50 protein-coding genes, 1 pseudogene and 1 riboswitch (2 of these 52 running past the window's edge) are annotated in these 57,671 nt (G+C 43.2%); of the genes and pseudogenes, 20 read left to right on the top strand and 31 right to left on the bottom strand.

The window, feature by feature from the left end:
* A protein-coding gene (locus tag B1A85_RS11655; RefSeq protein WP_104547080.1) for a uracil-xanthine permease family protein crosses the window boundary here: on the top strand, positions 1-912 show its 3' portion. 522 nt of this gene lie to the left of the window's left edge; only the last 912 of its 1,434 coding nucleotides appear in the window; its start codon lies beyond the left edge, outside the window; its stop codon occupies positions 910-912.
* Between the two features lie 70 nt (positions 913-982).
* Complete coding sequence (gene hpxO / locus B1A85_RS11650) at positions 983-2,140, top strand: FAD-dependent urate hydroxylase HpxO (protein WP_104547079.1); 1,158 nt, start codon at positions 983-985, stop codon at positions 2,138-2,140.
* A 119-nt stretch (positions 2,141-2,259) separates the two neighbouring features.
* Here the strand turns inward: hpxO and B1A85_RS11645 are convergent, their stop codons facing one another.
* The 6 genes from B1A85_RS11645 to B1A85_RS11620 all read right to left on the bottom strand — a co-directional run bounded on the left by B1A85_RS11645 (position 2,260) and on the right by B1A85_RS11620 (position 9,943).
* Positions 2,260-2,958 (bottom strand): globin family protein, encoded by a 699-nt coding sequence (locus B1A85_RS11645; protein ID WP_104547078.1) that lies wholly within the window; start codon positions 2,956-2,958, stop codon positions 2,260-2,262.
* Between the two features lie 429 nt (positions 2,959-3,387).
* Positions 3,388-4,164: an ABC transporter ATP-binding protein gene (locus tag B1A85_RS11640; protein WP_104547077.1), complete on the bottom strand. Its 777-nt coding sequence runs from the start codon at positions 4,162-4,164 to the stop codon at positions 3,388-3,390.
* Between the two features lie 35 nt (positions 4,165-4,199).
* Positions 4,200-5,051, bottom strand: a complete 852-nt coding sequence (locus B1A85_RS11635; RefSeq protein ID WP_104547076.1) for an ABC transporter permease — start codon at positions 5,049-5,051, stop codon at positions 4,200-4,202.
* 103 nt (positions 5,052-5,154) lie between these two features.
* A complete protein-coding gene (locus B1A85_RS11630) occupies positions 5,155-6,198 on the bottom strand; it encodes an ABC transporter substrate-binding protein (protein WP_104547075.1) in 1,044 nt (347 codons plus the stop codon).
* A 213-nt stretch (positions 6,199-6,411) separates the two neighbouring features.
* Positions 6,412-6,561: riboswitch (guanidine-I (ykkC/yxkD leader) on the bottom strand.
* A gap of 153 nt (positions 6,562-6,714) precedes the next feature.
* Positions 6,715-8,949 (bottom strand): selenide, water dikinase SelD, encoded by a 2,235-nt coding sequence (gene selD, locus B1A85_RS11625; protein WP_210404394.1) that lies wholly within the window; start codon positions 8,947-8,949, stop codon positions 6,715-6,717.
* Between the two features lie 16 nt (positions 8,950-8,965).
* Positions 8,966-9,943: an NAD(P)-dependent oxidoreductase gene (locus B1A85_RS11620; RefSeq protein WP_104547073.1), complete on the bottom strand. Its 978-nt coding sequence runs from the start codon at positions 9,941-9,943 to the stop codon at positions 8,966-8,968.
* 35 nt (positions 9,944-9,978) lie between these two features.
* Here B1A85_RS11620 and B1A85_RS26120 point away from each other — a divergent pair.
* Positions 9,979-10,527: pseudogene (locus B1A85_RS26120) on the top strand (glutathione S-transferase family protein).
* A 35-nt stretch (positions 10,528-10,562) separates the two neighbouring features.
* Here B1A85_RS26120 and B1A85_RS11610 read toward each other — a convergent pair.
* The 4 genes from B1A85_RS11610 to B1A85_RS11595 form a co-directional block, all read right to left on the bottom strand.
* Positions 10,563-11,792, bottom strand: coding sequence for a M20 family metallopeptidase (locus B1A85_RS11610; protein ID WP_104547072.1), 1,230 nt, complete (start codon positions 11,790-11,792; stop codon positions 10,563-10,565).
* A 46-nt stretch (positions 11,793-11,838) separates the two neighbouring features.
* Entirely contained in the window at positions 11,839-12,510 is a 672-nt protein-coding gene (locus tag B1A85_RS11605; RefSeq protein WP_210404391.1) for a Uma2 family endonuclease, read from the bottom strand.
* A gap of 133 nt (positions 12,511-12,643) precedes the next feature.
* Positions 12,644-13,312 carry a dethiobiotin synthase gene (gene bioD, locus B1A85_RS11600; protein ID WP_104547071.1) on the bottom strand — a complete coding sequence of 223 codons (669 nt, stop codon included), beginning with the start codon at positions 13,310-13,312 and terminating at the stop codon, positions 12,644-12,646.
* A 102-nt stretch (positions 13,313-13,414) separates the two neighbouring features.
* Positions 13,415-15,322, bottom strand: a complete 1,908-nt coding sequence (locus B1A85_RS11595) for a serine/threonine protein kinase (protein ID WP_104547070.1) — start codon at positions 15,320-15,322, stop codon at positions 13,415-13,417.
* Between the two features lie 312 nt (positions 15,323-15,634).
* On the opposite strand from B1A85_RS11595, the gene B1A85_RS11590 reads away from it, so the two are divergent.
* Positions 15,635-16,651 carry a ribose-phosphate pyrophosphokinase gene (locus tag B1A85_RS11590; protein ID WP_104547069.1) on the top strand — a complete coding sequence of 339 codons (1,017 nt, stop codon included), beginning with the start codon at positions 15,635-15,637 and terminating at the stop codon, positions 16,649-16,651.
* A gap of 196 nt (positions 16,652-16,847) precedes the next feature.
* Here the strand turns inward: B1A85_RS11590 and B1A85_RS11585 are convergent, their stop codons facing one another.
* From B1A85_RS11585 to B1A85_RS11575, 3 genes are all read right to left on the bottom strand, one after another.
* Positions 16,848-17,276 carry an NUDIX hydrolase gene (locus tag B1A85_RS11585; RefSeq protein WP_104547068.1) on the bottom strand — a complete coding sequence of 143 codons (429 nt, stop codon included), beginning with the start codon at positions 17,274-17,276 and terminating at the stop codon, positions 16,848-16,850.
* A 4-nt stretch (positions 17,277-17,280) separates the two neighbouring features.
* Positions 17,281-17,742, bottom strand: coding sequence for a DUF3531 family protein (locus B1A85_RS11580; protein WP_104547067.1), 462 nt, complete (start codon positions 17,740-17,742; stop codon positions 17,281-17,283).
* 99 nt (positions 17,743-17,841) lie between these two features.
* Entirely contained in the window at positions 17,842-18,762 is a 921-nt protein-coding gene (locus B1A85_RS11575; RefSeq protein WP_104547066.1) for a Sll0314/Alr1548 family TPR repeat-containing protein, read from the bottom strand.
* Between the two features lie 247 nt (positions 18,763-19,009).
* On the opposite strand from B1A85_RS11575, the gene B1A85_RS11570 reads away from it, so the two are divergent.
* Positions 19,010-19,732: an ABC transporter ATP-binding protein gene (locus B1A85_RS11570; RefSeq protein ID WP_104547065.1), complete on the top strand. Its 723-nt coding sequence runs from the start codon at positions 19,010-19,012 to the stop codon at positions 19,730-19,732.
* A gap of 18 nt (positions 19,733-19,750) precedes the next feature.
* Positions 19,751-20,425, top strand: coding sequence for a 16S rRNA (guanine(527)-N(7))-methyltransferase RsmG (gene rsmG, locus B1A85_RS11565; protein ID WP_104547064.1), 675 nt, complete (start codon positions 19,751-19,753; stop codon positions 20,423-20,425).
* 32 nt (positions 20,426-20,457) lie between these two features.
* Here rsmG and B1A85_RS11560 read toward each other — a convergent pair whose 3' ends face one another.
* From B1A85_RS11560 to B1A85_RS11535, 6 genes are all read right to left on the bottom strand, one after another.
* Positions 20,458-21,204 (bottom strand): superoxide dismutase, encoded by a 747-nt coding sequence (locus tag B1A85_RS11560; RefSeq protein WP_104547063.1) that lies wholly within the window; start codon positions 21,202-21,204, stop codon positions 20,458-20,460.
* A gap of 295 nt (positions 21,205-21,499) precedes the next feature.
* Positions 21,500-22,681, bottom strand: a complete 1,182-nt coding sequence (locus B1A85_RS11555; protein WP_104547062.1) for an aldo/keto reductase — start codon at positions 22,679-22,681, stop codon at positions 21,500-21,502.
* 433 nt (positions 22,682-23,114) lie between these two features.
* On the bottom strand, positions 23,115-23,330 hold the full coding sequence (locus tag B1A85_RS11550; RefSeq protein ID WP_104547061.1) for a type II toxin-antitoxin system HicB family antitoxin: 216 nt from the start codon (positions 23,328-23,330) through the stop codon (positions 23,115-23,117).
* On the bottom strand, positions 23,327-23,521 hold the full coding sequence (locus B1A85_RS11545; protein WP_104547060.1) for a type II toxin-antitoxin system HicA family toxin: 195 nt from the start codon (positions 23,519-23,521) through the stop codon (positions 23,327-23,329). Before B1A85_RS11545 ends, B1A85_RS11550 begins: the two co-directional genes overlap by 4 nt.
* A 105-nt stretch (positions 23,522-23,626) precedes the next feature.
* Positions 23,627-24,337, bottom strand: coding sequence for a ribose-5-phosphate isomerase RpiA (gene rpiA, locus B1A85_RS11540; protein ID WP_104547059.1), 711 nt, complete (start codon positions 24,335-24,337; stop codon positions 23,627-23,629).
* A 150-nt stretch (positions 24,338-24,487) separates the two neighbouring features.
* Complete coding sequence (locus B1A85_RS11535; RefSeq protein WP_104547058.1) at positions 24,488-25,300, bottom strand: hypothetical protein; 813 nt, start codon at positions 25,298-25,300, stop codon at positions 24,488-24,490.
* A gap of 657 nt (positions 25,301-25,957) precedes the next feature.
* Between B1A85_RS11535 and B1A85_RS11530 the strand changes: the two genes are divergently transcribed.
* The 3 genes from B1A85_RS11530 to B1A85_RS11520 all read left to right on the top strand — a co-directional run bounded on the left by B1A85_RS11530 (position 25,958) and on the right by B1A85_RS11520 (position 31,009).
* Complete coding sequence (locus tag B1A85_RS11530; RefSeq protein WP_104547057.1) at positions 25,958-27,553, top strand: heme peroxidase family protein; 1,596 nt, start codon at positions 25,958-25,960, stop codon at positions 27,551-27,553.
* A gap of 197 nt (positions 27,554-27,750) precedes the next feature.
* Positions 27,751-30,009 carry a hypothetical protein gene (locus B1A85_RS11525; protein WP_104547056.1) on the top strand — a complete coding sequence of 753 codons (2,259 nt, stop codon included), beginning with the start codon at positions 27,751-27,753 and terminating at the stop codon, positions 30,007-30,009.
* On the top strand, positions 29,975-31,009 hold the full coding sequence (locus B1A85_RS11520; protein ID WP_104547055.1) for an NAD(P)/FAD-dependent oxidoreductase: 1,035 nt from the start codon (positions 29,975-29,977) through the stop codon (positions 31,007-31,009). The genes B1A85_RS11525 and B1A85_RS11520 overlap by 35 nt, the downstream gene beginning before the upstream one ends.
* Before the next feature lie 4 nt (positions 31,010-31,013).
* Here B1A85_RS11520 and B1A85_RS11515 read toward each other — a convergent pair whose 3' ends face one another.
* A complete protein-coding gene (locus tag B1A85_RS11515; protein ID WP_104547054.1) occupies positions 31,014-32,180 on the bottom strand; it encodes a cysteine desulfurase family protein in 1,167 nt (388 codons plus the stop codon).
* A gap of 5 nt (positions 32,181-32,185) precedes the next feature.
* Positions 32,186-32,815 carry a type I restriction endonuclease gene (locus tag B1A85_RS11510; protein WP_104547053.1) on the bottom strand — a complete coding sequence of 210 codons (630 nt, stop codon included), beginning with the start codon at positions 32,813-32,815 and terminating at the stop codon, positions 32,186-32,188.
* 114 nt (positions 32,816-32,929) lie between these two features.
* Between B1A85_RS11510 and B1A85_RS11505 the strand changes: the two genes are divergently transcribed.
* Positions 32,930-33,805, top strand: coding sequence for an FAD-binding domain-containing protein (locus B1A85_RS11505; protein WP_104547052.1), 876 nt, complete (start codon positions 32,930-32,932; stop codon positions 33,803-33,805).
* A gap of 88 nt (positions 33,806-33,893) precedes the next feature.
* On the opposite strand, the gene B1A85_RS11500 is transcribed toward B1A85_RS11505, so the two are convergent.
* Both B1A85_RS11500 and B1A85_RS11495 read right to left on the bottom strand, forming a co-directional pair.
* Complete coding sequence (locus B1A85_RS11500) at positions 33,894-35,585, bottom strand: DUF262 domain-containing protein (protein WP_104547051.1); 1,692 nt, start codon at positions 35,583-35,585, stop codon at positions 33,894-33,896.
* A 108-nt stretch (positions 35,586-35,693) separates the two neighbouring features.
* A complete protein-coding gene (locus B1A85_RS11495; RefSeq protein ID WP_104547050.1) occupies positions 35,694-36,749 on the bottom strand; it encodes a TrkA family potassium uptake protein in 1,056 nt (351 codons plus the stop codon).
* A gap of 130 nt (positions 36,750-36,879) precedes the next feature.
* Between B1A85_RS11495 and B1A85_RS11490 the strand changes: the two genes are divergently transcribed.
* From B1A85_RS11490 to B1A85_RS11480, 3 genes are all read left to right on the top strand, one after another.
* The gene (locus B1A85_RS11490) at positions 36,880-37,305 is read left to right on the top strand and encodes a hypothetical protein (protein WP_104547049.1); all 426 of its coding nucleotides are present in this window, start codon (positions 36,880-36,882) and stop codon (positions 37,303-37,305) included.
* A gap of 257 nt (positions 37,306-37,562) precedes the next feature.
* A complete protein-coding gene (locus tag B1A85_RS11485; protein ID WP_104547048.1) occupies positions 37,563-39,341 on the top strand; it encodes an ABC transporter ATP-binding protein in 1,779 nt (592 codons plus the stop codon).
* Positions 39,342-39,464: 123 nt separating this feature from the next.
* A complete protein-coding gene (locus B1A85_RS11480; protein ID WP_104547047.1) occupies positions 39,465-41,279 on the top strand; it encodes an ABC transporter ATP-binding protein in 1,815 nt (604 codons plus the stop codon).
* 177 nt (positions 41,280-41,456) lie between these two features.
* Here B1A85_RS11480 and B1A85_RS23910 read toward each other — a convergent pair whose 3' ends face one another.
* Together B1A85_RS23910 and lepA are read right to left on the bottom strand one after the other, a co-directional pair.
* Complete coding sequence (locus tag B1A85_RS23910) at positions 41,457-41,615, bottom strand: hypothetical protein (protein WP_168192389.1); 159 nt, start codon at positions 41,613-41,615, stop codon at positions 41,457-41,459.
* 186 nt (positions 41,616-41,801) lie between these two features.
* Positions 41,802-43,613 carry a translation elongation factor 4 gene (gene lepA, locus B1A85_RS11475; protein ID WP_104547329.1) on the bottom strand — a complete coding sequence of 604 codons (1,812 nt, stop codon included), beginning with the start codon at positions 43,611-43,613 and terminating at the stop codon, positions 41,802-41,804.
* 408 nt (positions 43,614-44,021) lie between these two features.
* On the opposite strand from lepA, the gene B1A85_RS11470 reads away from it, so the two are divergent.
* From B1A85_RS11470 to nblB, 5 genes are all read left to right on the top strand, one after another.
* Positions 44,022-44,249 carry a hypothetical protein gene (locus tag B1A85_RS11470; RefSeq protein ID WP_104547046.1) on the top strand — a complete coding sequence of 76 codons (228 nt, stop codon included), beginning with the start codon at positions 44,022-44,024 and terminating at the stop codon, positions 44,247-44,249.
* A 172-nt stretch (positions 44,250-44,421) separates the two neighbouring features.
* Positions 44,422-46,152 carry an ATP-binding protein gene (locus B1A85_RS11465; protein ID WP_104547045.1) on the top strand — a complete coding sequence of 577 codons (1,731 nt, stop codon included), beginning with the start codon at positions 44,422-44,424 and terminating at the stop codon, positions 46,150-46,152.
* Positions 46,153-46,201: 49 nt separating this feature from the next.
* Complete coding sequence (locus B1A85_RS11460; protein ID WP_104547044.1) at positions 46,202-47,239, top strand: M42 family metallopeptidase; 1,038 nt, start codon at positions 46,202-46,204, stop codon at positions 47,237-47,239.
* A 195-nt stretch (positions 47,240-47,434) separates the two neighbouring features.
* On the top strand, positions 47,435-47,896 hold the full coding sequence (locus B1A85_RS11455; protein WP_104547043.1) for a CBS domain-containing protein: 462 nt from the start codon (positions 47,435-47,437) through the stop codon (positions 47,894-47,896).
* Positions 47,897-48,025: 129 nt separating this feature from the next.
* Positions 48,026-48,697, top strand: a complete 672-nt coding sequence (nblB, locus tag B1A85_RS11450) for a phycobilisome degradation protein NblB (RefSeq protein ID WP_104547042.1) — start codon at positions 48,026-48,028, stop codon at positions 48,695-48,697.
* A gap of 96 nt (positions 48,698-48,793) precedes the next feature.
* Here the strand turns inward: nblB and B1A85_RS11445 are convergent, their stop codons facing one another.
* The 5 genes from B1A85_RS11445 to B1A85_RS11425 all read right to left on the bottom strand — a co-directional run bounded on the left by B1A85_RS11445 (position 48,794) and on the right by B1A85_RS11425 (position 54,717).
* The gene (locus tag B1A85_RS11445; protein WP_104547041.1) at positions 48,794-50,116 is read right to left on the bottom strand and encodes a polymer-forming cytoskeletal protein; all 1,323 of its coding nucleotides are present in this window, start codon (positions 50,114-50,116) and stop codon (positions 48,794-48,796) included.
* Positions 50,117-50,157: 41 nt separating this feature from the next.
* Complete coding sequence (locus B1A85_RS11440; protein WP_104547040.1) at positions 50,158-50,706, bottom strand: DUF3122 domain-containing protein; 549 nt, start codon at positions 50,704-50,706, stop codon at positions 50,158-50,160.
* A 221-nt stretch (positions 50,707-50,927) separates the two neighbouring features.
* Complete coding sequence (locus tag B1A85_RS11435; protein WP_104547039.1) at positions 50,928-51,452, bottom strand: universal stress protein; 525 nt, start codon at positions 51,450-51,452, stop codon at positions 50,928-50,930.
* Positions 51,453-51,498: 46 nt separating this feature from the next.
* Positions 51,499-53,931, bottom strand: a complete 2,433-nt coding sequence (gene ppsA, locus B1A85_RS11430) for a phosphoenolpyruvate synthase (protein ID WP_104547038.1) — start codon at positions 53,929-53,931, stop codon at positions 51,499-51,501.
* Positions 53,932-54,066: 135 nt separating this feature from the next.
* A complete protein-coding gene (locus B1A85_RS11425; protein WP_104547037.1) occupies positions 54,067-54,717 on the bottom strand; it encodes a Uma2 family endonuclease in 651 nt (216 codons plus the stop codon).
* Positions 54,718-54,858: 141 nt separating this feature from the next.
* On the opposite strand from B1A85_RS11425, the gene B1A85_RS11420 reads away from it, so the two are divergent.
* Positions 54,859-55,557 carry an ATP-dependent Zn protease gene (locus B1A85_RS11420; protein WP_104547036.1) on the top strand — a complete coding sequence of 233 codons (699 nt, stop codon included), beginning with the start codon at positions 54,859-54,861 and terminating at the stop codon, positions 55,555-55,557.
* Between the two features lie 190 nt (positions 55,558-55,747).
* Here B1A85_RS11420 and B1A85_RS11415 read toward each other — a convergent pair whose 3' ends face one another.
* A complete protein-coding gene (locus tag B1A85_RS11415) occupies positions 55,748-56,731 on the bottom strand; it encodes a GGDEF domain-containing protein (RefSeq protein WP_104547035.1) in 984 nt (327 codons plus the stop codon).
* Between the two features lie 524 nt (positions 56,732-57,255).
* Here B1A85_RS11415 and leuS point away from each other — a divergent pair.
* Positions 57,256-57,671: the start of a leucine--tRNA ligase gene (gene leuS / locus B1A85_RS11410; RefSeq protein WP_104547034.1), read on the top strand. Its footprint extends 2,173 nt past the window's final position; only the first 416 of its 2,589 coding nucleotides appear in the window; the start codon lies at positions 57,256-57,258; its stop codon lies off the right edge, out of view.

Here is a 57,671-nt window from a genome sequence, read left to right as displayed (position 1 = left end):
GCTATCATTAGTATCGGTGGAGGAGTCGTTGCACAACGGAATAATACTTTCGGTAGCCCTCAAAGTCTAGGAGTCGCAGCGTTAGTACTCGTGACGATCGTCGCGCTCAATATCAGCAAGAATCCAATTTTACGCATGAGTTCCGTTGTTATAGGACTCATTGTCGGTTATGTTGTTGCTAGTTTTTTAGGAATGGTTAACTTTAGTGGTTTGCAAGGATTACCTGCGATCGCAGCTCCTATACCATTTCGATACGGACTTAGTTTCAACTTTGCCGCGTTTATTCCGTTTATTCTGCTTTATCTGATCACAACGATTGAATCGATTGGCGATTTGACAGCCACATCAGCAGTATCCGGCGAACCGATCAAAGGTAGCGTATATATTCGGAGAATCAAAGGGGGCGTGCTAGGAGATGGAGTAAATTCACTCATTGCTGCGGTATTTAATACATTTCCAAATACGACTTTTAGTCAAAATAATGGCGTGATTCAAATTACAGGAGTTGGTAGCCGCTATATCGGTTATTTTATTGCGGTTATTCTTGCCTTACTCGGTTTATTTCCGATTGTTGGCGGTATTTTTCGCAGCTTACCGCAGCCTGTTTTGGGTGGCGCGACGATCATTATGTTTGGCTCCATCGTTGTCGCTGGTATCAATATTCTTTCATCAGTTCAACTCGATCGCCGCGCGCTAATTGTTGTCGGGACATCTCTAGCAATTGGGTTAGGCGTTACTTATGTTCCTGAGATTCTTGATGCGACGCCAACGCTAGTGAGAAGTATCTTTTCTTCAGGAATTTCGGCTGGTGGACTGACAGCAATTGTTTTGAACTGGATACTCCCTCACGAACTTGGCGAAAGTAGCGCAGAAGACGAGATGAGTTCAGAGGACTTAGCTTCTGAAACGTAAAAGCGATCGCGGCGTTCAATAAATTGTACGAGAAACTACGAGAACTTAGTTATCAGCAGAGGCAAACACGATGTATAACCTCAAAGTTGTGGTCATTGGTGCAGGAATCGGTGGTTTAACTGCAGGAATCGCGCTACGTCAAGCAGGATTTGAGGTAGAAATTTACGATCGCGTCAAAGAATTACGTCCTGCAGGCGCAGGAATTTCGCTATGGTCTAACGGGGTAAAGGTTCTCAATCGCCTCGGTTTGGGTGAAAGAATGGCACAAATCGGCGGACAGATGGATCGAATGCAGTATCTGACTAAAACCGGCGAATTACTCAATGATATCGATTTACAACCCTTAGTTGAAGAAGTTGGACAGCGTCCCTATCCTGTAGCGCGGACAGATTTGCAACAAATGCTACTGGAAGCCTATCCAGGTGAGGTGAACCTCAATCATAAATGTATCGGGGTAGAAGAGGATGCGCAAAAAGTCACCGCCATTTTTGAGAACGGACATCGCGCGACAGGCGATCTACTCGTTGCTGCTGATGGAATTCATTCAATTTTGCGGCGCTATGTGTTAAATGAAGAATTGCAGCCTAAATACGGCACTTATGTTAACTGGAACGGCTTAGTGCCTGCAAGTGAAGATTTAGCACCAAAGAACAGTTGGGCAATTTATGTCGGAGATCACAAGCGCGTATCGATGATGCCAGTAGCACGCGATCGCTTTTATTTCTTCTTTGACGTACCCCTACCTAAAGGAACGCCTGTGAACCCTGATTATCGTGCAGATCTCGCAAAACACTTTCAAGGATGGGCACAACCAGTTCAATTACTGATTGAGCGTTTCGATCCCTCTCAAACCAACCGCGTTGAAATTCACGATGTTGGACCTATAAATAAAATGGTACGCGGTAGAGTAGCCTTATTAGGAGATTCTGCCCACGCCACATGTCCCGATTTAGGACAAGGTGGTTGTCAAGCGATGGAAGACGCACTTGTCTTAACGCAATATCTATTGACAACTAACTTAGGTGTAGAATACGCCTTGCGGCGTTATGAAACCGAACGCAAAGAGCGAACGAGTGCTGTTGTCCAAAAGGCACGCAGACGAGCAGAAATGATTCACGGTGTCGATCCAGACATCACCCAGAAGTGGTATCAGCAACTCGCACAAGAAGATCCCATCGATGTTACAAGTGCAATTTCTAAAGTGATTTTGGCAGGACCATTACATTGATACTGAAATACCAATCGCAGCGCGATCGCAACTAAATTTACTCCTATTTTATAGAGTGTGCGCAGGCATACTTTGTCTGTATAACCGTGACTTCAGTGACAAAGTATCTGCAAGTCATTCTATGTAAGTTTTGCAGATTCGGTAACAGATCTTATATTACTACTGTTTTGTTGCGAACGAGAGTAGTAGAAAATTCCTAAACCTAGTAAACCAGCTACGATAGCAACCAACAGTATTAATTTCAGATTTAGAGTAGACGCACTAGCGGAAGTTGACACAACAGCTTCGCTGCTTTTAACGTTTTGAACGTACTGTGGCAATTCCTGCTGTGGCTGTAAATTGGCAGATGCAAAAGCCGGGCTTGCCATTGGAGTATTCAACTGAGGTGGTTGTAAATTTAACGATTTCTCCGCCAACTGGGCTCCCTCGAGCATCATATTCGCCAGGACTTCATACGCATCTGTCCATGCTTGCTTAACTTCTGGTGTCCAATCTGTACCCAAGTACGATTCAAAGGTTTTTAACAACGCTGCACCCACCATCGGATAGTGTTGCTGTAGCGTGCCATAGCTGACGTGCCTTGCACCAAGATTTTGCAGCGTTACTTTCAAAATTTCAGGATTGCGTAGATTACCAATTACCAATATCAAGGACATAATCAGCTTTTGATGCTGTTGCTGCATATCAGTTTTGGCAAATAAAGGTTGAAGTTGAGGGTAATCGGTAAGTAGATTGTTGTAAAAGCTAGCAGCAAACTCATTAGCATAAGGTTTGACACGCTCAAAACTTTGTTCTAAAACTTCAACCTGAAGAGCCATATTTGTTTACCAGAGTTGTTTGCTGTTGAAAAGTGGTTTAAAAAAATGAGTTGTTAGTTGTGCAATGCTCTATTTTTAGGTACTAGAGTATTTTATTAATACCCTGATAGCTAGCTTGATAGCATCCTCAATTTCACGGATCGAGGGCTATGAAAACAATTAAATTAGCTAAATGCCCGTAAAACCCTAGCATTAGCCATTGACAATTAATTCGGCAACTTATGGTGGTGTACGTCAAGTAAACAACAAAACAATGCCCCATGCGTTCTATTGTGGCGACGGAGCAAGGTAGTGCTAGACACAAACAACAAAGGATATTATTGACTTCCCAAATTTGAATAACTATGTCAAAGCTTGTATATTCCTTGGTGTAATGTGTACGAAAACTAGTTTTGGCTTCAAAATGCTGTCAAATTGCATGATTTTTAGTTAAGCTATTGCCGCAACCGCTTCTTGTCCGTGTCTGCGGAGTAACTCCATTAATTCGTCTCGGTAATCGTGGAAACTTGAGTGGCGCTTTACTGTGTGGCTGCGATGCGGTAAGTTGATAACAAGCTCTTTGCGGACAGTACCAGGACGCGCACCTAGTGCATAGATGCGATTTGAGAGAAAGACCGCTTCTTCAACATCGTGCGTGATCATAAAAATTGTAATGTTAGTACGCTGCCAAAGATCGAGCATGAATTCGTGCATCGACTCTTTTGTGTGAACATCCAATGCGCCGAAAGGTTCGTCCATTAACAAAATATCAGGTTCTGAGGCTAGCGCCCGCGCGATCGCAACTCGCTGCTTCATCCCACCTGAGAGTTCTTTCGGTAAAGCTCTTGCAAATCGTGTCAGCCCAACTACGTTAAGATAGTAACTCGCTTGTTCGCGTCGTGCCTTTTTAGGTACGCCTTGCAGCTTCAAACCAAACTCTGTATTTTCCTGCACGTTCATCCACGGGTAAAGCGTATAATGCTGAAACACCATGCCGCGATCGGGTCCTGGGGATGTAATCTGCTTGCCATCAATTCTGACCTCTCCTTTCGTCGGCATATCAAGTCCTGCAATCTGACGCAACAGTGTAGACTTACCAGAACCTGAGGCGCCCACCGCGCAGATAAACTCGCCGCGCTCAATCGACATATTAATATCTTTGAGAACAACGAGCGTTCCTTCTTTTGTCGCGAAGTGCTTGCTGAGATTATTAATTTCCAAAAACATATACTAAGTCTCCATGTTGTATTTAGACACTACGACTATCGTTTCTGACTTGCCCATTTACACGAAATGCGCAGTAAATACTGAAACAGTAAGTCAAATGCCAAGCCAATCACGCCAATAACAATTAACCCGACAAAAATTTCATCGGTGCGCAAAAATCGACCAGCAACACTAATTCTTCTGCCTAAACCTTCGTTTGCGGCAATAAGTTCTGAGACAATTACGAGTTGCCAGGCGGCGGCTAAGTTGATTCGGCACGCGTCAATAATTCCTGGAAGAACATGGGGGACAATTACTTGCGTGAGAGTTTCCCAGCGAGTTCCTCCTAACATATAAGTCGCTTCAATTAAGTCTTTAGGGACGAACTTTACTGTATCCATCACCATTAAAGAGTTAAAGAAAAAGACACCGATAAAGATCAGCGTAATTTTTGGCTCCTCGCCAATGCCTAAATAAAGAATAAGTAAGGGAATAAATGCAGGTGCAGGCATATAGCGCATCAAGCCAAAGAGCGGTTCGAGCAAAGCACGAATGCTCGGAAAACTACCCATGAGCACCCCGATTGGAATTGAGACAAGAGCAGCAAAGAGAAATCCAACTCCAACTCGCCATAAACTTGCAACAGTATCTTTCAAAAGTTCGCGAGTACTCCACAACCGCCCAAAAGCCGCTATAACATCCGCAGGTGAAGGTAAAAATGTTGGATCGATATTACCGAACGTCGTTACTAACCACCATAATATTAATGGCAATGCGATTGATGTAACGATTAATACACTGCTCAGCGATTTGGGAATGTCTTCATTCAACCGCCAGAAAACAGTATGGCGCATTGTCTTGGGCTTGATTAGCGCCCGAATTGAGCGATGATTGACGCTGTGACTCATGATTTTCCTGTAGTAAAGAAGCGAAGATGAGAATTTATGAAATAAATGAGGATGATTAATGGTTAATAGAGCATAAAACACGCGAGCAATCAATTACGCCTACCTACCTCATTTGTGCAGCGTGGGCTTTGACAAAGCGATCGTCGAATAACCTGCGCGTATCAGGTGTTGATGCGGCTAAACCAGTTGCGGTGAGAAACTGACTGATTTGTTCGGCTGCAAAGTACAAAGAGGTCATGTCGTTTCCTGGTTGAAAGGCTTGCAAGTTTTCTTCTATTGTGAAAAGCTTTGTTCCTTCTGCATATTCTCTGTATTCGTCAATGCTGACTCCTGCGCGTTTTGCCATAATCGCGTAAGCTTCCTCTCGATTATTTTGAATGTAGTCCAGCGTGCTAAACCAAGCATCCACAACTGCTTGTACGCGATCGGGGTGTTGCTCAATATATTGACGTGTAAATACTAAGTGATCGGAAATAGCTCCAGGAAAATCTGCGGAACTAAAAAGTTCTCTACTCCCAGGACGCTTTAGGGCTTGAGTTGTAAAAGGAGCAAACACTGCTACCGCATCAACTTGCCCTGCCACAAATGCCGCTGCAGCCCTTCCTGTTTCTAGCGGAACAAATTGAATATCTTGCGCTGATAATCCTGCTCTTTCTAGCCCTAAGAGTAATAGAAAATGATCGACAGTGCCTTCCTCGGCAGCAACTTGTTTTCCTCTAAGATCTGCTACTGAGTTGATACCTTCTCGCACAATCACCTTGTCATTGCCAGTCGAGTTGTCGTTGACAAGAACAATGACTTGATCGGCACCACCAGAAACTGAACTGACTGTATCGCCTAACGTTTGACTATTCGCATCAATTTGTCCAGCTGTTAGAGCATTGATAGATTCCAAGTATCCATCAAACCACCTCAAGTCAACAGGAACATTGTGCGTAGCAAATATCCTGCGTTCTTGGGCAACTTGCCAAGGAAACCAACCAGGCCAAGCACTGAACCCTAGGCGAAGCGCACCAGCCATGGTGGAGGGCGCTGCTCCACTTTCGGTTGTGGTTTGGATGTAAACTGCAGGATTGACACATCCTACAACAAAACTTAAGGTAACCCAAAAGAGAATGCAGTAGGATAGGAGCGATCGCCTCTTCATAAGATTTTTATCAAAAATATGATGATTTTCCAGTTGTTAATAATCGAGCTTTAAGTATGAATTATCAATCCCTGATTTATAGCCTTTTTGTGTCCTTAATAAGAAGATTTTTCGTCATTATAATCATTCCCAAATTTGCAGATTAACAATCAAGCATAGATAACTGCAATAGAGAAAACCCGAAAGAAACTAGTTGCATTAGACAACTATAATTCCTCCCGGGTTTTTCTCCCGCCGTGTAGCTAGTAAATTTCTATGTCAATATTTTTTTGCAAGTACTAGCCTGCCTCTCTTGGACCAGACATTCAAATTTTTACCTAAATATCGTAACGACTTTGAATCGGAACCCTAGAGGCAATTTAATTGTAGGTATGACAGTAATTGACATCTAAACTGTTTTGACATACCTCTAAATACTATCAATACTCTGGTAAATAAGATGTATCAAAAGTTACGAAATACTAGCCTTTTAACACTTAATTCAAGAGATCTTGATAAAATGTTGTGATGCCACCGCTATAGTACTAGGGTCACTAAATTCAGTTCTTCTACTAGTTCTTTAACTTCACCAATCATCTGGCAGTCAGAATAACCTAATTTCTGCAGTGCTGCTAGACAATCATTTGCTTTCTGCTGCGGAAGTGCTGCTAAAAGACCACCTGAGGTTTGAGGATCGAAAAGCAAAGGATAGTGCTGACAAGTCTCTGCAGCAGTCGGATTAGAAACATAGCGCGAAAATCGCAAATTTTCGGGATGTAGCGAACTGAAAATTCCTTGCTGTGTTGTCGCGATCGCACCATCTAAAACTGGAATTGCTGGCAAGTGTAATTCAACTGCTACACGCGATGCTCGCACCATTTCGATTAAATGTCCTAGTAAGCCAAAACCTGTAATATCCGTACAAGCTGTAGCGCCATGTTCTAAAAAACAGGTTGCAGCAGCAGCATTAGAGAGTAACATTGAGGCGATCGCGCTATCAATCCATTTCCCTCTAGCCTTTTGGCGCATCTGCGCAGCGAATAACGTTCCTGTTCCCAGTGCTTTAGTGAGGATCAGGACTTGACTTGGTTCCATTCCACTTTTACGTAATAGTTTATCAGGATGAACTAGACCGTTACACGATAAACCAAATGCGAGTTCTGCACCTTCTGTCGTGTGTCCGCCGACTAGTGGTGTATTTGCTTGTGCTAAAACTTTGATCGCACCTGATAAAAGTTGAAACAGCGTTTCTATGACTTTTGCTTCCAACGCATAAGGTATCGTCGCGATCGCCAATGCACTTTGCGGTACTGCACCCATGGCAAAAATATCACTCAAGCAGTGATTTGCACTAATCTGCCCAAACAGGTACGGATCGTTAATTAAAGCGCGAAAATAATCGATTGTATGCACCATTGCCAAGTTTGCGGGGACTTGCACTACCGCAGCATCATCCGGCGCATCTAACCCAATTAAAATATCTGGGCGATCGCCCTTTAACGGTTGTTCAATTCGTTGCAAGACACGCGCTAAAACTGTACTTCCTACTTTAGAACCACAACCAGCGCAGCGCATTGTAGCGGAATGGGGGGAAGATAGGGCGTCCTCTGATGTCATTTCTGGTAGATCGTCGAAGCGTTGCATGAAACGGCGATCGATCCAGTCTTTCCAACGCCATAAAAGTTGAAGAGGACCAAAACCAAAAGAACCACGAGTAGCGATCGCTTTGCCGTCACCTGTACCGATTAAACTTAAATATTGTTTCTGTGGTTTATAAGGTTTTAGCGGTTTTTCTAATAAACTTCGTTGCAAGTTCTCAAACAAAGGTTTTCCTTGACGAACTGCAAATACGCCTGCTTTTGGGCGCGGATGGTCGACCATTGTCGCCACATCTCCGGCGGCGAAGACCTGAGGATGCGAAATTGACTGTAAATTGTTGTTGACTTGCACAAATCCATCTGCATCCGTTGCAAGCCCTGATTCGCGCAACCATTTGGGGGCGGATGCTTGCGTTACCCAAAATATGCGATCGCACTCGACTTTTAATCCTGACTCGCAAACGACTTTGTGCGGTTGCACTTCTGAGACAGTTTCTTGTAAATGTAATTGAACCTTTCGCTGTTGTAAAATTTCCTGAAAACGATGGCGTACCCACTTGTTATAACTGGGCATGAGTTCCGCATCGCGATGAAACAAGTGAATTTCTAAGTTAGAAGAATGCTGCGCCAGAATTTTTTGTAAGTGACTTTGCAGTGAAAGTGTTAACTCGACACCACCTGCACCTCCACCAACCACACCGATACGAACGGACTGTTGCGGATTTTGCTTGACATTTTCAACAAATTGATCCCACTGCGCGAGTAATTTTGAGATTGGTTTTGCAGCGATCGCATACTCAGTAGCACCAGGTACAGATACGGTTGCTGGAGTACTGCCAATATCGAGCGAAACGACATCAAACGCTACAGGTGGACGATGCGCGCAGATCACTTGCTTGTTTTCCAAGTCTAAACCGATGGCTTGGTCAATATATAGCTGCGCTTGAGCAAATTGCGCTAAACGACGCAAATCAATATGACATTCCTCGCGCGAGTAAAAACCTGCAACATGACCTGGTAACATTCCCGAATAAGGCGTATCCGATGCTTCGCTAATGAGGGTGATGCGAACTCCAGGAAGTGGTTTCATCCCAAACATTCTGAGGGCGATCGCATGGCTGTGTCCGCCACCAATCAACACCAAGTCCTTGACAATCGGATGCGATGCTTGCATGTTCTCATTCAATAGATTATCCCTGTACTTCCACGTTAAGACAATTTTCTGGTGTTTGACCTTGTGCGACTCGTAGAATATTTGTCACGACAGCCTTGGCAATTCCTGTGGAAGCAGTATCTGTATGTCCGCCTAAATGTGGAGTGAGTGTTAGATGCAAGTTTGCTTGCAGAAGTGGGGAATCGGCTGGTAATGGTTCTTGTTGAAAGACGTCAAGTCCTGCACCTGCAATGACTTTATTTTGTAAGGCTGTTACTAAAGCGCTTTCATCTACCCACGCACCGCGAGTCACGTTGATGAGATACGCACTAGATTTCATTTGTTGAAAGTCTTCCCAACCAAAAGGTTGCGTAACATTATCCGCTGAAGCCGCAATAACGACAAAATCGGAGTGTTGTAGTAAATGCGATCGCTCAGTTGGAGTTCCCAGCCACTCTAAACCAAGGGTATGAGCTAATTGTGGATCGAGTTGTCGCTTAATTCCTAGTAGTTGCACCTCAAAAGCCCGTAATCTGCGTGCAAGTGCTTGTCCAATACCGCCCAAACCGTAGATACCAACCGTTTTTTTCCACAAACTTTGTCCTTCAGGTTGATTCCAGTTAAGTTCACCACCGCGATAGTTTCGCGCTAAAGCTAGCATATGTAAGATTACAAGTTCTGCGACTGATTCTGCATTACCTGTCCCCGCCGAGGGAACATTAGCGACATAGATACCGCGTTGTGTTGCTGCTGGAATATCAACATTTTCCACCCCAACGCCTGAACGTTGAATTAGTTTGAGTTGCGGTAAGCTATCCATCAGCAGTGCATCGACAGGTTGAATACCTGGAACCAAGGCAAATGTATCAGGCGCATCGAGAACAACGCGATCGTGCGGTAAAGTGATGACAGTTCCAGTAGAAAAATGATGAGCTATCCGCTGTGCTAAGTTACCGGAGGACGTCACAACGACACGCCCAGGAAGATATTTAGACTCGTGTATGCGATCGCTCATTGCTTATTTGGCAAGACTTAACTTAAATTACTATCATGATTGACCTCTACACCTTCACGACTCCAAATGGATGTAAGGCTTCGATTATGTTGGAGGAAGTAGAACTTCCTGACAGCGTTCATGTGATTGATATTACGAAGGACGATCAATTTACGCTAGAGGATGTTGCAATTAATCCAAATAGTAAAATTTCTGCAATTATTGACTAACAGACAGAAATAACAGCTTTTGAATCAGGAGCAATTTTAGTTTATTTAGCTGCAAAAATTGGAAACCTGCTACACACAGATCTAAAATAACGTTTTCAAGTTTTGGAATGGCTAATGCTACAAATGGCTAGTGTTAGACCAATGTTTGGTCAACTCAACCACTTTAAAAAGTTTGCTCCTGAAAAAATCCCCTACGCAATTGAACGCTACGAAAAAGAAATATTACGACTTTACGGCGTACTTGATAAACAACTGGTCAATCATGAATTTCTTTGCGGTGATTACTCGATTGCAGATCTTGCAACTTATTCTTGGATAGCCCTTTATGACTTTCAAGGCTTAACGTTAGAAAATCATCTCCATCTTAAATGCTGAGTAGAAACCATGCAACAGCGCCGAATGGAAGTCCTTTAACTAAAATTCTCCACACAGCGTACAAAGATCTCTACCCCCATTCCTAAAGCGGTTTCATCAAAGTCAAAACGGGGATGGTGGTGGGGATACGCCAAGTTTTTACTCAGATTTGCCGCACCTAAAAAGAAGTAGCATCCAGGAACTTGCTGCAAAAAGAACGACATATCTTCGCCTCCCATAGTTTGACACTCAGGGACAATTCCTAGCGGTGTTTCCACAACTCTGACAGCTTGCGATCGCACAAATTCTGCCATACCAGGATCGTTAATCACTGGAGGATAGAGGTGCGAGTAATTCAATTCATACTTTGCACCATGACTTTGGCAAATTCCCGCAATAACTTGCTCGATGCGTTGAGCAAAATACCCCTCCAACTTCGGGTTAAAATATCGTACTGTACCGCTCATTCTGGCAGTATCTGCAATTACATTCAGCGCTGTCCCCGCATGAAGTTCGCCTACAGTTACAACTGCTGATTCAATTGGATCGACATTTCGTGCTACGATTGTTTGCAAAGCATTGACAATTTGGGCAGCTACAACTACTGAATCAATCGTTTGATGCGGCATGGCACCATGCCCGCCTTTACCTAAGATTGTGCAATGAAACTTTTCGACAGCTGCCATCAGCGCACCACTGCGAACGCCTACCGTACCCAAAGGCAGATTATTCCATAAATGTAAACCAACGATTGCATCAACATCGGGATTTTTTAATACTCCCGCCTCAATCATTGGTTTAGCGCCTCCTGGTCCTTCTTCTGCTGGCTGGAAGATAATTTTTACAGTACCGCTAAACGTATCAAGGTGTTGTGAAAGATAGTAAGCCGTACCAAGAGCGATCGCAGTATGACCGTCGTGACCGCAGGCGTGCATTACTCCATCGTGCTGCGAACGGTAAGGCACGTCATTTTCTTCCTGAATCGGTAACGCATCCATATCCGCTCGAATCGCCAACACAGTTTCTTTTTCTTTCTGTCTAACCTCTGACCTCTGACCTCTAATAGTCGCAACAATTCCTGTTTTAGCAATTCCTGTTTGATGCTCAATGCCCCATTCTTGCAGTTTTTCGGCAACAAATTCGGCAGTCAAGTGTTCTTGAAACCCTAGTTCTGGGCGTTGATGCAACTTGCGCCGCCACGCAACTAACTGCGGTTGTAAAGCTTGAATATCTGAGCGAATACGAGATAAATCAATATTAAGAGGTTTTGAGGAAGTAGAAACCATTACTCTTTAACTAGATAAATGTGCTACAGCATGCGATTGATACTGCTTACGCTATCTGTAGCCTAACCCATTCACGGAAGGCACGGCGCATTGCTTTTTTCCCTGCGGCTCGATGTTGCTGAATAAAAGGAATAATTTGCTGTACTGGAATCATGGGAAAGGCGAGACTTATACCGGTTTCGACATATGCTTCGCCCTGAAGTTGGTAAATTTTAATTTGTCCTTTATCGTAACGCCAAATTTCAGGAACGCCTAATTTTGCATAAATCGGCATTCGATCGAGTGATTTACTCGTAATGTCAATTTCTAAAACTAAATCGGGTGGTGGATCTTGGGTAAGGTCAAAATCTAATTTACCGCGAATGACTGACTCGTGTTGAAAGTAAAAACAGTTATCGGGTTCTACTCCTGCTAACAAGTCTGGGCGTTTCCAAGTTGTTGAACCAAGAGTTTCGTAATCAATATCGAGGACATCTGCTAAATCTTGTACTAAAACTCCAACTGCTTCTTTGTAGTATTCATGTTCTGGGAGAGGAGCCATAATTTCTAGGATTCCTTGGTCATACGCAAGTCGAGCAGCACGATGGTCTCCCAATTGAGTTAAGATCTTCTCAAATGTCTGCCAGTCAACATTTTCTAATAAGACACTTTTTCCTACAGGTACGCTGAGGAGAATGTCAGTATTTGTCGTGGCTAAGTGTTTTAAGGCAAGTTGCATAGTACTTTGCTTTGCTGGTAATAGGGAATAAGTAATAGCTAAACAGATATTCTTGCCAATTACCAGTTATCAATCACCTGGTTTCAATTTAAGCTTATTCTCATTTGCGCAATTGTTAGTATGATTTCTAACTCTATGACATTAGATCCAAGTCCAAAGCCGCAGCAGCTTCAGATAATTTATCTAAATCGGTAGGATCAGTAAAATAAGGCAAGCAACCTAGAACTGGGATATTTGTCAGCGATTGAATTAATTCAGGCGGCGTTAAATCTTCAATTTCCTGTAGCGATCGCGCTTGCGTGCAATTGAGAACAATTCCTTTAAGCAGAACGCGGGTTTGTCGGGCTAGTGCGACATTAGCAACAGCAGCGGCGATCGCACCTAAACGTACAGGAACGACAAGCACTGTAGGTAAGCGCCATTCAGCCGCTAAGTCTGCAACAGTAAACTCAGCCGTTACAGGCGAACCTAATCCGCCTAAAGCTTCTACCAGCACAAAATCTCGCGACGCCTTTAATTGTTGGAACGTTCGCCAGACAATTGCCAAATCGATATCGCGATTTTCCTTCGCAGCGGCGATTGGTGGCGCTAGCGGAGCTGCAAAATAAAGTGGCGTAATTTCCGTGATGGATTGATTGAATGAAAATAGCTGCGCGTAAAGTTCGCGATCGCCCACTCCCGATTGAATCGGCTTCATAATTGCAAAGTTACGAAAATGATTTCGCCAGTATGCAGCCAACGCTGTTGTTAAAACAGTTTTTCCTGCGTCGGTATCTGTTCCCGTAATCAGTAATGCATTCATGTCAATTTACTTAAGTAGTGGGTAATGGGTAATAGGTAATGGGTAATGAGTAATAGATATTCTTTCCAATGACCAATGACCAGTTACCAGTTACCAGTTAAACTATTGTAAATTTTGGATGCCGATATTTACTGCAAAGTCAACGTCCTCTTCTACTGTGGGAATTACATCAATTTGATAATCGCCAGTTTGCGACACTTGTGATTGCCAGTTCAATAAATTTGTAGCACCTTCGATGAGTTGTCCGTCCGGATCGCGAATATCTAAAGAAACATTTCCTTGGGCTACCGCTACCGATAAAACTTGCCCTTCTTGTACGTTAACTAGATAACGGGTAATTTGCTGGGGTCCTGTGATACCGGATGGCGTAACAGTTTCTCCAGGATTTACTGTAATTCGTTCAGGGACGACAGTTGGTACTACGGTTGATGGTGGTGTTTCTGTCGGCGTTGGTGTAGGTGTTGGAATAACAGGATTTTCCAGTAAAATATCAAGCTGATAGCTACTTTCTTCGATACCTTGCACAGGGCTAAGTTGAATTGTATACTCGCCAGTAAATGGCAATGTTCCTTGATAGCGCGTTACCCTGCGGGCTAAGTCTTCAATCGGTGCTTGATTAGGTCCCAATACTGTTAAAAGAACGCCTTCTTGCGCGAGGGTAGCACTCAATTGTTGTCCTTGTTCGCCGTTAAACGTATAGTTTGCCGTTGCATTAGCTTGCAGCGTACCGGAAACAGTTGCTGTCGCACCAGGTACGAGATTCAATTGTTGACTAAAAGTTGTCGGTTCAGGAGAGGGGGTTTCAGTTACCGTTGGTGTAGGGCTTTCGGGGACAACAGGAGAGGGAAACGACTGAGGTTCTGGAGTGCTGCGGGTACTGAGAAAATAACTGACAAGGAATAACGAACCAAATCCAGCGACTAAAGCAACACAAATTCCGATTCCAATCACCGCCCACGGATTTTCCCAGATTTCGCGTTTTCGCGGTGCAGGAATGACAGGATCTGTTTGCCTTGGTTGACGAGAATTTGGCACAATTAGGTCAGGACGACGACCGACGGCGATGGTTTGAATTTGCGATACTTCGGGTGCGGTTGTTGCAGGGGTGGATGCTTCTGTAGATGCGATTGCGCTGCGTTGCAGATTAGGTAGTTGCGGATTTGTCGCTTGACGGTCCACAGCAGATAAGGCTTTGGCAACTTCCACAACCGATTGGTAGCGATCGCCTGGGCGAATACTCAACATTCGGTTCAACACCACTGCAAATTCTGGGCTGACTGTGACCCACTGTTGCCAATTCCAAGTCAGTTCAGTATCGTCAAATAATTCTTGCGGTTCTTTTCCCGTGAGTAGTACGACCGCAGTTACGGCTAAAGCATACAAATCGCTATTCGGGTACGCTTTTCCTGTTTGTAATTGTTCGCTTGGCGCATAACCCAACTTGCCGACAGTAGTCGGTTGTGATAGATTTTGTGCTGATTGAAACTGCGTTGCTAATTCTTTGACTACACCAAAATCAATTAGTACGGGTTTATTGTCGCTTTCGCGCAAAATAATATTGTCGGGTGAAATATCGCGGTGAATAATGCCACGGGTGTGTAAATGCGCGAGTACTGGTAATAATTGTCTAATTAACTGCAACACCTCAGCTTCCGAAAAAGTTTGCCCTTGGGCTTTGCGTTCTTCTAGTAAGTCACGGTAGGTTTTGCCTTCAACGTAATCTTGCACTAGAAATAAACGTTGATCCTCTTCAAAATTGGCACGAAATTGCGGTACTTGAGGATGTTGGATTTGATATAAAGTTGCGGCTTCGCGTTGAAATAGTTCTTTTGACTTTTCCAAAAGAAAACTATCGTTTTGGTTGGGAATCAATTCTTTTAGCGCGCAGAGTTCGCCAAAACGCCCTTGGTCTTGCGCTAAGTACGTACGCCCAAATCCTCCTTGACCCAAAATTTGAGTTATGCGGTAACGGTTTTGTAGTACACTTCCCAGTGGAATAGGTGGTTGCATCGTTTTTGCTAAATCTTAAGCTATTCGTCAAAGTTCGACAGTTCACTTTTTAAGACCAAGTAATTTTACCTAAAAGTTTCTCGGTCAACCTGTAACTTCGCAATCAGATTCTTTATTACTCGCTCGATTCAAGCAGTAACAAATATTTGGCATAGTTTTCAACACAGTTCGTATTCTAATTCCTACAAGCCAATCATTCAAAAGTCAAAAAAATAGTTTAAATTGCTATTACTAAAAACTTTATCCAAGCTTATAATTGAAGTTCCCTGCGATTGTGCAACAAATCACTAAAGCAGTGATGATAAGATTTCAATGAAGGTGCTCCGAGGGTCTGCCGTGCTCAGTTCTGCAACTTTGACACTTCAGTCAGCTCCTACCGCGGTTGCTGATAATAACCGTCTGCGCTTATTTTCTGGCTCTGCTAATGTACCGTTCTCCCAAGAAGTCGCTCGTTATTTGGGCATGGAATTGGGACCGATGATTAGAAAGCGCTTCGCAGATGGCGAACTTTACATTCAAATTCAAGAATCCATTCGCGGTTGTGATGTTTATCTCATTCAACCAACTTGCCATCCCGTTAATGATAATTTAATGGAATTGCTAATTATGATCGATGCCTGTCGTCGGGCTTCGGCGCGGCAGATTACAGCCGTTATTCCCTACTATGGTTACGCGAGGGCTGATCGTAAAACAGCGGGGCGCGAATCGATTACTGCTAAATTAGTAGCCAACTTGATTACTCAAGCAGGAGCTAATCGCATCGTAGCGATGGATTTACATTCCGCGCAAATTCAAGGCTACTTCGATATTCCCTTCGATCATGTTTATGCCTCGCCAGTTCTCATTAATTACTTAGCAAGTAAGCAACTTCCTGACTTAGTTGTCGTTTCGCCTGATGTCGGGGGTGTTGCTCGCGCAAGAGCATTTGCCAAAAAGTTAGATGACGCACCACTGGCAATTATCGATAAACGCCGTCAAGCGCACAATGTCGCAGAAGTTCTTAACGTTATTGGTGATGTTGAAGGCAAAACTGCGGTATTAGTAGACGATATGATCGATACTGGCGGTACAATCTCTGAGGGTGCTAAGTTATTGCGCGAACAAGGAGCGCGTCAAGTTTATGCGTGTGCGACGCACGCTGTGTTTTCACCACCAGCAATCGAGCGATTATCAAGCGGGATTTTTGAAGAAGTCATTGTCACAAACACAATTCCTGTTCCTGAAGATCATCGTTTTGAGCAACTCACAGTACTTTCAGTAGCAAATCTCATCGGTGAAACCATCTGGCGCGTTCACGAAGATAGTTCGGTAAGTAGTATGTTTCGTTGATTAGACGACTAAGGGGCAAGAAACGCCCCTATTTTTGTTGATATTGAAGATAAGTTATTAATTTTAACAGCTAGGAGCTCAACATCTACTCTGCAAGCAAACAAAATTAGTTTTAATTTACAAGTTTTTTCCTCATTATTATTAATATAGTTTAGAGAATTTCTTCATTCTATTGCTTTGACTAGGGGAATAACCGTTACAAATAATTTAGAAACGCTTCAGGAACTAACTTGAGTTCTCCAGTTTTAAAACGATCGCACTCCACCCAAAGTGCGGTTTTTTTGCGCTTACCTTCTTGAAAATCAAGCGTGTCGATTTGATAAAATTTGGGATCGACAAAATCGCACTGATAAACGAAAAGAATTTCATGTCCTGGTTTATCGTTGTAGGTAAACAAACTTTCAATGCAGTCGAGGTAGCGAATATTCGTAATTTCTGCTTGGATTTCTTCGTAAAATTCTCTTTGTAGGGCGTCGCGACTCGTCTCTCCAAACTCAACACCACCGCCCATCGCGCGATAAAAAGTTTGTTGCTTGCTAGGATCGTAGCCTTGAGACAGAAAAACGCGTTCGCTATTTTTAACTAAACCCAAAGCTAATACACGAATCTCACCAGGTTTATGCATTGTGTTAATTGTTACTACCGTCGTAGATAAAGCTCGAACGACTCTCGCTATCTTCTACCTTCCAGTCTTCATTTTCGCCGCCAATGTACAACGTTGCAATATTGACATATTCCTGGCTGAGTTGCTTTAGAGCATTAATGAGAATATCAAGCGCGATCGCATCGCTCGTTCCTAGGTCAAACCAACAACGCCCCCATGTTCCTTGATACTCAAATTCTCCCATATTATGCATCAGTGCCATTAAAGTATCATCAGCTGTCTGTTCGTCATAATGCATATAGCTGAGATCGAGACCTTGCTCTTGTACTTGTAGATTTTCCGCGTTGAATGCACCGAGTTTACCCAGATAAAACCAGGAATTGAAGACTTCTTCGACATAGCGTTTCTCCATCTCAGACGGAACTGTAGTAAACTCTAGCCAAATCCACACATCAAAAGGATCGAACTCGCGGAACTGTACCTGCATCGTTTTGGGGTAATGATTAAGGAAGATTGACAACTCTACAACAATCTTAATCAATTATGAGATGCAGTGGTTCTTGTGTAACAGGTAATTGGCGTTGAATTAACTAGCGCCGCTGACGCGTTGGACAGTTCTATTTCGTTCGCGTTCGATTTGCTGGACTAGACTTGATGGAAGTTGGTCTTTTTTGGCGATCGCGCGGTCAAAGTTTTCCACCGCGGCTTTCAATGCGGATGGATTATTTTGCTTGTTTCCTTGTTCAGCAAGGATTTGGGCTTTAAGATAGTACAACTCAGGATTATTCGGAGTTGCTTGTATTGCGCGATCGACGTAAGTGAGTGCTTCGGTATATCGATCCAAATCGCGATAGCCAATTGCTAAACCGCGATCGGCTAAATATCTAGGTCCGGCAAATCTTACAAGTCTATCAATCGCTTGCTGTGGACTGGAAAAGGGTAAATTGACGGCTAACATCAAATCCATATAGCCCCGCAGCAGATTTAGTTCTGGATCGTTGGGAGCAATGGCTTCGGCTTTGTCTAAATACGCATAAACCTGTCTTAACTCGGATAGCGCTTGTGGTGTACCGCGTACTGTCCCCTCGCGTGCCAAAGCGGCTGCACCTTGTAAAAAGTGACCGACAGCAGCATATAAATTACCACGTAGGGGATCTTGCGCAATTAGCTGTCTTCCTGTTTCTAAGGTACGCTTGCCATAATTACTAAACGCATTGATGTCATTATTTAATGTATACGCCAACGAAGCTTTCATTGCGAAAGCTAAAGGTTCATTCGGTTCAGTTGTCGCGGCTTGATTGAGATAATTGACAGCTGCTTGATAATTACCTTGCTCGAATATGGCTTTAAACGCGGCTTCTGTATTGTCGCCAATTTGACGTTGGTTAGTCGCGCGGAATGGATCTTGAGCTAAAGTCGGGCTGAATCCTACGCTAAGAGTGAGTAAAGTTGTACTTGCTAAAGCCGCAAAGGCGTATTGTACCTGAGAAAACCATTTTTTACGCATTTTCAACCTCCAGTCATTTGCGTAGCTAGCTGAGATCTCTTCCAAATTTCCTAGCCCTAAAAAGTCAACGGCAACAATGCCAGAATAAATACAGCACAAGAACTCATGAACTTTAAACCATTGTTAGTGTTCCCCACAAAAGCAGAGTTTAATCAGAGTAGACAAGAACTAGCATAAACACAATGCTAAAAGCCTAAGGCTAATAGCTACAACTTAATTTGGTTTCAATTTTTGGTAATCTTAACGGATGCTCTATCTTAAAAACCTCGTATATCACCCTCCCGCAAGCCAGACAGCGATTCTCAAATCGATTAATCTGCAATTAGCACCTCAGAACTTAGGTTTGATTATTGGTCCAAGTGGTTCGGGCAAAAGTACGCTCCTAGAAATTTTATCTGGACTTGTTGAAGCAACGTCAGGTCAAATTGCTTGGCGCGATCAAGAACTTAGTGCTGATTATCTACAACAACTCGGTGGCTTGGTTTTTCAATTTCCCGAACGTCATTTTTGCGGCGGTACGATTTTGGAGGAATTGCGCCTAGGACATCCGGAATTAGGGACAGAAAGAGTACGCCAAGCTTTACAAGAAGTTGGGTTAGAACATTTATCTTTACACGCTGCACCTCACGCGCTAAGTGGTGGACAGCAACGGCGTTTAGCTTTAGCTGTGCAACTTATTCGTCAACCGCATTTACTACTACTAGACGAGCCTACTGCTGGTTTAGACTGGTCAATGCGGCGACAGGTAGTAAATCTACTTGCAAAACTCAAACAGCACTGGACGCTACTTGTCGTCACGCACGATGCGAGTGATTTATTAAGTATTGCGGATAGTTGTTGGACGCTTAATCATGGCGTATTAGAACCCGTACCCGATCCCGCTTTACTTGCAGTCAAAGCTCAAGCTACTCGTGCAACTGTCCATCAAACCTCGGTTTATACAATTGAGGAAACCTCAGAAGCAAGCTAGAGTAGACGAAATCGAGGCATGGAACCATCACCACTGCTGCCGCAAATGTTAGATTGGCAGCAACTCAATTGGCAACCTACACCGGCGCAACAAGAGAAGTTTCAACGCCTGTACGAACTGATTTTGGCGGGAAATCGTCAGCTGAATTTAACCCGCATCACTGCGCCTCTAGAATTTTGGGAGAAGCATTTGTGGGATTCACTGCGCGGAATTGCGCCCTATCTCTCTACGCCTGAGACAACTATAAAAGTAATTGACGTTGGTACAGGAGCAGGTTTTCCAGGGATTCCTGTTGCGATCGCCCTTCCTTACTCACACGTCACTCTCCTCGACTCGACGCGCAAAAAAATGACATTTCTGGATAATTTGTTAGCCGAACTTGGTATTCAAAACGCGACTACTCTGGTAGGTAGGGCAGAAAGTATCAACAAACTTCCGCAATATCATCAAAGTTATGATGTTGCGCTGATTCGTGCTGTAGGTGCGCCGCATCTTTGTGCTGAGTATACCTTGCCTTTTTTGCAGCCGAATGGTTTAGCGGTACTCTATCGCGGTCATTGGACAAGCGATGAAACGGAAGCTTTGCAAACTAAAATTAAGCCTTTGAAGGGTGTCATTGAGAAAATTGAAGAGTTTGTGACACCGCTAAGTCATAGCGATCGCCACTGCGTCTATTTACGGAAAATTTCTTGAGCGGGGTTTGGCACCACCAAACCCCCCTGTCATTACGCTGTTTTTGTTGCTTGGGCTAATCGTTGGTTTATCTCGTTCCAATTCACAACGTTCCACCAGGCGTTGAGATATTCTGCACGACGATTTTGGTATTTGAGATAGTAAGCGTGTTCCCACACGTCATTGCCCATAACCGGATAGTTACCCTCCATAATAGGGCTATCTTGGTTTGCGGTACTGGTAATCTGATAATTACCATCCTGAGTGCGCACTAACCATACCCAACCACTACCAAAACGCCCCTCGCCCGCCGCATTGAATTGTTTTTTAAATTCTGCAAAGCTGCCAAAATTTTGGTTAATGACATCAGCGATTTGTCCTGTGGGTTCGCCGCCACCGTCAGGACTCATAATTCGCCAAAACATCGAGTGATTAACGTGACCGCCGCCATTGTTACGTACACTCGTGCGGATATCTTCTGGAACGCTGTTAAGATTGCTTAAGAGTTGTTCTGCGCTTCGACCTTTAAGTTGCGGATGCTTTTCTATCGCCGCGTTTAAGTTTTTGACGTACGTTGCATGGTGGCGATCGTGGTGAAAGCGCATCGTTGCAGCATCAATGTGTGGTTCGAGTGCGTTGTATGCGTAAGGTAGAGGTGGTAACTCAAAACTGCCACTGCGACTAGGAGTTTCCGCTGCTAAGGCAGTTTGCCACAATCCATGCGGACGCAGTGTATCAATGGCAACCGCACCAGCACTTGCCCCTAAAAGAAATAATAAATTCCGTCGATTAAGAGTCATAAGCAATAAATGCTACTCAATTAATCCAATTTGTTTATTTTTTATTTTCTCAGTAACGGGTTATACCAGATATAAATTTGATAATATTCTTTACTAGCAATTGGCAGAGAGAAGTGAAAATAAACTACGATTTATAAATTGACAATTTTCAATAAAAATGTCTGTAGTCGTCAAATTAACGGCTTGCTGCAACCTAAAATATAAAAAGGCGCAAAATGATAGTTTTAGGAATTATTGAAACTAGCGGTATTAGCTTGAGAAGAAATAATTGAGTCAGCTTAAAAAAGATTAGTTTTTATTGCTTAGATAAGCGTTGGATAGCAGCACCGCTCAATAATTGATGAGCTTCTTGCAAGATAGTAGGAATTGTTTCAGCGTGAGGACTATTTCTGAGACAATGGCGTAAATCGAGTTGGTTGACATTGGCAGCATTTGCACCAGGAAACCAGCTACCACCATTCCCTAAGAGGTTGTAGCGCATTTTTGCGTAGTCAACCATATCGTAGGCGATCGCTAAGTTTCTCAGCCACAAAATTACGGGAATATTCACATTGCCAGGTGTTTCGCTGTATTTGGGTAAACCGACGTGCCAAGTTTTTGCCCAACTTTCGCCAAGGGATGCGATCGCCGCTTGTTCTAAACGTGCCAAAATTGGCGGTAAAATCTCATCTGCACGGTCAAGGAGTGCTAGCGTTTTTAAATGTTCGTCAAAGTCTTGCGGACGTGCAGCACCGACACTTAACGTGTGTACTTGCGAATGACTCAGACAAAAGAGATTATTGAAAACGATGGGACTTAAGGGACTGCACAAGTCTACAAGTTTTTGCGGTGGTTGATAAAGCTTACCGCCTTTATCCGACGGGCTAATAATAAATACGCCCATGTCGTGTTGAGTAGCAGCTGCAATCGCCGCCCAGTTAGTCTGATTGATGTAGTACCAGTGCAGGTTAACGTAGTCGAATAAATTGGTTGCGATCGCCTCTACAATAATGTCTGTAGGTCCGTGCGTGGAAAAGCCAATAAACCTAACCTTTCCTTGAGCCTGTAACTTTTGCACAACTTCCACACAACCGCCAGGACGCACGCTTTGCTGCAACGACTCAGCATCGTTAATACCGTGAATTGCGAGTAGATCCACGTAATCTAACCGCAGATTTTTGAGTGACTGCTCGAACTTCTGCTGAAAGTCTCTAGCGTTGTCACTCGGATTAATTTTAGTTTGGACGATTAGTTGCTCGCGGGGAAAACTCGGTAAAATTCGCCCTAGCTGATACTCTGAAGTGCCATAACCGCGGGCAGTTTCGATATGATTTATACCAACTTCTATGGCTCTACGGATTGTTGCTTCGAGGTTTTTTTGATTATGCCTCGGAATTTGCCATGCTGGGACATCTTGCCATTTAAATTGATAGCGCATTCCCCCGCAGGAAAACACTGGCATTTGGATTTGCGTACGTCCAAATCGTCTGTATTGCATCACTGAATTTTGGATTTTAGATTGAACTCCTATCTAGAATCTAAAAGCTATAAATTTTGCTGACAACTAAACTGAATATTTTGGTGTTTGCCAACATTGCTATGAACCTCAAATATTAAAGACCCAATCTTTAATGTTTGAGTAGTAACAGGTCAGACACTGCCCTTTTATATGGTTCCAACATACTCACTGTGACCCATGCTTTTGGCTAAAAATCGTTCATGACTTCTCAGCATCTACCACATGGTGTAAATAGACAATATTCGCTTCTCCCATTACCAAACACTGCCACTGCTATTCGTACAGCAACTACTTCATGAACTCCTTCAAGATAGCAAAATGTCTACAGCCTGCTTTGCCTTGGCAATCAGTTCGTAATCTTCCGATGAAAGCTCCGTATTTGTTCTTCCTCGAGTTGGGTTGAAGCTCCACGCTAGTTTAAACTTCTTTTAGCATTGGCTTCATTGGGCGTTGGTGTAGGAATTGGGAGATTTTCTGCCTGTAGCATTTCCAAGTGAAACTGAATAGCTTCTTTGATGAGAAATTCAACTTCCTCTCTGGTTTCAGCAACCGCTACGCAACCTGGTAGATCCGGCACATATGCTCCATAGCTAGTTTCTCCTTTTTCGATAATGATTGCATAACTCATCGCTCCTCCTCAATTTGAGCCTGTCGCCAGATACTTTTTAGTGTACCAATTGGTATGTCAATACTCGGCTTACCTGCAACAGTAACAATACCAGGTTTGATTGGATGTTTGAAATGGCGGTGACTGCCATTTGTTCGAGCGAGATACCAGCCGTCTTGCTCTAGTCGCTTAATGACTTCACGCACTTTCATAAATGCCCTTGATGAGGTATCTAGCGCAAAATCTCTTCGAGATTACGACGTAGGCTTCTTGTATCGCTGCCACCGCTATGCTACTAGAAACTTTTAAGGGTTCTACTACATCTCCTTCACTACCGGCTTACCGTCTTGGACTTCACCAATCAGAACTAAATCTGTTACGCCGACAAAAATTCCGTTTTCTAAAACGCCAGGGATGTTGTTGAGTGTTTTTTCTAACTCAGCGGGATTGTCAATTCTATCAAACTTAACATCAACGACCATGTTCCCTTGATCGGTGATTACGGGTCCCGCTTTTTTTACGCCCATACGTAATTCCGGTTTACCGCCAAGTTTCTCAATCGCGCGCATGACTGGAGAAATTGCCATAGGAATTACTTCTACAGGAACCGCGAAAGTAGAACCCAAGCGATCGACAAGTTTAGAGCTATCGACAACAACGATAAATTGATCGGCTAAGTAATCCACAATTTTTTCACGGGTATGCGCCGCGCCGCCGCCTTTAATGAGATTTTTTTGCGGATCGACTTCATCAGCACCATCGATCGCAATATCAATATGGTCAACTGCATCAAGAGTTGTTAAGGGAATACCGTACTGTTTGGCGAGAACTTCGGCTTGGAATGATGTGGGAATCCCAACAATATCTTTGAGTTCGCCAGACTTGAGGCGATCGCCTAAAAATTGAATTGTGTACGCTGTAGTTGACCCCGTTCCTAGTCCAACAATTGTCCCTGATTGCACGCGATCGGCAGCAGCTTTACCGACTTCCTGCTTCATCAATTTCACGGGATCTGCGCCTGCGGTCATTCGCCAAACTCCTCAAGTAATATCAGCTATTGTCCATCTTACGTGGCAGTTGCACGCTTCTAAACAAGATTTTTGAGAATTGCCAAGCAACTGAAGTTCTAGCTAAGCGTGACGATGGTATGCGCCACGCGTTATTTGTGGATTTGAAAGTTAACCTTGTCCAGTTAAGCGATAGTATTTATGTGGATATCGCCAGCGGACAAGATTTTTCATTACTGAATTTATCCAAACCTTACTGGGAATATACTCCACTGAAAACCCCATCGTTTTTTTGGGTAAATCTTGCGTGGCATTTTCGCGCACGTGCAAACCGTCTACAATTTCGTGAATTTTGCCGGAACGACGACAGACTTGGACAAACTCATAGCTCAATCCAGTGACAATACTAGTCGGTAAGGCATCAGTTGCATAGTAGCCATTAACCATGTACGCAGTGCCATTTACAGCATATCCATCAATATAGCCGCCCAACTTGTCGCCAATTAGACCTGCTAACACCAGTCGATATTTGTCGGGGGTGATGTTTTTTAAACTTGCCAGATAAGTTGCTTTTGAGGGTGGTTTCTTGTGCTTTGTGCGTTGCAGTGAAGAGCGAAAAACTTCATATCCTTGTTGTTGCAATAGCGCTGGACCAGTTAATTGGACAATCGTAACAAATTTATAACATTTGCGCAGGTGAGTTCTACGTTTCTGAGGTAAGCTTTGCAAGTCATAGTTGGCAACATCAGACAACAAGTGAACGGGTACTGAGCCATTAGCAGTTACGGCATCCTTAGTATCTAATGCTGCCCTAAATCCCCAACACCAAGGTGTAGGGCGTGTTGCTTCTTCAGTGCTTAACCGAGCCATCAAATGAATTGGTTGATAAAAGCCTGGCACTACCTCTTCCCAGTAACGACCATGATGATAGATAATATGCGCGCCCTGCTGACGACGCCAGTTGACCATTTCTTGTTCTGTCATTGAAATTAGCTCAGATTCAGATACATGCTTTATCTGCAAGTCACTCATTAGCTGTTTTCCTATGGACGAACTTCACTTCAAGTTGGCTTATACAGTTTTGTGCAGGGATTTTAGATCCAGTATTTACACTAAAAACTCAGTACTACCAAGTTCATAAAGAAACCTGCTGAAAGTAGAAACAACATACAATAATTAGGCGGACTTGAACAAGTCACGACAGAAGTTGACGAAATTTTCTTAGAGTAAACACTCAAGAATGACACGCTTTTTGTGCGCCAGTCGCAGATTATTAATACTCATGTCCGAAGATTAAAACTCAGGGCAATTAGACATTAGCAATGGGCAATCTGTACCGGATATTGATACTTCAAGCCGCGACGCCCTATCAATAAATTGTTGATAAAAATATTTACAAAAAAATTAGTAAAAATTCCGAAATCTTCTCTTGGCAAAGAGTAGACATGATTACACTCACAGTTTATTGCAAGAGTCATAATCGCGACAATCTTAAGACATGTAAACCCCAATAAAGTGTCGCGCGATCGCTTCTTGCACCTTATTCAGAACTAGCACTTTCTGAATAACACATTGTATTTGCTGCAAAAGCAGAATGACTTTTCCTCATCAATCTCAACAAGACGACAGAAGTTAAAAATTATGAATATACAGCAAAAAATTCAAAACAAAATTCAAGGCTTTACTCCGCGTAAACCTGCGGGAGAACGAGTCGGGAGAATGCATGGCTTTAGTCCGCGCAAAGAAGATAACCAACCGATTGGACAATTTGTTCCTACAGGAAAGTTTGGTAGATTGTTTCCCGAACTGCGTCCGCTATCACCTGTCAATAAAAGTTTAGAAGAGTTTCAAAAGAGTCTGGAAGCATTAGGAAATGCGATGAACGATCCTCGGTTTCTAGACGATCCAAGTGAAAACGACCCTGCAAACGACAACAAAACTGTTCCTGCTGGTTACACCTATTTAGGTCAATTTATCGATCACGACATTACCTTTGATATCACTTCGCTGCAAGAAACGCTCAACGATCCTCTAGCGTTAAGAAACTTCCGCACTCCAATGGTTGACTTGGATAGCCTTTACGGTGCAGGACCTGAGGTGCAACCATATCTTTATGAACTGGAAAGACCAGAGTTTTTCCTACTTGGACAAACGACTGAAAGTCCGACAGGAAGACAAGGCGAACAACTAGGCGTACTACCGAATGATATTCCCCGCGCATCAAGTATGCTAGGGCTACTCGGCGATCCTCGTAATGATGAAAATTTGATTGTTTCGCAATTACATCTTGCATTCCTTAAATTTCATAACAAAGTAGTGCAAGGAATTAAAGATGGCACAATTCAACAAGAGTCCCCAATTCGCAAGTCTGCATTTGAAGAAGCTAGAGATCTCGTTATTTGGCATTATCAATGGATTGTTATCCATGATTTTCTAACTCGCATTCTTGATAACGAACAACTTGGTCTTGTCCTCAAGCAAGGACCCTCTTTTTATAAACCTACAGGCGATGCGTTTATTCCGCTAGAGTTTTCTGTTGCTGCTTATCGCCTCGGACACAGCATGGTACGCGCAGCGTATGACTACAATCGTGTCTTCACTTTTCTAGAAACAGATAGTAAACTTGCAAGTGCAACGCTACAACTCCTTTTTGAATTTACTGCCAAATCAGGAAGAAGAGATACTGAATTAGGACTTAACCCCACACTGCCAACAAACTGGGTGATTGATTGGCGCAGGTTTTTTGAAATTGACCCAAATATACCAGTAGGTTTAAGTCGTAAATTAGACCCTTTACTTGTCGATCCTTTAAAAGATTTACCCAACGTTCCTGAACCGAGATCTTTAGCAGTAAGAAACTTACTACGCGGATTAAAAGTAGGTCTACCACCTGGTCAAAGTGTTGCAAGATTTATGGGATTTGACCCTTTATCACCTGCTGAGATTGCAACAGGAAAAGATGGAGAAGTTGCCAAACAACATGGTTTTGATATTGAATCTCCATTGTGGTACTACATTCTCAAAGAAGCAGAAATTCAAGGTGACGGCGAACATCTAGGGCAGGTTGGTAGTCGTATTGTTGCTGAAGTGTTTGTAGGATTACTTCAAAAAGATAGCAGTTCTTTTTTGGTAAGGAAACCTGATTGGAAACCAACACTCCCTGCACAAAAGCCAGGAACATTCACAATGGTTGACTTATTAAGGTTTGTTGGAGATATTAATCCAATTGGTGATTAATTAAGCGCTCAACATAAGAGCAAAGAGTAGGGGAAAATCCCTCTTCACCCTGCTCTTTCTTCAAACAATGTAATGTCTAGTCATTACAAGCAATATCTAAAGTTTGACAGCATTGCTAAAAAATGTACAAAAAACTAAAAAAAGAACTTCTGCAAAACAAGAAATGAGCGTATAAGTTAGCACATGGGAGAGACACTATGGCTTTAATTGATGAAGTAAAACAAGTTTGCGATCGCCTAGCGTCTCAAGGATGGCGAGACTTACTTTTACAACACGGTTTAGATATTACTGCAACTGATTTACAGCAAGAACTTGCCAAAGAATTACCCTCAATTGACCGCAATCTTGCAGGATTTACCGACTTTGCATCAGATGGAATTCGCGGTATTGAACCAGGAAGCCCCGCACGTAGTTTGTTATATCACGCCTTAGCAAGTTCGGCAGTGCATCCGGTTGGTAATAATGGCGCTTATCCGACTTTAGCAGAGTTGGATGCCATCGAAAACTACATCTATAGCCTCACAAATCGTAGTTTAGCTGATTTTCCTAATGCCGTAATTGCAGTATTTGCGTATCAGTATCGCATTGCTTCACGAAGTCCGCACGGAATTCATGCTGATATGGCGTTTTCGCGTACTGGAGTTGCGCGTGTAGGAACAACAACAGCAAATTACAGCGGCTTTCGACGAAGTTTTTGGGTAGAATCCGAAGACGGTCGCCTTGCGGTAATGCCTGCACGTTATGCGGCTTTTCTGGCGGTAGAACGTCGCTTAAGTGTTGATGATGCGATTTTAGAAGAACAACCAGGCGATCGCACGCGCCGATTTTTGTTTCCTGTGCATAAATTATTTCCTGGTGATGAGTGCTTGCGCGATGTCAATATTACCTTAGAGTTTCTCGAGTATCACCGCAATGAGAAACTACAGCGCGTACATACGCATGGTGGAATTCCCATATTAGATGGATTTGATATTAATCAAGCCCCATTTGTGCGCGATTCGCGTCGTTCGCGGGATTTGGTAGAATTACAACCCGTCAACGCCTCAGTTTTACTCGTACCGCAACCCACACCACGGTTAGTTTACACCTCAACGCAGCGAAATTCTGTGACGGGACGCGATGAAATTGTCCGATTTCAGGTACCACCAGAAAACTTCAACAATCGATTTTGGACATCTTATCAAATTGCCGCTAATGGCAGAGGACGCGAAGCACCTGAATACGTCAATATGCGACATCTGGTAGAAACAAGTGCGAGTGAGCAAAAATTAGTTGATTTAAATCAAGAAATTGCCTCAGAAGACGAATTTTTACAGTTTCTTGCCCAAGGAGGTTATGAAGCCGCACACTTTAGCGATAATTCCTGTGATGGTTGCATTAGTGTCAGAGTCAATGGTTTAGCGAGACTTGCCGTACGTCCAGCGTATTCTTTAGTAACAGCGCCAGATTTCTTTCCACTTGCGGATCAAATTGCGATTGAACATTGGGTAGATGAGTTTTTACCCACTTTGCGCGCTCAATTTAGTCAAGGTGGACCATCACCCTTATCCAAAGGAAGACAACCTCCCAATCCAGATTTACCTTTACCTGATAGCGAGACGAAAGCTTTTCGACGCAATGAAACAGCGATCGCCGCAATTGTTGGTAGCGCGCCTCGTACTAACGATCTACCCAAGCGCTTGCAATCTGATAGTTTAGTCAGTTTTTTACCAGATGCTGCTTCTAATGTTTTTGCCCCTGGCTGGGATGTTTCGTTAGGACAAGACCGCCAAGGTAACTTTTACGCAGCTTATGGCTTGGGTAGTCCTTTTCCTGAAGATGCTAAACTTTGTGCTGCACTGAATTCATTTTGGCCTGCGGTAGCACCCGATGCAGCGCGAACTTTCGCGATTCTTTCTGCACCGACAGCGTTACCATTACTTGATAGCGAACTTGGTTATCATCCACAACATCCCCGCGTGAAAGCTGGAGAAGTCATGTCACAACGAGGATGGGATGGCGAGTATGGTTCGTTTTTTGAAGACTTTGACGGGTTAGTCGTCAATTTTGCGAATAAAGACCGTTCCGACTATATTTCTAATGCGCTTGCAGGACAAATTCGCGTATCAGAACTGGCGCAGGTAGATAGTGCAGAACTTATTCGCCGCATGGAAGCCTTGCGTTTTTGCATTCGCGTGTTACCACCAAACGATACAGTCAGTACAACTCAATTGTTACTTGTCGCTGCGGAAAAAATTGCCGATTGGACACAAAGAAGCGATCGCGCCCGATCGACATTGCAAGGTTCTGGCTATTTATACGTCTTCGCCACAGTGCAAGGAAGCGAACAAATTACCGACGATGTCCGCCGCAAACGTCTGCGCGTACGTAATCGTTTCACGTGTCAGATAACGCAAGATACTTTGTGTTGGCAACAAGACGATGGTGAATTTCGATGTGAAGTCAATGCGATCTGAAGCAGCAACGGATGTCCTCATTCTCGGTGCGGGACCCGCAGGTACAGCAACCGCGATACAATGCGCTCAAGCTGGACTTGATGTCGCGATCGTCGAACGCGAACAATTTCCGCGCGATCGCCCTGGAGAAACTCTACACCCAGGAATTGAGCCTTTGCTACAACAACTAGGCGTTGCTGAACAAACTTTGACTCCTGACTTGCTACGTCACCCTGGAATTTGGGTGCAATGGAATCAAGCGCACTTTGTCCCTTTTGGTAAAGACGATACAGGTGTATGGCGCGGCTTTCAAATATGGCGGGCAGATTTTGACGCGGCTTTACTCAACCATGCTAAAAAGTTGGGAGTCAAAGTACTACAACCCTGCTATCCTACAGCGCTACTTCTGAGTGCCGATCGAGTTGCAGGAGTAAAAACATCGCAAGGTGCATTACATTCAACCTTTGTTGTCGATGCAACCGGAAGTCACCACTGGCTAGCACGTCAGTTAAAATTACCAATTACTTACTATAGCCCGCGTCTCATTGCCCGCTACGGCTACGCTACAGGAGAAATTCCCCAATCTTCACCCGCGATCGCCGCAGATAACCAAGGTTGGACATGGACAGTCCAAGTACGCCCCCAACTGTATCAATGGACGCGACTATCTTTCAACCAACAAATTGATAAACGCTGGATTCCCCCAGAATTTGCCCAACTACAACCAATACGAACCAACGCCGCCGATGTCACCTGGCGCATTGTTGAACAGCCAGCAGGTAAAGGTTACTTTCTCGTTGGCGACGCAGCATCCGTACTCGATCCCGCCGCCTCGCACGGTGTCCTTAAAGCCATTATGTCCGGTATGATGGCAGGACACATAATTACCCAAATCTTCAACCACGCCCAACCAGAACAAATCGCCATTCAAGCCTACAATCACTGGCTACACACCTGGTTTCACCACGACATTCAAAAACTAAAAGAACTCTACGCTACCCTACCAACCCCCCCTCAGTAGTTCGTTACACCATCATCGCCTGCTGACGCAAACTTGCAATCGTTGCGATCGCATATTCTCCCACGCGTTCCATCTCCTCTGCTGTATTAAACCGCCCAATTCCAAACCGAACCGACGCATAAGCTAAACTCTCAGTACGTCCCAACGCTAGCAAAACGTGAGAAGGTGCTGTTTTTGCCGAAGAACACGCCGCGCCTGAAGAAACCGCCATGACAGGCTGCAATCCCAGTAACAACGCTGCACCATCTACACCCTCAACCGAGACATTCAAATTTCCTGGTAATCTTTGCGTAGGATGTCCATTGAGGTAAATTCCAGGAACTTGACTCAACTTTTGCCACAACTTATCCCTTAACATCGTCAAGCGCTGTGTTTCCGTTGCTTGTTCGGCTAAAGCAATTTCGACCGCTTTCGCAAATCCAACAATCTGCGGTGGATACAACGTTCCCGATCGCATTCCGCGTTCGTGTCCCCCACCGTGTAACTGTGGCGCAAGTTGGACTCTCGGATTGCGCCGCCGCACGTATAATGCACCAATACCTTTAGGACCATAAACTTTGTGGGCAGTCATCGATAATAAATCTATCTTCATTGCCTGCACGTCGAGGGGAATTTTACCAATTGCTTGCGCAGCATCAGTGTGAAATAGTACGTTGCGATCGCGGCACATTTGCCCAATTTCTGCCAATGGCTGCAACACGCCGATTTCATTATTAGCCGCCATCACAGAAACTAAAACTGTATCAGGGCGAAAGGCTTTTTCTAAGAGAGTTAAATCGATTAGTCCGTCGTTTTGTACCGGTAACAATGTGATTTCAAAACCAAGCGATCGCAAATACTCACACGGATCGAGTACTGCGTTATGCTCAGTTTGTACCGTAATAAGATGCCGCCCTTTTTGGAAGTAAGCTTCAGCAACTCCTTTAATCGCTAAGTTATTCGCCTCTGTCGCCCCACTCGTAAAAATAATTTCTTCTGGTGTCGCCGCAATCGCCTCTGCTAAGATATTTCGTGCTTGTTTAACCGCCGCCTCCGCTTCCCAACCATAAAGGTGACTCGTGCTTGCTGGATTGCCAAAGCGCTCGGTGAAATACGGTATCATTGCCGCTAATACGCGCTCATCTACAGGTGTCGTTGCATGATTATCTAAATAAATTGGACGACTCACCATTTTTCTTAACTTAATACTTGTCTTATATTTTTTAATATACCCAGAACTTTGTATAACTCATTTTCACGCTTGAGAAGCGTAAACTGTTCAGATAATGCATATTGAGGAATATCTTGTTTAAGAAGCTTGAGAAATATAAATTCACTACCGTTCGTAACTAATCCAAATACTGGATTTTCTGGATAAGGGTTGCTTAGCATATAAGCTAACGCTTGCGGTATTGCTGTAAATAAAGAAAATATGGTACTTTTCGATTCAATAACAAGTAGCCAAAACTGTTTTTTAAAAACTAAAACATCAATTTTGCCTTTTAGTATTTCCCCTTCGTCTTCTTGGATAATTTCTATAGATTCTTCTGTTTCTACATAAAAAGGAGGACGATAAAACCCTGCTAAATCAAGTAGCGGTGATAACACAACCATTTTTACTTCTTCGGAAATCGGGCGTTGCTTAGCAAGATTTAAGTAATTTGATTTAACTCTGTCTAAATAGTACTTTTCTTGTTCAGTAGGTTCTATATAATAAGGTTCTAATAAGCATTCTGCAAAGAATTGTTCCTCATTAACGAGATGAAGACCAAACTTTTCTTCTAAGTAAGCAATACCAATATTACGAGCTTGGATAACTTGAATCATTTTCTTGACTAACAAAAATATTAAATTATTTTGTGCTATCTTTTATAGGTATGCTTTAAAAAAACTCAACTTTAATCAATTATTGATATTTAAATTATAGAAGACATAGTTCAAATGAGTAAAAATATGCAGCGTGAATTTGGTAGCCGTGATGAGTTAGTTGCCTACTTACGCGAACAATTTCCAGAAACAGTAAAACGTGGCGATCGCATTTCTCAAATCAGAGGAGGACGAAAAGCCGCAGAAGCCGCACTAGAAAAGGTAGATGCAGCCCAGTATGCTAAATCGCGCAATTTCTTAACAGGCGCAGTCACAAGGCTTTCACCGTATATTCGTTACGGAGTCCTTAGTTTAGCTGAAATTCGAGACTATGTTTTACAAAAAGTGAATCAAGATGAAGCAACTAAACTGATCAATGAACTAGGTTGGCGTGATTATTGGCAGCGATTATATGTCAAAATAGGTGATGGTATTTGGGAAGATCGAGAACCTTATAAAACTGGCTATAAAGTAGAAGAATATCAACAAGAACTCCCCGACGATGTTGCTAATGGAACAAGTGGACGAGTTTGTATTGATAGCTTTAGCCGCGATTTAAGAGAAATTGGCTATTTACACAATCATGTGCGGATGTGGCTAGCAGCATACATTGTGCATTGGCGACGCGTGCGTTGGCAAACTGGCGCAAAGTGGTTTTTAGAACATCTTTTAGACGGCGATCCAGCGAGTAATAATATGTCATGGCAGTGGGTTGCAAGTACGTTTAGTCATAAGCCGTATTATTTCAACCGCGAGAATTTGGAACGCTACACCGAAGGAGTGTATTGTCGTCAATGTCCTTTGTATGGTAATTGTGACTTTGAAGGTAGTTACGAAGAGTTAGAGAAACGGTTATTTCCTAAAGGAGAGTTTAGTAACAACCGTGGTAGTCAAAGTTGGCAAAGAGGAAAAAAGGGGAAAGGAAGCAGTGAAATGCGAAAGAGTAACTAGCGGCTAGCGAAGAAAAGTGCACAATTGCTGTGTTAAAATCTTCGATAACGCTCCTCGCTTTCTATTATATATGTCTATGATAACGAAGTCATCGAAGCCAAATTTTTAGAGCTATATCAGCTAAATATTCGGCACGCTTTTTGATTGCTTCTTCGTTCCAAGTAGTAAAATTTTTAAAATATTGGTTTAAGGATAAGTTACTAGCATCCAAGAGCGATCGCTTTTCAGCAAAACTTTTATTAGACAGTTCAGGATTGTAACCTGTTAATGTTAAATTACCTAAATTATGTAACCATTCTTTATGAATTTTATTATAGTTAGCTCCTAAATCTGCTTGCCACTGCTTATTTAAAGTTTGAGGCATAATATGCTCTAAATTCAAATTTTCAAAATTGACTTGCTCTCTAGTTAGCATGGCTTCAATACTTTCTAGCAGCAGCTTAACTCTATCATTTAGTCCAGAAGTTTTACTATATAAAGCTTTGTGAATAAGTGCTTCACGAAACTTTGCATCTTCTGGAAAAATTTTAGTAGTTTTAAAGCTTCTTAGAGTTTGACGTAAGCCTTCAACTAAATTGTTGGGTTCTTTCTCTTTTACGGTTTTATATAAATCATTAAAAACTGTACCTAGCGTTCTAGTAGAAATTCCAGTTATCCAACGCCGGACAAAATAGGACTCTAAGTACCTTATAATTTCTTCAAACTCTGCTAGCGCTATTTTTCCTTCTTCATAATCTCGATACACGTTGAGTAAGAATATATGACAAGTCGTAAAATCTAACCTTTTGAGTCGTTTGAACCATTTTTTTAAGTTTTTATTCGGTTCTTCATCTTCAAAGTTGAGGCGTAAGTAATAATTAGCAAACTGAATAATTTCTTCAAGTTGGCTGATTGCATCTGCTTGAGATGAATCAAATTTTTGCTTAATCGCTTTATATACTTCCTTTTGACTAATTGCATTACCATCTTTACGAACGTAAAACCAAAAGGCATTTGTTAATTCATTTGCAAAGTAATCTCCTGTATAATCCTTAAATTTTAATTGCAAGGGAAGCCAAAGATTGTTGTATACTACTTCTTGTTCGCGAGCAGGTATCTTCATAAAGATGTAATTTCGTACCAGGTCTATTTGACTTAATTCTTCTCCTTTATTATTTAAACTTTCAAAAATAAGATAAGGGTTATCACCCTCATCAGAGGTAATATTAACTAACAAAATCTGTTCTAGAAGAATCGCTTTAAACTTATTGAGATCTAATATATTGCCGTCCTCAAATCCTGGTTTTTTAAATTTGTTCTCAAAAAATTTATAAGCTTCGTAGACTAAGCCGACTTTATTGATATCTTTAACTGTTTTTGCTATAATAATACTTTGATAAACTTCGCGATCGCTTTGTGTTGGTAATAACTTGTAAATATCATTATCTTTCTTAAATTTATTAATTAAATACAATTCTTGAACTTCATTTGCCACGCTTTTGTCAATTTTTTTAAAATGGTTTCGTAAAACTGCCAAAACAATTGTTAACGTTGTTAAGCGTTGTTGTCCATCAATAACAACAAATGGTGAGATTCCGTCAGCAGTACCAGGTATAGCTTGAGTTACTATTGGTCCTAAAAAATAAAAGCCTTTGATTTCTTCTCTGTAGAGACTCATTAAGTCTTCCCACAGTGTTTCCCAATTTTCCTTTTTCCAAGAGTACGATCGCTGAAAAAGTGGGATTTGAAATTGTTTAGTACCTTCTAGTAAATTACGGAGAGTCGTTTCGGAAGCTTTCATTCTGGCTCAAGATAGCAGATCATTCTATTCAAGAATAATGAGCCTAGTGGAGAAATAAAGCCTAACTCTAGATGGATTTGCACTAAATAAGCAAAAGCTACACTCTTCCTATTTTCGCGAACCTCGGTATCTAATATCGCGTCTTAACACGTAATTCTTAGCAAACTGGGGGATATCGCCGCGATGTCCCATGACAATTACTGTATCGCCAACTTCGAGTAACATTTCGTGTTTGGGATGGATAATCATTGTACCGTCGTTTTTACGCAAGGCGACGACAATAAAAGCACCTTTTCCGCGAATTTCGATATCGCTTACTGTTTGATTTGCCAAAGGTGAATCTGCGGGAATTGCCAATTCATCAACTTGTACGTCAATTTCTGCAAGCAGTTCGTTTAGAGTATTGCGCCCGTCATCTTGCTCTAAAAAGTCCATTGCAGCAGGATGCGTAATCATATGTGCCATTCTCTCAGCACCGATCGCCGCTGGTAAAACAACTTGATCTGCACCAGCTAGGCGAAGTTTCTTCTCGGTTGATGGTAACTCGCCACGCGCAATGATTTGTAAATTGGGGTTAAGTTCGCGGGCGGTTAGCGTGATAAAGACATTAATCGCATCATCAGGAAGGACAGTTGCTAAAGCTTTTGCTCGTTGAATTCCGACGGCATGTAATATGGTCTCATCCGCTGCATTACCTTGCTTGACAAAATAACCTTTGGCTTCGGCTTTCGCAACGCGATCGCCATTACTATCTATCACGACAAAAGGCTGATTGACGCGTACTAAACGTCGTGCCAAGATCTCCCCAATACGCCCAAAACCACAAATGATGACGTGCTGCTGTAGCTTTTCCATTTCGCGTTCCCTGCGTCGAGAGTGTAGCGCTTTATTAATTTCACCTTCTGTCACCATCTGCACGATACCACTGACGATAAAGACGACAGAAGTATAGCCTGCAACTATTACCAAGATTGTAAAAACTCGCAGTGCGGGTGAAGTGATTGGGCGTACTTCGCCATAGCCTACACCAAAAATGGTGATAGCTGACATATAAATTGCATCCAACAAACTCCAGCCTGCGAGAATATACCCCATCACTGCAACGATAATGGTGGAGACAAACGCGATCGCCCCAAGAATAATATTCCTAAACGAGCTTTTCATCAGGATCGAAGTAAATGTAGCGAACTTCTCGTCTACTAGAGCAAAAAAAATACGTTTTCAAGCATCATCTATTCAATAGCAGCTAATGGCATAATTTTCTAGCTACTACAAATACTCTTTTAGAATTTGCATGAATAAACCGATTATTTGGGTACACGGTGATTGTCTCAGCCCATACAATCCTGCACTAAAAGCTTACCCAGATGCACCAGCAATTTGGGTTTGGGATGATGCACTGATTGCAGAATGGCAATTAAGCCTTAAGCGCATAACTTTTATTTACGAGTGCTTACTCGAATTACCTGTTACTATCCGGCGAGGAGATGTCGCAACCGAAGTTATGGCGTTCGCGCAAGAACACAGTGCTAACCTTGTTGTCACCGCAGAAAGTCCTAGCCCGCGCTTTAATACGATTTGCGATCGAATTGAAAACTCGATGTCATTAGAAGTACTAGCTGTTGAACCATTCTTAGATTATGACGGCTATATTGACCTCAAGCGTTTTTCTCGTTATTGGAAAGTAGCTGAAAAGTATGTCTTTATGAGGAACTGGTAATAGGTAATTGGTAATGGGTAATAGTAATGATGATGCTAATTACTTTAAGCTTCTATTGCGCTAAATTTAGGGAAGTTTTGTATAGGAATTGTTACAGAACCGACCTTCAGCAAAATTTGATTGATTGATATATAACTTAACGATTAACTAGAAATAACTAACTAGAGAACTCAATAACTAGCAACTGCTTACTTAGTAGTAAATCTTATCTATTACCAATCACCAATTACCACTAAGATTATAATTTTTAAATTAGTATGAATGTTCCTATTAAACTGTATACCAAGCTACTAGGTGGCTATTTAAAGCCGCAGCAAGGACGCGTTACGCTGTTTGCAGTTGCATTGCTGACAAGTATTGGCTTACAAGTTCTGAGTCCGCAAATTCTAGGATATTTTATTGATACTTCAATTGCTGGCGCATCTGGGCAAGTTTTATTTGTTGCAGCGCTACTTTTCATTGGTGCTGCATTCTTAACACAGATATTATCGGTTGTTGCAACCTATTTAGGCGAAAACGTTGCGTGGACTGCAACTAATGCACTTAGAGCAGATATTGTAGAACACTGCATTCAATTAGATTTATCGTTTTATAAATCACGTACATCGGGCGAACTATTAGAAAGAGTAGATGGTGATGTCAACGTTTTATCGCGCTTCTTTTCGCAATTAGCAATTCATACATTAGGTAATGCCATCCTCTTAGTAGGTATTTTAGTTGCGCTGTTTTTCGAGAATGAGTTAGCAGGATTTAGCTTAACGCTATTTTCGCTCTTTGCCTTAACGATATTACTGAGTTTACATTCTTTTGCGGTAGCACCTTGGACAACTTATTTACAAGTCAGTGCGGAATTTTTTGGCTTTATTGGAGAACACTTAGTCGGAAGAGAAGATATTCGGGCGAATGGTGCTGTTAGCTACGTAATGCGGCGTTTTCATCAAATTTTGCAACGCTGGTTGCCAGTTTACCAAAAAGCTCGGTTGACAAGTACGATACTTTGGTCAACTTCTGTTGGTTTATTCACAGTTGGAAATGCGATCGCCCTTGCAGTAAGTGCGTACCTTTGGAATCAAAACGCGATTACTATTGGCAGTGCTTACCTGATTTTTCACTACACTAACTTACTCAATCAACCTATCGAGCGCATCCGCGAAGAACTCGAAGAATTGCAACAAGTCGAAGCGAGTATTCACCGCATCCGCGAAATCTTACAAGTACAGTCGCGTTTAAGTACAGGAGGCGATCGCATTCTTCCCCAAGGTGCGCTATCAGTATCTTGCGAACAAATTTGGTTCTCTTACGAATTAGTGCAGCAAACAGCTTCAAATTACCTTACGCCTCAAGAATGGACACTTCAAGACATCTCGTTTTATCTTCCTGCGGGTCAAGTTTTAGGTTTGTTAGGTCGTACAGGTAGTGGTAAAACCACATTAGCGCGATTGTTACTAAGGTTTTATGACGCGCAATTAGGCTGCATTCGTTTAGGAGATGTGGCGATCGCCCAAACCCCACTCACAACACTGCGACAACGTGTTGGTTTAGTTACGCAAGATGTGCAACTCTTTCAAGCGAGTGTGCGTGATAATCTGACCTTTTTTGATTCCACAATTTCTGATGTCCAAATTCAGCAGACCTTAGAAATGTTAGGACTCGGAACTTGGTTGCGATCGCTTCCTGAAGAACTCGACACTCAGCTTGATTCTAATAGCGGTGGACTTTCTGCTGGACAAGCACAACTTTTAACTTTCGCCCGCGTTTTTCTCAAAAACCCTGGTTTAGTCATTCTTGATGAAGCATCTTCACGCCTCGATCCTGTCACTGAACACTTAATTGAACAAGCTATCGATAGATTACTCAACCGCTGCACAGGAATTATTATTGCCCATCGCTTACAAACGGTACAACGCGCCGATCAAATTTTGATTTTAGATCGAGGACGCATACTAGAGTACGGCGATCGCCAAAGCTTGCTCAATAACCCGCATTCTCGTTTCTCCCAATTATTAAAAGCAGGAACAACTGATTTTTTGGTGTAAATTCCGATAATGTTATTTCATATTACCATACTGAAATGCTTAATAAGAAATCTTCTCATTTACACAAGTTGGCAACATAGTTACAAAGATGTGAAGTATGGCGATCGCCCCGTCCTTATCTGAATGAAAAACTCTGTTTCTATTTGGCAACTTCTTTGGCGGATGATTCTGTATGCGCCAAGACTTTATTCAGCCGACACCATCCTGTGGCTATTTATCATGGGATTACCTGCGATTCCAGGCTTACTTATCCGCGAGTTCTTTAATACTCTCACTAATAACTCACAACTCAACGTATCTCCGCAAACACTTATTGCCTTCTTATTAGCAACAGGGTTAGCAAGAATTCTCGCAATTTTTTCAGGTCGCGTGACCAAAACTCAGCATCGGTTTACGATGAGTTCGCTGCTACGTCACAATCTTTTATCACAATTGCTACAACGCCCAGGCGCACAACCTTTAAGTACAGCAGATATTGATACAGTATCTCCTGGAGAAGTATTGAGTTATTTTCGCGAAGATGCTACCCAAGTTGAAGATAACGTCGTTGGTACAAATGAAATTTTAGGCGAAGGAGTCTTTGCGTTTGTTGCGTTGGCGATCCTTTTCAGCGTCAATGTGTGGTTGACTTTATTTGTATTTCTGCCATTAGTTGCGATCGCGATCGTCATTCAACGTGCTGAAACCCGCATCAAACGCTATCGTCGTGCGAGTCGTCAAGCGACGCAAAACGTGACAGGCTTAATTGGTGAAATTTTTAATTCCGTACAAGCAATTCAAGTTGCTGGTGCAGAACAACCTGTACTAACGCGGTTTCGGCAACTTAATCAACAACGGCAGCGATTAATGGTGCAGGATCAAGTGTTTACCGCGATCCTGAATTCAATTTTACAGAATCTTGTTAGCGTCGGCACAGGGTTAATCTTGCTAGTAAGTGCATTATCAAGAAGTGCAATCGAAATCAGTGTAGGAGACTTTGCGCTGTTTGTTTACTATTTGTCATTTGTAACTGAGTTTATCAGTTCCTTGGGAGGTTTTCTCGCACTATCCAAGCAGACTAAAGTATCTTTTGAACGCATGGGTTCATTGGTACAAGACGATGGCGTACTTGCTGCAACTAATCTCGTTGCACCTCAACCATTGTATTTAGATAATCTTTGGGGAAAAAAGCCTAAGCTACCATTAGTTGTACAACCTTACCGCGATGAACAGAGTTATCTTAATAAGTTGCAGGCAGTTAACTTAACATATTTCTACCCTGGTAGCAATCGGGGAATTGTTGATATAAACTTAACACTACAACGCGGTAACATTACTGTCATTACAGGTCGCATTGGCTCTGGCAAAACAACACTACTACGTGTCCTACTTGGGTTATTACCTAAACAAGCTGGCACAATATATTGGAATGGAAAGGAAGTGACAGATCCTGCTAATTTCTTTGTACCTCCTCGCAGTGCCTATACGCCACAAGTTCCGCAGTTATTTAGCGGTACTCTTCAAGAAAATATTACGCTGGGATTGCAACAAGGAAACATCGAGCAAGCGATCGCTCTTGCTGCTTTTGACCGCGATCTTGCTACCATGCCTGAGGGGCTAGAAACTGTAATTGGCACCAAAGGAATGCGGCTTTCGGGAGGACAGTTACAACGCGCAGCAGCAGCGCGGATGTTTGTTCATCAACCAGAATTGCTCGTCTTTGACGATCTTTCTAGCGCGCTTGATATTGAAACTGAACAACTTGTCTGGTCGCGTCTCTTTGCTGCAAGTACACAAGATAAAATAGCAGAATCCACATGGCAACCCACTTGTCTTGCAGTTTCCCACCGTCCTGCTGTTCTTTCTCGTGCTGACAATATTATTGTCCTGGCTGAAGGTAGAGTTGTCGTTGAGGGAAGATTTGATGAGATCAAACCTTACATCGGTAGTCTTGAATAAACAGGAATAGACGTTTTCTGAAGATAGGATTTTGGCAGCATGGCAACCATACTGTTCCTTCTACTAGCGCGGATATAGATTATACCATTTCACTAAATAAAAACTACAAGTCATTTCTCCTCTGCGTCCTCTGCTCCTGAAGCTGCCCACATGCATCAACTTTTAAGCGAAACGGTGTTATACCAAGTCGGGATCAACTCCCAGTTCTCGTAACTTGGCAGCTAACCGTTCTGCTTTATTTTGTGCCGCTTGTCGAGCTGCTTCGGCTTCTGCGTGACTCAGTAGCATATGCCACATAGGGACGTTGGTAATCGCTTTCAGCCATCGGCTTGCCATCAGAATCGGGGTAGTCGATATCAGTATTTAATGAAGTTGCACTTGTCATGATGGCTCTCCAGCAGAGCAACAAAGTAGTGGCTTGTTGTGCGATCGCATTTCTGTCTTTGAGAAATCCAAGAACCGACGACACTGCTATTTAAAATGCTCCCGAAAAAGTAGCGAGTTGTTAGTGACTGCTAATGCTTAGGCTTGATCCAACCGTAGCACTGCCATAAACGCCTCTTGCGGGACATCCACAGTTCCTACAGCTTTCATGCGCTTTTTACCTTTAGCCTGCTTTTGTAGGAGCTTTTTCTTCCGGCTGATATCACCACCGTAGCACTTCGCTAACACGTCTTTACGCAAAGCTGGGATGTGTTCGCTAGCAATCACTTTACTACCAATCGCTGCCTGAATCGGAACTTTAAATTGATGGCGGGGAATGAGTTCTTTGAGCTTTTCTGCCATTGCTCGTCCTACATTGTAGGCTTTATCGCGATGCACAATCATCGCCAGGGAATCGACAGGATCGCCATTAATCAAGATATCGAGTTTGACGAGTGGGTTTTCGCGGTAGCCGATCAGTTGATACTCCATGCTGGCATATCCGCGCGATCGCGACTTCATTTGATCGAAAAAGTCAGTGACAACTTCAGCAAGTGGTAACTCATACGTTAATGTTGTGCGCCCTTGTGTCAAATACTTCATATCTTTAAAAACACCGCGCCGATTCTGACACAATTCCATCAAAGTTCCGACATAGGTTTCTGGTGTAATCATGTCTACTTGAACGTACGGTTCTTCAATTTTTTCGCGTTCGTTGGGCGCGGGTAGCGTACTGGGGTTATCAATATACAAAACCTCACCCTTAGTTGTTGTAACGCGGTAAACCACAGAAGGGGCGGTAATAATCAAATCGAGATCGTACTCGCGCTCTAAGCGTTCTTGCACAATTTCCATGTGCAGTAATCCTAAAAAGCCGCAACGGAAGCCAAAACCCATGGCGCTCGACGTTTCGGGTTCAAAATTCAAAGCTGCGTCGTTCAGTTTCAGCTTCTCCAATGCATCGCGCAAATCTTCAAACTGATCGGCGTCGATGGGAAACATGCCACAAAATACCATTGGTTTAGCCTCGGTATAACCTGGTAATGGTTCTGCAGCTGGTTGTGTGGCTAAGGTAATTGTGTCACCTACCCGTGCGTCTGCTACCGCTTTAATGGCAGCGGCGAGATAGCCTACTTCTCCTGCGTGAAGTTCGTCTACTTGTTTTTGATTCGGAGAAAGAACGCCCAACTCGTCAATTTCGTATTCTTTCCCTGATGCCATCAGACGAATGCGATCGCCTTTTTTGACCGTACCATCCATCACGCGGAAATAAACAATAACACCTCGGTAACTGTCGTAGTAGCTGTCAAAAATCAACGCGCGTAAGGGATCGTTAACAGTATTTCTTGGTGGCGGGACGCGCTGAACAATTGCCTCTAAGATTTCATCAATACCAATGCCTTCTTTCGCCGAAGCCAGAATTGCCCCACTACAATCAAGTCCAATAATTTCTTCAATTTCCCCAGCAACTCGGTTTGGTTCGGCTCCTGGTAAATCGATTTTATTCAACACAGGGATAATTTCTAGATTGTGCTCTAGTGCTAGATAAACATTCGCTAAAGTTTGTGCTTCGACTCCTTGCGAAGCATCGACGACAAGCAACGCACCTTCGCACGCAGCTAAACTCCGCGACACTTCATAGGAAAAGTCAACGTGTCCGGGAGTGTCAATTAAGTTTAAAACATAATTTTGACCATCTTGTGCTTTGTAGTTCATCCGAGCCGCCTGCAACTTAATTGTAATGCCGCGCTCCCGTTCCAAGTCCATGTTGTCGAGAAACTGCTCTTTCATTTGCCGGACTTCTACTGTACCAGTGGTTTGCAGCAAGCGATCGGCAAGTGTTGATTTTCCGTGGTCGATGTGAGCAATAATAGAGAAATTACGAATGCGCTCTGCGGGGACGTCAGTCATATTTTTTGTTCTAGCAGCAAGCAATATTGTTAAGAAATAGGAATCTTTAACGCATTTTAAACTTTTTTGAGCTAAGGCGCTGCGATTGGGTAAGGGCGATGCGGGAGCGCAAGAGTTTTGACGCAAGCGCGCGCACAAAAGTCACAACTAGTAACAACCAAACACTCGCTCCACCTCTAAGAAGGGCAAAGCCCTACGCTGCCAACAACTTTTTGCTCCTGCCACAAAACTGGAGCCATCGGAAAATGAGTCTCAAGCATGAGTAGATCTTTTTAGTATTGCTTATTTGGGGGCGTACAATAGACAATAGCAGATGTATCTTCCTTGAAATCTGACAAATTAAATTGATTGAAATTCGCAAAGCCATCGCTGGTAAACTTTTTTCCAATATAGTCTTTTTTAGTGCTTATGAATGAGAATGCCATTGACCCAGAGAGTTTAACTGACAAAGTAGAAATTGCCGTTCACTTGGATTCAGAATTAGTTGAGCAAATTCAACACTTAACAAACGATCCCAGCAAAGTAATCGAGGCAGCAATTCGACAGTGGTTGCGCGGCGAAACGCAACGCGACGACGAGCTTAGCCGTACTTTCAGACGTACCCCCGTGCCACCACGTGGTGAATGGAACGATTAACGTTGCCTAACACCAATCGACTTAGCACATGGCAAGAGTAGTCTTATGTCTTTTGCCAGTCATCTTTTTCACCCTGGCTATTAAAGTTTCCTAAATTTTATAAAATTGTGCCAAACTCGAAACAACTATTAGTCTAGCTATATTGCTTGCTACTTGTATACCTCAGCCTATAATGAATGTTAACGTTAATCATTCTCAACTGCCACTATCAGAGCAAAGCTTAGACTTGCTCGACACGATGCCTACTTCGCTAGCAATTATAGGTGCAGAGTTAGCTTTTATACAAAATGCAGACGGTTGTTACTTAGCTTTTGATTGGCAACAGGCAAAGGAAAATGGAATTACCAACGAGCAAATAGTAGGAACGACGCTCGACGGAGTGTTTGGTCCAGTCGAACAAAAGGAGTATCGCGAAAAGCTTCGAAAAGTTATCCAGAGTGCAAGTCCCCAACAGTATCAGTGTTGGTTTCGCTGTGCCGAGAAACGATTGTTGTTAGACATTATTATTGTGCCAGTACTAACAGCTAGCCATCGAACAGATACAGTTTTGGTTATCGGGCGATCGTGGCAAGGACAAGCTGTAACAACCGCAAATCACTCGATAGCAGCATCCTCCAATCTCAAAAAACAGTTAACGCAAATTGCCCGTAACATCCGTCGGACGTTAGATTTAGATATTATTTGGCAGCAAGCAGTTGATAGCTTAGGTAAAGCCTTAGGCGCAACGCAATGCGTTATTTATTCGTACTTGCCAGAACCAGGTTATCTCCGCGCGGTTGCAGAATACACTTCAAAGCCGATTCCTTCGATGCTAGGGTTAGAATTGGCAATCGCGCAAGAACCAAGCTTTTGCCAAGCACTCGCAACGCTACAACCAATTGTCATCGAGAAAACTAACCCATACACGCATTCTCAGCAGGTACAACTGATTGTTGCTACCTGTTATCAAGATCAACCTAACGGGTTGATTAGTTTAGTCTATGACAGGACTCAACCAAACCAAGACTGCCCGCAACAGTGGAGTGTCACTGACATAGAACTTGTGGGAGAAGTCGCAGATCAAATTGGTACTGCGATCGCCCACGCGACACTTTATAAAGAACTCGAACTTGCGCGCCAACAAGCTGAAGAAGCCTCGCGACTTAAAAGCGAATTTCTCGCAAATACTTCGCACGAGATCCGCACGCCACTTAACGGCATGATCGGCTTCTTAAAATTAATTTTGGAGGGCATGGCAGACGACCCCCAAGAGCAGCAAGAATTTATTCAAGAAGCCTATTCTTCGGCGATTCATTTGCTCGATATTATCAATGATATTTTGGACATTGCCAAAATAGAAGCGGGCAAAATGGAACTAGAACTAGGTCCTGTCAAGCTTGACGAACTCTTTGTTGCTGTAGAAGAATTTACTCGCACCCAAGCAGAACAGAAAAACTTAAGCTTTCACATCTACATGCCGGATACCTCAGATGAAATCATTCTGCACGGTAACTATCAAAGGCTCAAGCAGGTGCTACTCAATTTAGTCAGCAATGCGCTAAAATTTACGCACGAAGGCGGAATTACAATTAGTGCTGATGTTGTCCGGAAGAAATTTACCTTCCAAAATCAGGAATTTCCAGGGTTAGTGAAAGTCCGCGTTGCGGATACAGGAATTGGTGTTTCGCTCGACAAACAAGACAAACTCTTTCAATCGTTTAGTCAAGTAGATGGCTCGCGGACGCGACAATACGGCGGTACGGGTTTAGGACTGACAATTTCGCAAAAGTTAGTAGAAGCAATGGGCGGTACGGTTAACTTCTACAGTATGGGCGAAGGACTCGGCTCAACCGTGACATTTACTGTGCCACTGTATCAAGTCCCTGTGATGGTATCAATGCCAACAGAAGATTTTGACGTGTAATGTAACTAGGGGCTACAGGCTAGTCATTCGTTCCCCAAATCTCTTACGCATGTACGACGAAATATTTAACTTGATTGAAGAATTAGTAATGCATCATTCGCCGAGTGGTGCTGAAGCTGAGATTAACCAATTATTACTGCAAAGATTTGCTGCGCTTCAAGTAGAAGTATGGCGCGATCGCGCGGATAATATAATTGCGAAGCTTCCCGGACAAGATGCGAGTCGATCTATTGCCATTACCGCCCACAAAGACGAAATCGGTGCAATAGTCAAAACGGTGGGCGATACGGGCAAAGTCGAAGTCCGCAAGCTAGGAGGTTCTTTTCCTTGGATTTATGGTGAAGGCGTTGTCGATTTACTCGGCGACAACGAAACAATCAGCGGGATTTTGAGCTTTGGTTCGCGTCACGTATCGCACGAGTCGCCGCAAAAAGAATTGCAAGAAAATACTCCACTCAAGTGGGAAAACGCTTGGATTGAGACAAAGTGTACGCCAGAAGAACTTGAAGCTGCGGGAATTCGCCCAGGAACGCGGGTAGTCGTCGGCAAACATCGCAAGCGTCCAGTACGATTAAAAGATCATATTGCGAGTTACACGTTGGATAATAAAGCCTCTGTCGCAATTTTACTGGCATTAGCCGAACAGGTAAAACAGCCCTTTGTTGATACTTATCTTGTGGCTTCGGCAAAAGAAGAAGTGGGCGCAATCGGCGCACTGTATTTTAGTCAAAAACAGCATTTGGATGCTTTGATCGCGTTAGAAATTTGTCCTCTGGCGCCGGAATACCCAATTGAATCGGGAGAAGCACCCGTAATTCTCTCTCAAGATGGATACGGGATTTACGATGAAATGCTCAACGGGCAACTCAGAAAAGTAGCACGCAAGCTAGAAATGCCAGTACAACTTGCAACATTGAGCGGTTTTGGTAGTGATGCTTCGATCGCCATGAAATTTGGTCATGTTGCCCGTGCGGCGTGTTTAGCATTCCCCACACAAAACACCCACGGTTATGAAATTGCGCATTTAGGGGCGATCGCCAACTGCATTAAACTGCTCCAAGCCTTCTGCGAAATTCCCTTCGATTGAGTAATTCAGATCAAATTGAACTAGAGAAATAATAACAGGGCTCAGGTGTAGAAGAAAATTATGAGTGGTTTTAACTCAAAACTAGTCACTAACCACTCCTTCCTCCTAGTTACAAACCATGAACCTGTGCAGGTTAAGAACCTGAATTTTATACAATGATCCCAGAGGACTTGAATTGTAGATAGCTGTAATTAAATGCCTAAGACTGTTGCCGAGGTGATGAGCCGCGATCCAATTGTCGTGCGCCCAGAAACACCGTTAAAGGAAGCGATTCAGATTTTAGCAGAGAAACGCATCAGCGGTTTGCCCGTGATTAACGATGAAGGCAAATTGGTAGGCATTATCTCTGAAACAGACTTGATGTGGCAGGAAACGGGTGTCACTCCGCCTGCATATATCATGATTCTTGATAGTGTGATTTACTTACAAAATCCTGCCAAATACGAGCGCGACTTGCACAAGGCGCTAGGACAAACCGTCGGGGAAGTGATGAGTAGCGATCCAGTGACGATTTCCCCTGATAAGTCTTTAAGAGAGGCTGCCAAGTTAATGCACGATCGCGAAGTTCGTCGCTTACCTGTCATTGATACTGAAGGTAAAGTGATTGGCATTCTCACGCGTGGCGATGTAGTACGGGCAATGGCAGCAGATGACTAAGGATTAAGCGTGATTAGTGACTGTTAGCTAGTGATAAGTGAATAATTATCATAAGATTTCTCAGCTATTCCCGCGTCTTTCCATCTCCCACTCTCTGCTCCCTGACCCATCTCAATTTGGAATAATTAAATGAGTATGACACCTGAAACTGTTAAACAAATGCTGAGTTCTGAGGATTTGGGAGAACGCTTGCGGGCGGTAAACCAAATTCGGGAACTTGAAGACACTGCACTTGCTTTTGAATTGGTGCAAAATGCTGTTCAAGATCGTAATGCACGCGTTCGTTATTCGGCAGTGAGCCAAATGGATACTTTGGGCGGACAAAATTTGCAAGTGACGCTAGATTTGTTGCGCGATCGCTTAATTAACGATCCTGAACCTGATGTTCAAGCTGCTGCTGCCGATTGCATCGGTGCTTTAAAATTAACTGAGGCGTATCCTGATTTAGCCCAACTATATCACAGCACCAGCGAGTGGCTGATTAAGTTTAGTATTGTTGCTACATTAGGCGAATTAGGCGATCCGCGGTCGTTTGACTTGCTTCAAGAAGCACTCAATTCAGATATTGACTTAGTAAAAACTGCAGCAATTAGTTCGTTAGGCGACTTAAAAGACGCACGCGCTGTAGAACTTCTAGCACCTCATGTATCCAACGCAGATTGGCAAGTACGCTACCGTGCTGCCCAAGCTTTAGGAAAATTGGGTGGAGCGCAAGCGCAGTCCATACTAAAAGAGATGGTAAACGATGAAGTCGAAGCTGTAGCGCAGGAAGCTCAAACAGCTCTCAAGCAGATGGGTTAGACTCTACGGCTCTTCAAGACATCTGCGGTCGCTTTTGCTTAGTAGTACATCTGTTCTAATCCTCGGTCGCGAGCGGGTTTACTATGCCAGCAGAATTTATACTGCTGCCAACTGCGGTTCGGTTGGCGCGCGATCGCGGTTGTTACGTATCCAAATCCATAACGCACCCAAGCCCAGAAAGATTGTTATCAAATGCAGTAGTCCACCTAAGACGGGAATTGCCGTTAAAAGTACAAATATCAATAAGCCGATCGCGAGGGAAACGAAACGATTTGATGATGTGCTTGGTTGCAGTTTGTGGATTAGCCACCGCCCGCCAAGTAGACTAACAACAATTTGCGGTACAAACATTACAAATAGGAGAAACCCAAAAATCAGCGTCAGATTGGCGAGTGTTCCCAAACCCAAAACTGGGAAAATCAGCACAGGTAATGTAATTGCAGATAAGGCTGTAAGAACAAACGTCACAAAAGCGATCGCAATTGCGATGATTCCCACCGCTAAAAAAGTTACAATTCCCCACCCTAAACTGGGTAGTGGTTTAGAAGAGGCGATCGCTGCTAAGCTTTGAATCCAATTTGGTACGAACTTAAATAAAAGCCATCCTACCAATACTAAAGCAATAAAGTACTGCAACTGCTGGGCAATTGTTGTGACTGGAGCTGGTGCTGCTGTTTCGTCTTCGGGTAACTCTTCGCGCAATACACCACCAGCGATTTGTGCTTGCTGGCTAATAGTAGCAACTCCAGGCGATCTATATGTCAAATTGCCACTAATTTGCACTGAATCTGCTACCGTCAAACCCGCACGAAGTTGAGGAATGGGAACTGGTGGTTGCGGGAAAAAAGGCGGATAAGCTTCTGGCGCGTCACCTTCAGCGCCTGTGATGACATTAACATTACCACCAACGTTACTACGTAATTCTAATGCTGCCATACTGCCTGTCACGTTTCGCCCAACATTACCAGCTAGCAGCGCTTGCCATCCGGTAAAGGCTAGATCGCCTGCAACAGTACTTTCAGCTAAACTTTCAAAACTCATCCCAGCAGCAACCGCGTCATCACCAACTCGCGCATTCGAACCAAGCTGTGTAACTTGACTAACAACTCGCAAATCATCATTGATAGTGCCATTCACAACAACGGCTTGAGCAGCCGCCAAGAGATCGCCTTGCACTGTACCATTGATTGTAATTAAACGACCAACTGCCACAAGATCGCCGTTTACTGTACCATTGATTGTAATTGTTCTACCAGCAACATACAGGTCATCGGCAATAACTTCATTCGCGCCAATAATGATTTGATCGCCGCTGCGACTGACCAATGACCAAACTGGAGTAGCCAAGAAGACAAGTAATAATAAGGTGCAGAGAAATCCTACGCTAGCAGTACGCCACTTTCCACGTATCAGAATCATAATTAATTTCTCCGGTGTTTTTGCTCGTGCACCCTAAACGCTTATGCCTTAGCAGCAGCAACTTCCTGCCATTCCTGTACGACAAATTGCGGTACAGAAATATCGATCGAGCGATCGCCTGCTAAAGGTAAACTGAGTTGCAGCGATTCTGCAGGTAATTGCGGCAAAATATTTTTTACATCATATTGACCGATTGTTGGTGCAGGTGCTTCAACTAGAAAAACATCATTTGCCGTTAAAATTTCCCCAGTAGACGTTGTGATTTGCAGTGGGTGTGGATGAATTAATTCAGCAACTCCAGGAAATCCTACCAATCTTAAATTTACTAAAGGTGCTTGTCCTGATTGAACTTGCTTAAATAAAATGACCTGCCAAGAATTTCCAGAAGAATCTTGTAATCTCTGCTGCGATCGATAGAGTATTTCTCCTGGAGCTTCAATTCGATTAATCTCTGCTAAGACTGGTTGTGATATAAAAGTTCCTAAACCTAGGAAGATAATCGTTGTCCAGATTCCTAGTAGTAGTAACCACAACAAAGTTTGTAAAAAGCGTCGGTATAGTAATCTTCGCTTTCTGCTAAAGTGAACCATTTTCTTTTCTATACCTAACTTGGGCAATAGATAATGCGTAATTAGAAACAGTCACAGATTGCGTTACTGTTGTTGAAACAATCTGGAATCTCAGTAACGAACAGAGTTGATTGCCTCCTTTTTTATTTGTGTTCTACACTGCGGCATAGCTACACCTCAGTGTTGCAAATGTGTTGTAAAAAATAACTGCGCTAGTAGGTCACTAGCAGCAGTTTTGAAATTTAGGACACAACTTCAGCTCGTTGTTTTTGACTAGCTGGAATATCCTTACCACGAGATTGAATCGTCAAAACTGACGCAGGAGCGTGGTGCAGTACATAATTACTGACACTACCGAGAAACAATTCTTTAAGACCAGAATGACCGCGCCGCCCCAGAACAATCAAATCAGCACCCCACTCGCGTGCAAATTCACAAATGGTACGACTAGGAGTACCAAATATCTGTTTGAATTCAGCCTTGACACCCGCGTTAGTTGCATCTTTGCAGCGATCGCGCAACATCTTAATTCCTTGTTCTTCAAACTCCTGCCATTGCTGACGATACAGCTGTGCGATTTCACTACTTAGACCAGGAAAGTATTCTTCACGCATCATGGAAGTATCTGGACTACCTTCTTCATCTGGAGACAGAACGTGTAGTAGCATCACATTTGCATTCGTTGCTTTAGCCAAGTCAATCGCTTGTTGAAAAACTTGCTCGCTCATGGGAGAACGATCGAGTGCAACAAGAATTCTGGTATACATAGAAAAGTGCCTCAAAGAAATTTAGTAATGGGTAATTATTGGAATTTTAGGATTTGACTATTCCTTCTACTTCAGCGACTTGCAATAGAGTTTTCAGTACCGAATCGGGATTAAGGCTAATTGAATCGATTCCTTGTTCGACTAAAAAGCGAGCAAATTCTGGGTAATCGCTGGGGGCTTGACCGCAGATGCCAATTTTGCGATTGTGTTTTTTAGCAGCAGCAATCGCCATTTGCACTAATTTTTTCACTGCATCGTTGCGTTCGTCAAATAAATCTGCAACCATCGCTGAATCGCGGTCTAAACCTAAGGCAAGTTGCGTTAGATCGTTAGAACCAATCGAAAATCCATCAAAAACTTGGCTAAATTCCTCGGCTAACAGGACATTGCTGGGAAGTTCGCACATAACGTAAACTTGTAAACCATTTTCACCGCGGATCAAGCCGTGTTTTGCCATTTCGGCTAAAACTTTGCGTCCTTCCTCAGGAGTGCGACAAAACGGAATCATCAAGATGACATTCGTCAAGCCCATTTCCTCGCGGACTTTCGCGATCGCTTGACACTCCAAAGCAAAGCCTTCGCGGTAGCGATCGCTATAATATCGAGATGCACCCCGCCACCCTAGCATTGGGTTTTCTTCTTGCGGTTCAAAGTCACGTCCGCCAAGGAGATTGGCGTATTCGTTACTCTTAAAGTCTGATAGTCTTACGATGACAGGTTTTGGATAAAAAGCCGCTGCAATTGTTGCCACGCCTTGCGCTAACTTATCCACAAAGTATTGTGGCTTGTGTTCGTATTGGTAAGTTAACGTCGCAATTTCATCTTTAATTGCATCTTCTGGCAGTTTGTCAAAGTGAACCAACGCCAATGGATGCACCTTGATGTGGTTCGCAATGATAAACTCTAAGCGTGCTAACCCGACTCCATCATTCGGAATCGCCGCGACACCAAAAGCTTCCGCCGGATTCCCCAAGTTGATCGTAATTTGCGTGCGGGTACGCGGTAAATCTTCTAGTGTCACTTCCTGAACTTCGTAAGGAAGTATGCCTTGATAAACTTTACCCTCTTCACCTTCGGCACACGAAACCGTGACTTCTTGACCAGATTTGAGTACGCTAATTGCATTCCCCGTACCGACGATCGCCGGAATTCCTAACTCGCGGGCAATAATTGCCGCATGACACGTGCGTCCGCCTTGGTTGGTGACGATCGCACTTGCTTTTTTCATGATTGGTTCCCAGTCAGGATCGGTTTTATACGTTACCAAAACCTCTCCAGCTTTGAACTGATCGAGTTTGTGAACATCTAGAATGACGCGGACTTTTCCTTGCCCAATCGCTTCGCCGATACTACGCCCTGTGACGAGAACTTGACTGCGTTCTTTCAGTGCGTAACTTTTTAATAAATTCTGATGTTTTTGCGACTGCACCGTTTCAGGACGTGCTTGGACAATAAACATTTCTCCTGAGATACCGTCTTTTGCCCACTCGATGTCCATGGGCGTGAAGGTTCCCCGCACTTGGGAATAATGATTTTCAATCAAGCAAGCCCACCGCGCGAGTTGGAGAACTTCGTCATCATTTAGTGCAAATTGCATTCGATCGTCAAGCGGTACAGGAACGTTTTTCGTTTGCTTAGAACCGCCAACGTCGTACACAAGTTTCAGTTCTTTCGTCCCCAGACGCTTTTCTAAAATTGGGCGAAAACCAGTTTGTAAGGTTGGTTTAAACACCAAGTATTCATCAGGGTTCACCATGCCTTGCACGACATTTTCCCCCAAACCGTAAGCGGCGGTGATCAGAACTGCATCTTTGAAACCCGATTCGGTATCAATCGAGAACATGACTCCTGAAGACGCTAAGTCAGAGCGCACCATTTTTTGCACGCCGACAGACAGCGCAATATCCAAGTGGCTAAATCCTTTGATTTGTCGATAAGAAATCGCGCGATCGGTAAAAAGCGAAGCAAAGCATCGATGACAGGCGTCGAGAACTGCGGCTAATCCGTGAACGTTGAGATAAGTTTCTTGTTGTCCGGCAAAACTTGCGTCGGGTAAATCTTCAGCAGTCGCACTCGAACGCACGGCAACATCTGTATCAAAACCATAACGCTGACACAGCTTATCATAAGCAGCAGCGATCGCGTTTTCTAGTTCGTCGGGAAATGGCGTTTGCAAAATTAATGAACGCGCTTGTCTACCTTTTTGTCGCAGTTGGTTCACATCTTCGATATCGAGATCGGCAAACAACTGGCGTAATTCTGCTTCTAACCCAGCCGACTCAATAAAGTAACGATAAGCTGTTGCGGTGGTAGCAAAGCCACCAGGAACGTTCACTCCTTGGGTAGAGAGCTGTTGAATCATTTCTCCCAGGGAAGCGTTTTTGCCACCAACTAAGCCAAGATCGGCTAGGCTAACTGTATCTAAGTCCAATACTAAAGCTTGCTTGCCAGTAGTTTGAGCAACCGTAGTCTGCAACATTAATCAACTTCCTCTTATCAAGCTTAGTGACTGCGAGAAGCTTTTGTGGAGATGCGACCTGAATCTGCTTCTCTTTCCTACAGCCTTAATTATAGGAAAACAACTTGAGGAAATTGTGAGGAACTCGCGCTCAGATTACTGCTGAGTTAGCGTGGCGATTAACCAGCGACTAATTGTTCCATCGTCTTCGTTTTGAGCGCGTTTTGGCGCTTCTTCTACTAAATTAATGTCTAATCCGGGTAGTACTTGTGATTCGCGAATGAGTTGACTTTGTGTTGGTGTTAAATAACTGGCAATAACTTTACTTGCGTTGACATCCACAACCCAGTATTCTTGCACGCCCATGCGTTGATAAAGCTTTTGTTTGCGGGTGGTATCGTCTTCTAAAGAAGCTGCAACTTCGACAACTAGCGTCGGCGGATCGAGTTCGCTTAAGTTTACAGGTGCGTTATTACGCGGTGGAAATCGCAAGTTTTTGCCAACGTAGTACGCGATATCCGGCTGGGCTTCCTGCAATCTGGCTTTTCTCAGATTAGGATTTGTTAGTTCTTTAATAGCAATATTTCGAATTGCTGCATATAAAACAAGAACTGTAGAAACAATCGAATTATCTTGACTATGGGCAGAACCTATGGGGGACATCTCAATTCTCATGCAGCCTTCATCGTAGTAAAACCTCCCGCTTACCAAAGTTGGATCGTCTGCAAATGTCAGAATGTCTTCCCAATCTGCTACTACCCAGGTGTCAGTAGGAACGGTGCTTAGGACTGGAGGTGGATTAACCATTGTCGCAAGCTCCCAGTATTGCCGAATATTAATTATGCTACTTCAATAGAACTTTGCTCTAGTGCTGTGTTCTTGATCGCTAAGCCTGTGCAAGATAACCTAATAATTAAGCTTCTTTACAATTAGAAACAATTTGAAGATATGAGTCAAACTGCGCTTAATTTAACGGCGATCGCCATATTTCTGATGACAATGACGGCGTTGCTAGGACCAATGTTTAACTTATCCCCTACACTTCCTGCGATCGCCACTTTTAGTCTCTTAGGGCTAGCCACGTTAGATAGTTTCAGCTTACAAGGCAAGGGAGGTACTTTAGTATTAGACTGGTTCGCTAGTTTTTCTCCCCAACACCGCGATCGCATCATTCGTCATGAAGCTGGACATTTTCTAGTCGCGCATCTTTTGGGAATTCCCGTGACAGGTTATGCCTTAAGTGCTTGGGAAGCTTTAAAACAGAAACACCCAGGACAAGGCGGGGTAAGCTTTGACGATACTGAAGTCGCGTCTCAGCTCGCACAAGGCACAATTTCCACGCAATTGTTGGATCGTTACTGTACCATTTGGATGGCAGGAGTTGCGGCAGAAACGTTAGTCTACGAACGCGCTGAGGGGGGCGCTGACGACCGCCAGCATCTTCATACGGTGCTTTCTTCCTTAGGATTTTCTGCGGCGAGTGTGGAACTCAAACAGCGGTTTTGTAGCCTACAAGCACGTAACTTACTACAACAAAATTGGGCAGCCTACGAAGCATTAATTAACGCAATGCGACAACGCCTGGATGTAGCTGAGTGTCGTAATTTGATTGATTCGTTAACTGTTACATTAAATCCGGTTGAATGATAACAAAAATGCTCAGTAAACGAGAAAGGTGGCTAGTGTCTAGGAACTAATAGAATTCGGCTAATGTTCTAAATCAATACAACTAACTACTAATAACAGTGTAACGATACTGATGTTTCGGTTATTTAGCTGGAGATGATACGACAACAATATAGAAGTTAACTCAAGCCTGAAAACTAACCACTAGCTACTATTCACTACAATTCATAATACAGTTTCTGCCAGCAGCTTTGGCTTGTAATAAATATTCGTCAGCACGGGCTAACAACTGTACGCCTTCAGAATCGTCGGATGCTCTCAGGCAACTTGTACCAATGCTGATTGTAATCGGAATCGACAAGGTGTTATCAATGACAAACATTTGTCCGCTGACAATCTGCTGCAATCGACGAGCAACAACTAGCGCCTCTTGACAGCTAGTGTTGTGCAAAAGAATGACAAATTCTTCACCACCATAGCGAAAGGGAATATCTTGCGATCGCAAGTTGTACCGTAACCGCGAACTCAGTAGCTTGAGAATGCGATCGCCTATTAAATGTCCATATGTATCATTGACTACTTTAAAATAATCAATATCCAGCATCAAAGCACTTAGCGGTATTTCGTAGTTCCGGCTAGTACGAATTTGGCGAACTAAATTGCTTTCTAATGCTCTTCGATTATTGAGTTCTGTTAATGGATCGATAAAGGCAATTGTTGATAATACCTTGTTTGTTTGAAGGAGATCGCGATACTTTTTGACTTTCCGCAAACCAACTTGAATATGCGCAAGTAAAAGACGCGCGACCAGGCGCGTACTATCTTCTAAATTGCTATTATTATCTGGTAACCATACGTAAGCATCTGCAGCTTCTTCTAATGCTGTGGCAGTTGTATCGAGTTCCCAATCCCAATCCGCACGCTTTTTTTCGGCAATCAGTTGAGCGCGATCTTCGATCAGAATACAGTATATCCAAGATAGTGATGCTTGCTGCTTGAGCCAGCGGCAAAGGTTTAGACCTTGTTCCAAGCCAGCCTGAACCATGAGAATATCAGGCGGTCTAACCTCAATCCAGTTTTGTGCTTCGCTCGCATCAACAGCCAACTCTATAGTAAAATCTGTTCCATAACGAATCTGGGGTGGCAGCTTGGCAAAAAAATCTTTCTTGCCAACGGTCAAAATTGAAGGATGCATGATGCTATTTATCTGCTCAATTTAAATGTTTGGAACTCCAGGAATAAAAGATAATGGGCGCATTCAAGTCTATTTTGTGATAAATGATTTTTTAATTTTTTCAAAGTCTATGTATTCAATCTATATTATTTTTTTTAAATTTTATCTTGTACTTGAGCTTTAAATTATCAATAAATATTCAGCATTAAAATCATTATTTTTACTCTTATTTTGTAGAATAATCTTTTTTGTCTATCATCTCCCTAAATTCTAACTATTAGAAATGCGCAATCTCCATAATCTGAGTAATATATGAATCTATCACTTACGTATTATCACCCATAAAATTACGTGTTGTCACCAGTGAAAGTATGATTTATATCAAAATTTGATACTTGTCATAACAACTATGCCAAATTTTAAAAAAAGTGAGTGAAGATTGGGGAGAGAAAAAGTCAGACAAAAGTGATGTGATTTTTCATGTTGAGTTTGCGGACGACAGTGGCAAACAAAACCCTTTATTTACCGCGATAACCATTTAAAATATGGTGACAGAGACAAAATCAGGAGTGACTTTCGTGGAGTCGCGTTACAACCCCGCAGCAATCGAGGAAAAGTGGCAACAAACTTGGGCAGAACTTGGTTTAGACCAAACTCAGACAGATAGTGCTAAGCCAAAATTTTATGCGCTATCGATGTTTCCCTATCCATCAGGTAGCCTGCACATGGGTCACGTCCGCAACTATGCGATCACAGATGTCATCGCTCGCTTAAAGCGAATGCAAGGCTATCGGGTGTTACATCCTATGGGTTGGGACGCGTTTGGTTTACCTGCAGAAAACGCAGCAATCGAGCGTGGAATTCCGCCTGCGAAGTGGACGTATCAAAACATTGCGCAGATGCGATCGCAACTGCAACGCTTAGGTTTATCCATCGATTGGGATCGCGAAATCGCGACGTG

This window comes from Chroococcidiopsis sp. TS-821 (assembly GCF_002939305.1).
Classification (GTDB): Bacteria; Cyanobacteriota; Cyanobacteriia; order Cyanobacteriales; family Chroococcidiopsidaceae; genus Chroogloeocystis.
The sequence above is the reverse complement of the archived record's forward strand: the minus strand, read 5'-3'. Positions and strand labels throughout refer to the sequence as shown.

Excerpts from the sequence above, each read along its gene's own strand:
- hpxO (WP_104547079.1), top strand. The coding sequence starts at position 983 with ATGTATAACCTCAAAGTTGTGGTCATTGGTGCAGGAATCGGTGGTTTA.
- B1A85_RS11645 (WP_104547078.1), bottom strand. The coding sequence starts at position 2,958 with ATGGCTCTTCAGGTTGAAGTTTTAGAACAAAGTTTTGAGCGTGTCAAA.
- B1A85_RS11640 (WP_104547077.1), bottom strand. The coding sequence starts at position 4,164 with ATGTTTTTGGAAATTAATAATCTCAGCAAGCACTTCGCGACAAAAGAA.
- B1A85_RS11635 (WP_104547076.1), bottom strand. The coding sequence starts at position 5,051 with ATGAGTCACAGCGTCAATCATCGCTCAATTCGGGCGCTAATCAAGCCC.
- B1A85_RS11630 (WP_104547075.1), bottom strand. The coding sequence starts at position 6,198 with ATGAAGAGGCGATCGCTCCTATCCTACTGCATTCTCTTTTGGGTTACC.
- selD (WP_210404394.1), bottom strand. The coding sequence starts at position 8,949 with ATGCAAGCATCGCATCCGATTGTCAAGGACTTGGTGTTGATTGGTGGC.
- B1A85_RS11620 (WP_104547073.1), bottom strand. The coding sequence starts at position 9,943 with ATGAGCGATCGCATACACGAGTCTAAATATCTTCCTGGGCGTGTCGTT.
- B1A85_RS11610 (WP_104547072.1), bottom strand. The coding sequence starts at position 11,792 with ATGGTTTCTACTTCCTCAAAACCTCTTAATATTGATTTATCTCGTATT.
- B1A85_RS11605 (WP_210404391.1), bottom strand. The coding sequence starts at position 12,510 with ATGCAACTTGCCTTAAAACACTTAGCCACGACAAATACTGACATTCTC.
- bioD (WP_104547071.1), bottom strand. The coding sequence starts at position 13,312 with ATGAATGCATTACTGATTACGGGAACAGATACCGACGCAGGAAAAACT.
- B1A85_RS11595 (WP_104547070.1), bottom strand. The coding sequence starts at position 15,322 with ATGCAACCACCTATTCCACTGGGAAGTGTACTACAAAACCGTTACCGC.
- B1A85_RS11590 (WP_104547069.1), top strand. The coding sequence starts at position 15,635 with ATGAAGGTGCTCCGAGGGTCTGCCGTGCTCAGTTCTGCAACTTTGACA.
- B1A85_RS11585 (WP_104547068.1), bottom strand. The coding sequence starts at position 17,276 with ATGCATAAACCTGGTGAGATTCGTGTATTAGCTTTGGGTTTAGTTAAA.
- B1A85_RS11580 (WP_104547067.1), bottom strand. The coding sequence starts at position 17,742 with ATGCAGGTACAGTTCCGCGAGTTCGATCCTTTTGATGTGTGGATTTGG.
- B1A85_RS11575 (WP_104547066.1), bottom strand. The coding sequence starts at position 18,762 with ATGCGTAAAAAATGGTTTTCTCAGGTACAATACGCCTTTGCGGCTTTA.
- B1A85_RS11570 (WP_104547065.1), top strand. The coding sequence starts at position 19,010 with ATGCTCTATCTTAAAAACCTCGTATATCACCCTCCCGCAAGCCAGACA.
- rsmG (WP_104547064.1), top strand. The coding sequence starts at position 19,751 with ATGGAACCATCACCACTGCTGCCGCAAATGTTAGATTGGCAGCAACTC.
- B1A85_RS11560 (WP_104547063.1), bottom strand. The coding sequence starts at position 21,204 with ATGACTCTTAATCGACGGAATTTATTATTTCTTTTAGGGGCAAGTGCT.
- B1A85_RS11555 (WP_104547062.1), bottom strand. The coding sequence starts at position 22,681 with ATGCAATACAGACGATTTGGACGTACGCAAATCCAAATGCCAGTGTTT.
- B1A85_RS11550 (WP_104547061.1), bottom strand. The coding sequence starts at position 23,330 with ATGAGTTATGCAATCATTATCGAAAAAGGAGAAACTAGCTATGGAGCA.
- B1A85_RS11545 (WP_104547060.1), bottom strand. The coding sequence starts at position 23,521 with ATGAAAGTGCGTGAAGTCATTAAGCGACTAGAGCAAGACGGCTGGTAT.
- rpiA (WP_104547059.1), bottom strand. The coding sequence starts at position 24,337 with ATGACCGCAGGCGCAGATCCCGTGAAATTGATGAAGCAGGAAGTCGGT.
- B1A85_RS11535 (WP_104547058.1), bottom strand. The coding sequence starts at position 25,300 with ATGACAGAACAAGAAATGGTCAACTGGCGTCGTCAGCAGGGCGCGCAT.
- B1A85_RS11530 (WP_104547057.1), top strand. The coding sequence starts at position 25,958 with ATGAATATACAGCAAAAAATTCAAAACAAAATTCAAGGCTTTACTCCG.
- B1A85_RS11525 (WP_104547056.1), top strand. The coding sequence starts at position 27,751 with ATGGCTTTAATTGATGAAGTAAAACAAGTTTGCGATCGCCTAGCGTCT.
- B1A85_RS11520 (WP_104547055.1), top strand. The coding sequence starts at position 29,975 with ATGGTGAATTTCGATGTGAAGTCAATGCGATCTGAAGCAGCAACGGAT.
- B1A85_RS11515 (WP_104547054.1), bottom strand. The coding sequence starts at position 32,180 with ATGGTGAGTCGTCCAATTTATTTAGATAATCATGCAACGACACCTGTA.
- B1A85_RS11510 (WP_104547053.1), bottom strand. The coding sequence starts at position 32,815 with ATGATTCAAGTTATCCAAGCTCGTAATATTGGTATTGCTTACTTAGAA.
- B1A85_RS11505 (WP_104547052.1), top strand. The coding sequence starts at position 32,930 with ATGAGTAAAAATATGCAGCGTGAATTTGGTAGCCGTGATGAGTTAGTT.
- B1A85_RS11500 (WP_104547051.1), bottom strand. The coding sequence starts at position 35,585 with ATGAAAGCTTCCGAAACGACTCTCCGTAATTTACTAGAAGGTACTAAA.
- B1A85_RS11495 (WP_104547050.1), bottom strand. The coding sequence starts at position 36,749 with ATGAAAAGCTCGTTTAGGAATATTATTCTTGGGGCGATCGCGTTTGTC.
- B1A85_RS11490 (WP_104547049.1), top strand. The coding sequence starts at position 36,880 with ATGAATAAACCGATTATTTGGGTACACGGTGATTGTCTCAGCCCATAC.
- B1A85_RS11485 (WP_104547048.1), top strand. The coding sequence starts at position 37,563 with ATGAATGTTCCTATTAAACTGTATACCAAGCTACTAGGTGGCTATTTA.
- B1A85_RS11480 (WP_104547047.1), top strand. The coding sequence starts at position 39,465 with ATGAAAAACTCTGTTTCTATTTGGCAACTTCTTTGGCGGATGATTCTG.
- B1A85_RS23910 (WP_168192389.1), bottom strand. The coding sequence starts at position 41,615 with ATGGCAAGCCGATGGCTGAAAGCGATTACCAACGTCCCTATGTGGCAT.
- lepA (WP_104547329.1), bottom strand. The coding sequence starts at position 43,613 with ATGACTGACGTCCCCGCAGAGCGCATTCGTAATTTCTCTATTATTGCT.
- B1A85_RS11470 (WP_104547046.1), top strand. The coding sequence starts at position 44,022 with ATGAATGAGAATGCCATTGACCCAGAGAGTTTAACTGACAAAGTAGAA.
- B1A85_RS11465 (WP_104547045.1), top strand. The coding sequence starts at position 44,422 with ATGAATGTTAACGTTAATCATTCTCAACTGCCACTATCAGAGCAAAGC.
- B1A85_RS11460 (WP_104547044.1), top strand. The coding sequence starts at position 46,202 with ATGTACGACGAAATATTTAACTTGATTGAAGAATTAGTAATGCATCAT.
- B1A85_RS11455 (WP_104547043.1), top strand. The coding sequence starts at position 47,435 with ATGCCTAAGACTGTTGCCGAGGTGATGAGCCGCGATCCAATTGTCGTG.
- nblB (WP_104547042.1), top strand. The coding sequence starts at position 48,026 with ATGAGTATGACACCTGAAACTGTTAAACAAATGCTGAGTTCTGAGGAT.
- B1A85_RS11445 (WP_104547041.1), bottom strand. The coding sequence starts at position 50,116 with ATGATTCTGATACGTGGAAAGTGGCGTACTGCTAGCGTAGGATTTCTC.
- B1A85_RS11440 (WP_104547040.1), bottom strand. The coding sequence starts at position 50,706 with ATGGTTCACTTTAGCAGAAAGCGAAGATTACTATACCGACGCTTTTTA.
- B1A85_RS11435 (WP_104547039.1), bottom strand. The coding sequence starts at position 51,452 with ATGTATACCAGAATTCTTGTTGCACTCGATCGTTCTCCCATGAGCGAG.
- ppsA (WP_104547038.1), bottom strand. The coding sequence starts at position 53,931 with ATGTTGCAGACTACGGTTGCTCAAACTACTGGCAAGCAAGCTTTAGTA.
- B1A85_RS11425 (WP_104547037.1), bottom strand. The coding sequence starts at position 54,717 with ATGGTTAATCCACCTCCAGTCCTAAGCACCGTTCCTACTGACACCTGG.
- B1A85_RS11420 (WP_104547036.1), top strand. The coding sequence starts at position 54,859 with ATGAGTCAAACTGCGCTTAATTTAACGGCGATCGCCATATTTCTGATG.
- B1A85_RS11415 (WP_104547035.1), bottom strand. The coding sequence starts at position 56,731 with ATGCATCCTTCAATTTTGACCGTTGGCAAGAAAGATTTTTTTGCCAAG.